General features: G+C 72.6%; 49 protein-coding genes and 1 pseudogene (1 of these 50 cut by a window edge). 22 read left to right on the plus strand and 28 right to left on the minus strand.

Features of this window, described 5'->3' with window-relative positions:
* Positions 1-151 precede the first annotated feature (151 nt).
* The 12 genes from ACWEQL_RS03310 to ACWEQL_RS03365 all read right to left on the minus strand — a co-directional run bounded on the left by ACWEQL_RS03310 (position 152) and on the right by ACWEQL_RS03365 (position 15279).
* The gene (locus tag ACWEQL_RS03310; protein ID WP_452148441.1) at positions 152-3520 is read right to left on the minus strand and encodes a CARDB domain-containing protein; all 3369 of its coding nucleotides are present in this window, start codon (positions 3518-3520) and stop codon (positions 152-154) included.
* 340 nt (positions 3521-3860) lie between these two features.
* A complete protein-coding gene (locus tag ACWEQL_RS03315; protein ID WP_452148442.1) occupies positions 3861-4892 on the minus strand; it encodes a LacI family DNA-binding transcriptional regulator in 1032 nt (343 codons plus the stop codon).
* A gap of 148 nt (positions 4893-5040) precedes the next feature.
* Positions 5041-6651, minus strand: coding sequence for a glycoside hydrolase family 13 protein (locus tag ACWEQL_RS03320; RefSeq protein WP_452148443.1), 1611 nt, complete (start codon positions 6649-6651; stop codon positions 5041-5043).
* Between the two features lie 150 nt (positions 6652-6801).
* Positions 6802-7677 (minus strand): carbohydrate ABC transporter permease, encoded by an 876-nt coding sequence (locus ACWEQL_RS03325; protein ID WP_452148444.1) that lies wholly within the window; start codon positions 7675-7677, stop codon positions 6802-6804.
* Positions 7678-7693: 16 nt separating this feature from the next.
* Positions 7694-8653 carry a carbohydrate ABC transporter permease gene (locus ACWEQL_RS03330; RefSeq protein WP_452148445.1) on the minus strand — a complete coding sequence of 320 codons (960 nt, stop codon included), beginning with the start codon at positions 8651-8653 and terminating at the stop codon, positions 7694-7696.
* 83 nt (positions 8654-8736) lie between these two features.
* Positions 8737-10149, minus strand: coding sequence for an extracellular solute-binding protein (locus ACWEQL_RS03335; protein WP_452148446.1), 1413 nt, complete (start codon positions 10147-10149; stop codon positions 8737-8739).
* 307 nt (positions 10150-10456) lie between these two features.
* Positions 10457-11860: an MFS transporter gene (locus ACWEQL_RS03340; RefSeq protein WP_452148447.1), complete on the minus strand. Its 1404-nt coding sequence runs from the start codon at positions 11858-11860 to the stop codon at positions 10457-10459.
* Positions 11857-12660, minus strand: coding sequence for a glycerophosphodiester phosphodiesterase (locus ACWEQL_RS03345; RefSeq protein ID WP_452148448.1), 804 nt, complete (start codon positions 12658-12660; stop codon positions 11857-11859). The genes ACWEQL_RS03340 and ACWEQL_RS03345 overlap by 4 nt, the downstream gene beginning before the upstream one ends.
* 152 nt (positions 12661-12812) lie before the next feature.
* Positions 12813-13892: a mechanosensitive ion channel family protein gene (locus tag ACWEQL_RS03350; protein WP_452148449.1), complete on the minus strand. Its 1080-nt coding sequence runs from the start codon at positions 13890-13892 to the stop codon at positions 12813-12815.
* 67 nt (positions 13893-13959) lie between these two features.
* On the minus strand, positions 13960-14184 hold the full coding sequence (locus ACWEQL_RS03355; protein ID WP_452148450.1) for a hypothetical protein: 225 nt from the start codon (positions 14182-14184) through the stop codon (positions 13960-13962).
* Positions 14185-14369: 185 nt separating this feature from the next.
* On the minus strand, positions 14370-14738 hold the full coding sequence (locus ACWEQL_RS03360) for a PRC-barrel domain-containing protein (RefSeq protein ID WP_452148451.1): 369 nt from the start codon (positions 14736-14738) through the stop codon (positions 14370-14372).
* Between the two features lie 100 nt (positions 14739-14838).
* Positions 14839-15279: an SRPBCC family protein gene (locus tag ACWEQL_RS03365; RefSeq protein ID WP_452148452.1), complete on the minus strand. Its 441-nt coding sequence runs from the start codon at positions 15277-15279 to the stop codon at positions 14839-14841.
* Positions 15280-15541: 262 nt separating this feature from the next.
* Between ACWEQL_RS03365 and ACWEQL_RS03370 the strand changes: the two genes are divergently transcribed.
* The 3 genes from ACWEQL_RS03370 (at position 15542) to ACWEQL_RS03380 (ending at position 17617) form a co-directional block, all read left to right on the plus strand.
* Positions 15542-16444, plus strand: coding sequence for a SigB/SigF/SigG family RNA polymerase sigma factor (locus tag ACWEQL_RS03370; RefSeq protein ID WP_452148453.1), 903 nt, complete (start codon positions 15542-15544; stop codon positions 16442-16444).
* Between the two features lie 158 nt (positions 16445-16602).
* Positions 16603-17040: an STAS domain-containing protein gene (locus ACWEQL_RS03375; RefSeq protein WP_452148454.1), complete on the plus strand. Its 438-nt coding sequence runs from the start codon at positions 16603-16605 to the stop codon at positions 17038-17040.
* Positions 17041-17146: 106 nt separating this feature from the next.
* Entirely contained in the window at positions 17147-17617 is a 471-nt protein-coding gene (locus ACWEQL_RS03380) for an ATP-binding protein (RefSeq protein WP_452148455.1), read from the plus strand.
* Positions 17618-17678: 61 nt separating this feature from the next.
* Here the strand turns inward: ACWEQL_RS03380 and ACWEQL_RS03385 are convergent, their stop codons facing one another.
* Positions 17679-18398, minus strand: a complete 720-nt coding sequence (locus tag ACWEQL_RS03385; protein WP_452148456.1) for a DUF4232 domain-containing protein — start codon at positions 18396-18398, stop codon at positions 17679-17681.
* A 467-nt stretch (positions 18399-18865) separates the two neighbouring features.
* Between ACWEQL_RS03385 and ACWEQL_RS03390 the strand changes: the two genes are divergently transcribed.
* The gene (locus ACWEQL_RS03390; RefSeq protein ID WP_452148457.1) at positions 18866-20167 is read left to right on the plus strand and encodes a ricin-type beta-trefoil lectin domain protein; all 1302 of its coding nucleotides are present in this window, start codon (positions 18866-18868) and stop codon (positions 20165-20167) included.
* A gap of 206 nt (positions 20168-20373) precedes the next feature.
* Entirely contained in the window at positions 20374-22068 is a 1695-nt protein-coding gene (locus tag ACWEQL_RS03395; RefSeq protein WP_452148458.1) for a beta-1,3-glucanase family protein, read from the plus strand.
* Positions 22069-22155: 87 nt separating this feature from the next.
* On the opposite strand, the gene ACWEQL_RS03400 is transcribed toward ACWEQL_RS03395, so the two are convergent.
* Entirely contained in the window at positions 22156-23658 is a 1503-nt protein-coding gene (locus ACWEQL_RS03400; RefSeq protein WP_452148459.1) for a long-chain-fatty-acid--CoA ligase, read from the minus strand.
* A gap of 277 nt (positions 23659-23935) precedes the next feature.
* Between ACWEQL_RS03400 and ACWEQL_RS03405 the strand changes: the two genes are divergently transcribed.
* The 6 genes from ACWEQL_RS03405 to ACWEQL_RS03430 all read left to right on the plus strand — a co-directional run bounded on the left by ACWEQL_RS03405 (position 23936) and on the right by ACWEQL_RS03430 (position 30565).
* Complete coding sequence (locus ACWEQL_RS03405; RefSeq protein WP_452148460.1) at positions 23936-24949, plus strand: AraC family transcriptional regulator ligand-binding domain-containing protein; 1014 nt, start codon at positions 23936-23938, stop codon at positions 24947-24949.
* A gap of 482 nt (positions 24950-25431) precedes the next feature.
* The gene (locus ACWEQL_RS03410) at positions 25432-26490 is read left to right on the plus strand and encodes a 3-keto-5-aminohexanoate cleavage protein (RefSeq protein WP_452148461.1); all 1059 of its coding nucleotides are present in this window, start codon (positions 25432-25434) and stop codon (positions 26488-26490) included.
* Positions 26491-26588: 98 nt separating this feature from the next.
* Complete coding sequence (locus ACWEQL_RS03415) at positions 26589-27563, plus strand: quinone oxidoreductase family protein (RefSeq protein WP_452148462.1); 975 nt, start codon at positions 26589-26591, stop codon at positions 27561-27563.
* Between the two features lie 110 nt (positions 27564-27673).
* Entirely contained in the window at positions 27674-28588 is a 915-nt protein-coding gene (locus tag ACWEQL_RS03420; protein ID WP_452148463.1) for a TauD/TfdA dioxygenase family protein, read from the plus strand.
* A gap of 31 nt (positions 28589-28619) precedes the next feature.
* A complete protein-coding gene (locus ACWEQL_RS03425; RefSeq protein WP_452148464.1) occupies positions 28620-29966 on the plus strand; it encodes an MFS transporter in 1347 nt (448 codons plus the stop codon).
* Positions 29963-30565 (plus strand): RBBP9/YdeN family alpha/beta hydrolase, encoded by a 603-nt coding sequence (locus ACWEQL_RS03430; RefSeq protein WP_452148465.1) that lies wholly within the window; start codon positions 29963-29965, stop codon positions 30563-30565. The genes ACWEQL_RS03425 and ACWEQL_RS03430 overlap by 4 nt, the downstream gene beginning before the upstream one ends.
* 133 nt (positions 30566-30698) lie before the next feature.
* On the opposite strand, the gene ACWEQL_RS03435 is transcribed toward ACWEQL_RS03430, so the two are convergent.
* Positions 30699-30821 (minus strand): hypothetical protein, encoded by a 123-nt coding sequence (locus tag ACWEQL_RS03435; protein WP_452148466.1) that lies wholly within the window; start codon positions 30819-30821, stop codon positions 30699-30701.
* Between the two features lie 121 nt (positions 30822-30942).
* Between ACWEQL_RS03435 and ACWEQL_RS03440 the strand changes: the two genes are divergently transcribed.
* Positions 30943-31704 carry an SDR family NAD(P)-dependent oxidoreductase gene (locus ACWEQL_RS03440; RefSeq protein ID WP_452148467.1) on the plus strand — a complete coding sequence of 254 codons (762 nt, stop codon included), beginning with the start codon at positions 30943-30945 and terminating at the stop codon, positions 31702-31704.
* A gap of 104 nt (positions 31705-31808) precedes the next feature.
* Here the strand turns inward: ACWEQL_RS03440 and ACWEQL_RS03445 are convergent, their stop codons facing one another.
* Both ACWEQL_RS03445 and ACWEQL_RS03450 read right to left on the minus strand, forming a co-directional pair.
* Complete coding sequence (locus tag ACWEQL_RS03445) at positions 31809-32435, minus strand: DUF3105 domain-containing protein (protein WP_452148468.1); 627 nt, start codon at positions 32433-32435, stop codon at positions 31809-31811.
* Between the two features lie 229 nt (positions 32436-32664).
* Entirely contained in the window at positions 32665-33699 is a 1035-nt protein-coding gene (locus tag ACWEQL_RS03450) for a saccharopine dehydrogenase family protein (protein ID WP_452148469.1), read from the minus strand.
* Between the two features lie 83 nt (positions 33700-33782).
* Between ACWEQL_RS03450 and ACWEQL_RS03455 the strand changes: the two genes are divergently transcribed.
* Entirely contained in the window at positions 33783-34406 is a 624-nt protein-coding gene (locus ACWEQL_RS03455; RefSeq protein ID WP_452148470.1) for a TetR/AcrR family transcriptional regulator, read from the plus strand.
* Between the two features lie 196 nt (positions 34407-34602).
* Here the strand turns inward: ACWEQL_RS03455 and ACWEQL_RS03460 are convergent, their stop codons facing one another.
* The 6 genes and pseudogenes from ACWEQL_RS03460 to kdpF form a co-directional block, all read right to left on the minus strand.
* On the minus strand, positions 34603-37416 hold the full coding sequence (locus tag ACWEQL_RS03460) for a heavy metal translocating P-type ATPase (protein WP_452148471.1): 2814 nt from the start codon (positions 37414-37416) through the stop codon (positions 34603-34605).
* A gap of 99 nt (positions 37417-37515) precedes the next feature.
* Positions 37516-37656: pseudogene (locus tag ACWEQL_RS03465) on the minus strand (hypothetical protein); the annotation flags it as partial.
* 122 nt (positions 37657-37778) lie between these two features.
* On the minus strand, positions 37779-38411 hold the full coding sequence (gene kdpC, locus ACWEQL_RS03470; RefSeq protein WP_452148472.1) for a potassium-transporting ATPase subunit KdpC: 633 nt from the start codon (positions 38409-38411) through the stop codon (positions 37779-37781).
* A gap of 17 nt (positions 38412-38428) precedes the next feature.
* A complete protein-coding gene (kdpB, locus tag ACWEQL_RS03475) occupies positions 38429-40591 on the minus strand; it encodes a potassium-transporting ATPase subunit KdpB (protein WP_452148473.1) in 2163 nt (720 codons plus the stop codon).
* Complete coding sequence (gene kdpA, locus ACWEQL_RS03480) at positions 40591-42255, minus strand: potassium-transporting ATPase subunit KdpA (RefSeq protein ID WP_452148474.1); 1665 nt, start codon at positions 42253-42255, stop codon at positions 40591-40593. The genes kdpB and kdpA overlap by 1 nt, the downstream gene beginning before the upstream one ends.
* A gap of 1 nt (position 42256) precedes the next feature.
* Positions 42257-42346, minus strand: a complete 90-nt coding sequence (gene kdpF, locus ACWEQL_RS03485; RefSeq protein WP_452148475.1) for a K(+)-transporting ATPase subunit F — start codon at positions 42344-42346, stop codon at positions 42257-42259.
* Positions 42347-42845: 499 nt separating this feature from the next.
* Between kdpF and ACWEQL_RS03490 the strand changes: the two genes are divergently transcribed.
* The gene (locus tag ACWEQL_RS03490) at positions 42846-43931 is read left to right on the plus strand and encodes an HIRAN domain-containing protein (RefSeq protein WP_452148476.1); all 1086 of its coding nucleotides are present in this window, start codon (positions 42846-42848) and stop codon (positions 43929-43931) included.
* Positions 43932-44088: 157 nt separating this feature from the next.
* Here the strand turns inward: ACWEQL_RS03490 and ACWEQL_RS03495 are convergent, their stop codons facing one another.
* On the minus strand, positions 44089-45222 hold the full coding sequence (locus ACWEQL_RS03495) for an FAD-dependent oxidoreductase (RefSeq protein WP_452148477.1): 1134 nt from the start codon (positions 45220-45222) through the stop codon (positions 44089-44091).
* Positions 45223-45427: 205 nt separating this feature from the next.
* On the opposite strand from ACWEQL_RS03495, the gene ACWEQL_RS03500 reads away from it, so the two are divergent.
* Positions 45428-46054 (plus strand): TetR/AcrR family transcriptional regulator, encoded by a 627-nt coding sequence (locus ACWEQL_RS03500; RefSeq protein WP_452148478.1) that lies wholly within the window; start codon positions 45428-45430, stop codon positions 46052-46054.
* Between the two features lie 438 nt (positions 46055-46492).
* The gene (locus tag ACWEQL_RS03505; protein ID WP_452148479.1) at positions 46493-47707 is read left to right on the plus strand and encodes a hypothetical protein; all 1215 of its coding nucleotides are present in this window, start codon (positions 46493-46495) and stop codon (positions 47705-47707) included.
* A gap of 155 nt (positions 47708-47862) precedes the next feature.
* Here ACWEQL_RS03505 and ACWEQL_RS03510 read toward each other — a convergent pair whose 3' ends face one another.
* The 4 genes from ACWEQL_RS03510 to ACWEQL_RS03525 form a co-directional block, all read right to left on the minus strand.
* Entirely contained in the window at positions 47863-48750 is an 888-nt protein-coding gene (locus ACWEQL_RS03510) for a class I SAM-dependent methyltransferase (protein WP_452148480.1), read from the minus strand.
* Entirely contained in the window at positions 48744-49508 is a 765-nt protein-coding gene (locus tag ACWEQL_RS03515) for an alpha/beta fold hydrolase (RefSeq protein ID WP_452148481.1), read from the minus strand. Before ACWEQL_RS03515 ends, ACWEQL_RS03510 begins: the two co-directional genes overlap by 7 nt.
* Positions 49505-50194 (minus strand): LysR substrate-binding domain-containing protein, encoded by a 690-nt coding sequence (locus tag ACWEQL_RS03520; protein ID WP_452148482.1) that lies wholly within the window; start codon positions 50192-50194, stop codon positions 49505-49507. The genes ACWEQL_RS03515 and ACWEQL_RS03520 overlap by 4 nt, the downstream gene beginning before the upstream one ends.
* A 97-nt stretch (positions 50195-50291) precedes the next feature.
* Entirely contained in the window at positions 50292-50843 is a 552-nt protein-coding gene (locus tag ACWEQL_RS03525) for an EF-hand domain-containing protein (RefSeq protein ID WP_452148483.1), read from the minus strand.
* Positions 50844-51251: 408 nt separating this feature from the next.
* On the opposite strand from ACWEQL_RS03525, the gene ACWEQL_RS03530 reads away from it, so the two are divergent.
* The 6 genes from ACWEQL_RS03530 to ACWEQL_RS03555 all read left to right on the plus strand — a co-directional run.
* Positions 51252-51887 carry a hypothetical protein gene (locus ACWEQL_RS03530; RefSeq protein ID WP_452148484.1) on the plus strand — a complete coding sequence of 212 codons (636 nt, stop codon included), beginning with the start codon at positions 51252-51254 and terminating at the stop codon, positions 51885-51887.
* Positions 51888-51975: 88 nt separating this feature from the next.
* The gene (locus tag ACWEQL_RS03535; RefSeq protein ID WP_452148485.1) at positions 51976-53664 is read left to right on the plus strand and encodes a GH3 auxin-responsive promoter family protein; all 1689 of its coding nucleotides are present in this window, start codon (positions 51976-51978) and stop codon (positions 53662-53664) included.
* A complete protein-coding gene (locus ACWEQL_RS03540; RefSeq protein WP_452148486.1) occupies positions 53661-54524 on the plus strand; it encodes a class I SAM-dependent methyltransferase in 864 nt (287 codons plus the stop codon). Before ACWEQL_RS03535 ends, ACWEQL_RS03540 begins: the two co-directional genes overlap by 4 nt.
* A 1-nt stretch (position 54525) precedes the next feature.
* Positions 54526-55938 carry an FAD-dependent oxidoreductase gene (locus ACWEQL_RS03545; protein WP_452148487.1) on the plus strand — a complete coding sequence of 471 codons (1413 nt, stop codon included), beginning with the start codon at positions 54526-54528 and terminating at the stop codon, positions 55936-55938.
* Entirely contained in the window at positions 55932-57101 is a 1170-nt protein-coding gene (locus ACWEQL_RS03550) for a hypothetical protein (protein ID WP_452148488.1), read from the plus strand. The genes ACWEQL_RS03545 and ACWEQL_RS03550 overlap by 7 nt, the downstream gene beginning before the upstream one ends.
* Positions 57098-57442 carry the beginning of a DUF6182 family protein gene (locus ACWEQL_RS03555; protein WP_452148489.1) on the plus strand. 456 nt of this gene lie beyond the right edge of the window, so the window shows 345 of its 801 coding nt (coding positions 1-345); the start codon lies at positions 57098-57100; its stop codon lies off the right edge, out of view. Before ACWEQL_RS03550 ends, ACWEQL_RS03555 begins: the two co-directional genes overlap by 4 nt.

The raw sequence follows: 57442 nt of genomic DNA on the forward strand, positions 1-57442 counted from the left end.
CCGCGGATCCCCCCCGGGCCGGGCGGGGGGGGGGGCCCCCCCCCCCGCCTATTTTGAAGCCCCGGGCCCCGGGGGCGCCCGCCCCCCGGGCGCCGGTAGCAGCGGCCGGTCAGGGGTGGCCGGTCAGAGTTGGAAGGTCAGGGTTGGCCGGTCAGGAACGGGTGATCGCGAACCGGGAGCCCGGCTCGACGCAGACCTCGCCCTCGGCCGCGCCGGTGACGGTGACGCCGGTCAGGGTCGCGCTGCCCCGGGCGCCGCCCATCGCGAGCACCCCGCAGCCGTTGACCGCTCCGTCCACGCGGACGTCGGTGACCTTGACGTTCGGCATCGCCCCGCCGCCGGTCTTGAACTGGATGCCGTCGTAGGTCGAGTCGTGGATGTCGGTGTCCCGGATGGTGACGCCCGGGATGTCCGGCCCCTGCGCGAAGAGCGTGATGGCGCCGAACTCCTGGGCCTCGCCCCAGAACGCGCCGCCGGTGCGGTACAACGCGTTGTTGGCGATCAGCGTCTGCCCGGAGAAGGGCAGCGGGTCGTGGTCGGTGGCCAGCATGATCCCCGGGTAGTTCATGGTGTCGGAGACCACGTTGTTCTCCACCGTGTTGCCGTAACCGCCGTAGATCGCGATGCCGTTGGCGCGCCAGGGCAGCTGGACGGTGTTGTTGCGGAAGTGGTTGTCGTGGCCGACGTCCACCGAGGTGTCCTTGACGTACTTGCTCGACCAGACGGCCAGCGCGTCGTCACCGGTGTTGCGGAAGGAGGAGTTGCTGACGGTCGAATTGCGGGTGCCGTTGGCGAAGTTGATGCCGTCGGCGTAGGTGTCGCGGATCCTCATGCCGGTGAACTCCAGGCCGTCGCCCGGCCCCCACAGCTCGGGGATGTTGGAGTAGTCGCGGCCCGCCCAGACGGCGACGTTGGCGTGCTCGATCCAGACGTTGCTGATCTTCGTGCCCGTGCCGAAGCGGCCGTTGAGCGCGACACCGCCCTCGGCGTTGCCGTCGCCGCCCCGGATGGTGCCGGAGCCGAAGATGGCGAGGTCGGAGATCCGGGTGTTGTGGTCGATGTCGAAGCCGAAGTTTCCCTCGTGCGGGTGGTTGATGCCGCCCGCCTGGTGCGGCGGGGTGAGGGTGTACAGCCGGGTGTGCCACATGCCGGCGCCGCGGATCGTGACGTCGCGGATGCCGACCTGGTTGTACTGCCCGCGGTTCAGCGGGTCGTCGGTGAGGATCTTCTGCTCCTGGCGCCACTGGCCGGCCGGGATCCAGACGCAGACGATCTCGCCGTTCTGGTCGGCGGTGACGGCCCGCTGGATGGCGGCGGTGTCGTCGTTGCCGTCGTCGGGCACGGCCCCGTACTCGGTGATCGAGGTGCACTCCGCCGGCTTGGCGGCGGGCGGCGCGACCTGCTCCAGGTCGATCAGGTCGAGGACGTAGAAGGCGGCGGTGTCCCCCGCGTCCCGCTGGAGGCGGAACGTGGTGCCCGCGGGGTAGCTGCGGCTCAGCAGCGCGTTGGCCTCGTCGAACAGCCGGCGCGCGTCACCGCCGGGCCGGTTGGTCAGCCCCTCCGGGTCGTCGGTGCTGCCGTACAGCCAGCTGTGCTTGGAGGAGAGCGACAGCTTGCGGACGAAGGTGCCGTCGGCGTAGAGGCTGATGGTCGCCTCCTGGCCGCCGCCGGCGGGCGCGTCCGGGATGGAGTTGCGGACGACGATCGAGTTGGCGGCGTTGGTGGAGGTGAACTCCACGTAGTCGCCGGTGGTGTCGAGGCGCACCGACTCGCGGCCGGAGGACTCGGTGGCGACGTTGGTGTGTCCGAAGGTCCGCTTGCGGTCGGCGGTGAGCAGGGTGCCGCGGTAGCGCCCGGACTCCGCCTCGTACTCGGTGTACGGCACGGCGGCGCCGCGCCCGACGACGATCGTACGGACCAGGACGTTGTTGTTCTCGTCGGTCTCGGCGACCACGCCGGTGGCGTCCGCGGTGGCCGTCAGCGCGGCGCCGCCGTCGGTCGCCGTCCAGGTGCCGCCGATGGCGACGTCGGCCGTGCCCCCGGCGGCGATCGCGCCGGTGGTGCCCTGCAGGGTGGTGGCGCCGACGGTCAGCCGGGTGACCGTGCCGGCGGGGACGGCGGCGGTGCCGCGGTTGTGGACCGCGACCGTGAAGGAGACCGGGGTGCCGACCGCGGGGGCGGAGGGGTTGGTGGTGATGCCGGTGACCTGGAGGTCGGGGCCCGGGCTCTGGGCGACGGTCAGCTTGGCCGCCGCCGTACGGCTGTTGTTGCCGTTGTCCGATTCGGCGACGGTGTCGGTCGGGTCGACCGCGGCCGAGACGGTGTACGCGCCGGTCGGGCGGCGGCCGACGGGGACGTCGACGGTGGTGGACGCCCCGGCGGCGAGGGCGGGGACGGGCGCGGAGCCCGCGACGGCGCCCTCGACCACGACGTTCACCGTGGTGGCGGGTGCGGCTACGGCGCCGGCGTTGCGGACGGTGGCGCGGACCGTCACCTCGTCCGCCTCGGACGGGGCCGCGGGCGACCAACTGAGGTCGGTGACCGTGAAGTCCGGCTGCGGGGTGGCCCGGCCCAGCACCTGGATCTCGGCGACCTGGGCGCCCGGTGCCCCGGTGTTGCCGGAGAAGGCGAGCCGAACGTCGGAGACCTTGCCGGTGACCGGGACGACCACGGTGTTGCCGGAGGACGGGCTGAAGCCGTAACTGCCGCGCGCCTTCAGGGAGGTGAAGCCGGAGGCCGACGAGGCGCGGCCCAGGACCTCGAAGGACTGGGTCCGCGGGCCCCAGACCGGGTCCGGGTTGAGCTTGACGACCACGGCCTCGACGTCCGCGTCGGCGCCGAGCTTCACCGTGAGGTCCGCCGGGAACCCGGCCGACTCCCAGTACGTCCCGGTGTTGCCGTCGTTGGCGTGGGCGGCCACGTAGTTCTGGGTGACCGAGGTCGCCTCGACCGGCTTGTTCCGTGCCAGGTCGGTGCCGGCCGGCGGCTCGACCGGGGGCTCGCCGGCCTCGCCGTAGACCTCCAGCTCGGACAACTGGGCGGCGTTCCAGCCGGTGTTGGACGCCATCTGCACCCGGACGAACCGGGCGGTGGCGGCCGGCAGGTCGATCTTCACGGTGTTCGCGGCGGACGGGTCGAAGGAGCGGGCCTGTCCGGCGGCGAGGGTGTCGAAGGAGTTGCCGTCCGTACTGGCGAGGACGGCGAGCGACTGCGAACGCGCCTCCCAGCCGGTGGGCAGCTTCAGTGCGACGCGGTCCAGCGCGGCCGGGGCACCGAGGTCCACCTGCACCCACTGGGGGAACGAGCCCGTGGGCCCCTCCCAGTAGGACTGCTGGTCGCCGTCGGTGACGTGGCCGGCCGGGTAGCCGCCGAGCGTCCCCCCGGCGGTGGCCGCCCTGCCCAGGGCGAGGTTGACGTCGGCGGTGGCGGCGTGCGCGGGAACGGGGAGCAGACCGAACGACATCAGGCCGGCTGCCAGCAGGCCGACCCCCAGTCGCCTGCCCGGATGTGTGCCTCTCATGGTGACCTCTCCGCGATCCGGGGCCCGGCGAGCGGCCTGCGTCGGTCTCCCGGATCCGGCCGCGGAGAGGGCGCACGCGGCGATCGGGGACGGAACGGACGAGGACACGCGCCGGAGCCCACGAGGCTCTGATGGGGAACGGCGACGCGAAGCCAAGTAATTGAGCGAATCTGCTCTGATTTTGCGTCACCAGACAGATAGATTTCTACCAGGTGACGAGTTTGTCAACGGTTCGGTCACATCCACGGCGCCCGACCGGCCCCGGAAACGCCGACGGCACCGGTATCGGAGCCGCCGGAGCGGCGGTGATACCGGTGCCGTGAGGAAGGGTGACGCGGGGTCAGCCCGCGAGGGAGCCCCGGCTGCGGGCCGGCGGCGGGGCCGTCGAGCTGCGCAGCACCAGCTCGGGCTCGAAGAGCAGCTCCCCGAAGTGCGACTGCGCGCCCTGGATCTGGGCGCACAGCAGGTCGACGGCGGCCCGGCCCATCGCCTCGATGGGCTGACGGACCGTCGACAGCGGCGGCTCCGTGCAGGTCATGAAGGCCGAGTCGTCGAAGCCGACCACGGACACGTCGGAGGGGACGGAGAGCCCCCGGCGACGGGCGGCCCGTACGGCGCCGAGGGCGAGCGGGTCGCTGCCGCAGACGATGCCGGTGACACCCCGCTCCAGCAGCCGCGCGGTCGCGGCCTGCCCGCCCTCCAGCGAGAAGATCGACCGCTCCACCAGCACGTCCTCCCACGCCGTGCCGGTGGCCTCCGCCGCCACCCGGGCGGCCGCCAGCTTGCGGCGCGACGGCACGTGGTCGGCGGGGCCGAGGACCAGGCCGATCCTGGTGTGGCCGAGCGAGACGAGGTGGCGCCACGCCTGCTCGACGGCGACGGCGTCGTCGCAGGAGACGCAGGGGAAGTCGAGCCCCTCGATCGAGGCGTTCACCAGGACGACCGGGATCTTCCGCTCGGCCAGCAGGTGGTAGTGGTCGTGCGGCGCGTCGGCCTGGGCGAACAGGCCCCCGGCGAAGATCACGCCGGAGACCTGCTGCTGGAGCAGCAGGTCCACGTAGTCCGCCTCGGAGACCCCGCCCCTGGTCTGGGTGCACAGCACGGGGGTGAGCCCCTGCTGCGCCAGGGCGCCCCCGATGACCTCGGCGAACGCGGGGAAGATGGGGTTCTGCAGCTCCGGGAGCACCAGGCCGACCAACCGGGCCCGCTCCCCGCGCAGCTGCGTGGGCCGCTCGTACCCCAGGACGTCGAGGGCCGTGAGCACGGACTGCCGGGTCGCCTCGGACACCCCCGGCTTGCCGTTGAGGACACGGCTGACCGTCGCCTCGCTGACCCCCACCTTCTTCGCCACCTGAGCAAGTCGTCGTGTCATGCGCGCAAGACTATCGCAAATCACGCAAGCCGATTGCGTTCGGTTTCCGTTCAACCGGCATTTCACGACCGTGGGTTGCGTACGACGGCCGACGGGGTGACCACTGGGGCGGCCGGCCGACGGGCCGACCCCCGGCCCGGCCGGCTGCTCAGCAGCGGAGCCAGACCGCCGTGTCCCGGGGCAGCCGACCCTCGGCGTCCAGGGGCCCGCTGGACAGCAGCAGCCGCTCGTACGGCGGCAGCACGGCGGGCGCCTCGGCGAGGTTGACCACGCAGAGGAGGCGGTGGCCGTCCCCGCGGGTGAAGGCGAGCACCCCCTCCCCGGCGGGGAGCCAGGTCAGCGGCCCGTCCCCGAAGCCCTCACCGGTGCGGCGCAGCCGCAGCGCCTCGCGGTAGAGGCTGAGCATCGAGCCGGGGTCGCCGTCTTGCCGGTCCACGGCGTAGGCGGCCCAGTCGGCAGGCTGCGGCAGCCACGGCTCGTCGCCGGGCCCGAAGCCGTACCACCGCGCCGCCGCCTCCCAGGGCAGGGGGACCCGGCAGCCGTCCCGGCCGGGGTCGGTGCCCCCGGAGCGGAAGTGCATGGGGTCCTGGATGCGGTCGAGGGGGATGTCGGCCTCGGGCAGTCCGAGTTCCTCGCCCTGGTAGAAGTAGACGGAGCCGGGCAGGGCGAGGGTCAGCAGGGCGGCGGCGCGGGCGCGGCGGGTGCCGAGGGCCAGGTCGGTGGGGGTGCCGAAGGTCTTCGTGGTGAAGTCGAAGGCGGTGTCGGCGCGGCCGTAGCGGGTCACGGTGCGGGTGACGTCGTGGTTGCAGAGCACCCAGGTGGCGGGGGCGCCGACCGGCGCGTGCTCGGCGAGGGTGTCCTCGATGGCGGCGCGCAGCCGGCCGGGCTCCCACGGGCAGGCGAGGAAGCTGAAGTTGAAGGCGGTGTGGAGCTCGTCGGGCCGCAGGTAACGGGCGAAGCGTTCGGAGTCCGGGAGCCAGACCTCCCCGACGAAGACGCCGCCGTACTCGTCGGCGATGGCCCGCCAGGAGCGGTAGACCTCGTGGATCCCGTCCTGGTCGATGTACGGGTGCGGGTCGACGCCCTCGGTGAAGTCGCGCAGTGCGGGGTCCTTGGTGAGCAGCGCGGCGGAGTCGATCCGGACGCCGGCGACACCGCGCTCGAACCAGAACCGCAGGACGTCCTCGTGCTCGCGGCGGACCTCGGGGTGGTCCCAGTTGAGGTCGGGCTGCTCGGGGGTGAAGAGGTGCAGGTACCACTCGCCGTCGGGGACCCGCGTCCAGGTGTCACCGGAGAACTGGGAGGGCCAGTCGTTGGGCGGGAGTTCGCCGTTCTCGCCGCGGCCGGGGCGGAAGTGGAAGCGCCGGCGCTCGGGGCTGCCGGGGCCCGCGGCGAGGGCGGCGCGGAACCAGGCGTGCTGGTCGGACACGTGGTTGGGGACGATGTCGACGATGACCCGCAGGCCCAGTTCGGCGGCCTCGGCGATGAGCTTCTCGGCCTCGTCGAGGGTGCCGAAGGCGGGGTCGACGGCCCGGTAGTCGGCGACGTCGTAGCCGCCGTCGACCATCGGGGAGGCGTACCAGGGGGTGAACCAGACGGCGTCGACGCCGAGTTCGGCGAGGTGGGGCAGTCTCGCCCGGACGCCCGCGAGGTCCCCGGTGCCGTCGCCGTCGCCGTCGGCGAAGCTGCGGGGGTAGACCTGGTAGATGACGGCGTCGCGCCACCAGTCGGCGGTGCGGGACGGGTCGGGGGCTGCCACGTGAACGGTCCTTTCGGGCAGGAGGGGGCCTTCGCCGCCGGACCGGCCACCCGGGACGGGGGCCGCGGGGCGCGACGGCGAAGGCGCGGTGGGCCGGAGCGTGTGGGAGGGGCGGGCGGTGGGCGGGGCGGGCGGTGGGCAGGGCGGCTGTCAGCCCTTGAGTCCTCCGGAGGTGAGGCCGCTCATGATGTTGCGCTGGAAGACCAGGAAGATGAGCAGGGTCGGTATCGAGGCGATGGTCAGCGCCGCGATCAGCACGTTCACCGGCACCCCGTTGGAGAGCGAGTAGATGCCGACGTTGAGGGTCTGCATCGAGGGGTCGGGGAGCGTGAGCATCGGCCAGAGGAAGTCCTTCCAGACCCCCACGATCGCGAAGATCGACACCACCCCGAGGACCGGCCGGGAGATCGGCAGGACGATCGACCACAGGATCCGCAGCGGGCTCGCGCCGTCCATGGCGGCGGCGTCGAGGAGTTCCTTCGGGATGGAGTCGAAGAACCGCTTGAGCAGGAAGATGTTGAAGGCGTTGGTGACGGACGGCAGCCAGATCGCCCAGGGGGTGTTGAGCAGGTTGCGTTCCACCACCGGCACGTCGAGCACGGTGAGGTACTGCGGCACGACGAGCACGGTGGCGGGGATCATCAGCGTCGCCAGCATCATGCCGAGGATGGCCTTGCCGAGCACCGGGCGGAGCTTGGACAGCGAGTAGGCGGCCGCCACGTCGAGGACCAGTTGGAAGGCGAGCGCGCCGAAGGCGTAGTAGAGGGTGTTGAAGAGCAGGGAGGCGAGGTCCATGACCTCCCAGGCGCGGCTGTAGTTCTCCGGTGTGAAGGTCTCCGGCACCAGGGTGGGCGGCGTCCGGATGACCTCCTGGGCGTCCTTGAAGCCGCTGGACACCAGCCAGTACATCGGGCCGAGGAACACCAGGGTGAACCCGCCGACGACCAGGGCGAAGACCGTCCGGTAGACGGCTCTGCCGCGCGGCCTGGCGAGCACGGCGGGCGAGATGAGAGTGCGTGTGGACATGCTGGTCTCCCCGGTCCTACTCGTCCTCGGCGCGGCTGAGCTTCACGTACGCCGCCGAGAATCCGGCGAGGAGTACGAGCAGGAGCAGGCCGAGGGCCGCGGCGGCGCCGTAGTCGTTGAAGTTGAAGGCGTACTGGTAGATGAGGTACACGACGGTGGTGGTCGAGCCCTCGGGGCCGGCGCCGCCGGTGAGCAGGAACGGTTCGACGAAGACCTGCATGGTCGCGACGACCTGCATGAGGAGCATCAGGGACAGGATCAGCCGGGTCTGCGGGATGGTGACGTGCCAGATCTTGCGGAACAGGCCGGCCCCGTCGAGTTCGGCCGCCTCGTACAGCTCGCCCGGGATGCTCTGCAGGGCGGCGAGGTAGATGAGAGTGGCGCCGCCCATGTTCATCCAGGTGGAGGCGATGACCACGGAGAGCATCGAGAGGTCCGGGTCCTGGAGCCATTGCTGTTCGGGGAGGTGGAGGAAGGTGAGCAGCTGGTTGAGCAGGCCGTAGCCGGGGTCGTACAGGTACTTGAAGAGGAGCACCGAGGCGACCGGCGGGAGCATCACCGGCAGGTAGACGAGGAGCCGGAGGTAGCCCTGGCCGTGCTGGAACTCGTTGATGACGATCGCCACGACGAACGGCACGGCGAAACCGAGGACCAGCGCGAGCACCGTGAACAGGAGGGTGTTGCGCCAGGCCTGCCAGAAGGCCGGGTCGTTGACGACCGTGCTGAGGTTGTCCAGGCCGACCCAGGTGGTGCGGCCCCTCTCGGTCTTCTGGAAGGCCAGGAAGAACTCCCGGACCATCGGGTACCAGGAGAACACGGCGAAGCAGAGCACCGCGCCGATGAGGAATCCGTGGGCGGTGAGGTTGCGCTTCAGGCTCCTGCCGAAGGACGCTCCGGGTAGCGCGGGGGCCGCCGCTCGCGGCTCGGTCCGGCGGGGTGGTCCCGCCTTGCTCGGGGTCAGGCCGGTGGCCGGCATCGTCGCTCCTTGGTGCTGATCTGCCGCTGCTGTTGCCGGGGCGGGACGGGGCGGGCACCGGGCCCGCCCCGCCCCCGGGGGGGTCACTGGTTGGCGAGGACCTGGTTGACCTGGGCCTCGGCGGTGGCGAGGAGCTTGTCGACGTCGGCGTCCTTGTTGGTGAGGATCCCCGACATGACGTTGTCGAGGACCTTGTAGACCTCCTGCGCCTTCGGCGGCTCGGCCTTGCCCTGGACCGGGTTGTCCATGAAGGTCTTGAAGTTGGCGACCGGCATGGTGGCGCTGGCGACCCGGGCGGCGTCGTCCTTGCCCTTCGACCCGTTCAGCCAGAAGTTGGGCTGCGGAACGCCGACGGGCAGCTGGTCGGTCTTGGCGCGGGCCCAGTCGAACTGGCCCTTGCCGACCGTGAGGTTCTTGAAGTTGAGCCAGGCGATCGCGGCCTTGACCTTGTCGCCCGAGATGCCCTTCTTGATCATGTAGTTGTTGCCGCCGGCCAGGGTGGCCTTCGCGCCGGGGATCGGGCCCATGCCGAAGTTCTCGTACTTGGCGCCGAGTTGCTGGACCATGTACGCGATGTCGTCGGGGGCGGCGAGGAACATGCCGAGCTTGTCGGTGGCGATCTGCTTCTGGAGGTCGCCCCACTTCAGCAGCTGGGTCTTGCCCATGCTGTCGTCCTCCCAGCGCATCGCGTGGAGGTTGCGGGCGACCTGCTTGCCGAGCTCGCCGTTGAAGGCGGCCTTCTTGCCGCTCGCGTCGACGACGTCCCCGCCGAGGCTGTACAGCTGCGCGGTGAAGTGCCAGCCGCCGGTGTTCCCGGCGCTGTACTCGCCGAAGCCGGCGACACCGTCACCGAGGGCGGCGATCTTCTTGGCGGCGGCGCGGACCTCGTCCCAGGTGCGCGGCGGGGCGTCGGGGTCGAGGCCCGCCTGCTGGAAGAGCTTGCGGTTGATCAGCAGGCCCATCGTGTAGTTGCTGGTGGGCAGGCCGTACAGCTTGCCCTCGCTCTTCAGCGAGCCGAGCACGTTGGGGTCGATGTCCTTGAGCAGCGGGACGGTCCGGTCGCTCACGTACGCGCTGATGTCCGTGGCGCCGTCCTCGGAGAGCACCTGCGGCAGGTCGGTGAAGTACGTGTAGAAGACGTCCGGCTGCGACTTGGCCTTGAGCATCGCGGTGAAGCGCGGCGGCTCCAGGCACTGGCCGGGGGTGGAGCGGCCCTCGATGGTGACGTTCGGGTACGTCCTGTTGAACTCGGCGACGTCCTCCTTCCACTCCTTGAGCTCGGCCGCCTTCGCCGCCGGGGGCATGCAGTCGATGGTGAGCGTCACCTTGGTCTTCGGGTCCAGCGGGGCGGCCGGGTCGGAGGAGCCGCTCCCGTCGGATCCACCGCCGTCGTTGCTGCTGCTCGTGCCGCAGGCGGCGAGCGCGGTCAGCGTGAGGGCGGAGACGAGGGCGGCTGCGCTGGCGCGGCGGGTACGGCGGACCCGGGCAGATCTCATGGGTGGTCCCCTTCGGGCAGGAACGTGGAGGTTGCCCCACCGCCGGTGCGTTGTGGGGCGCGCCACACTCAACCATCCTCAACAAGTGAACGCAAGATATCGCGTTCATTTCGTAATTCCTCGACAAGACTGCGCCTGGCGGGCGATCGCCTGCCCCAACCCTTGACCGGGTGGAGGTTTTAGGCAGGTGCATGACAAATTTGGGCTTGAGGAGACCCTCCGAATCGCTTCGAAAATTGCACGGTACGCGACGGTCCTTGCGCCGGGCCTGCTGCTCCGCAGACCCGGCGCCGTCCCTCCGACGTCGTCAGAGCCGCTCGGGGACCGGGTTCCCGACCGCCTCGATCGCCCGGCGCACGGGGACCTTCAGCAGCACCACGAAGCCGATCACGAAGAACACCAGCAGCGAGACGATCGCCGAGCGGTAGCTGCCGGTGACCTGGTACGCCAGACCGAAGACCAGCGGGCCCATCCAACTGGTGCCGCGGTCACTGACCTTGTAGACGCTGAAGTACTCCGCCTCCTTCCCCGCCGGGATCATGTGCGAGAACAGCGAGCGCGAGAGCGCCTGGCTGCCGCCGAGCACCAGGCCGATCATGCAGGCCAGCACGAAGAACCAGGCCGGCTGGTGGGCGGGCATGAAGTACCCGAGGGCCACGGTGACCACCCAGCCGACCAGCGAACCGAGCACGGTCGCCTTGGCGCCGAACCGGTGGGCGATCCGCCCGAGCAGCAGGGCGCCGCCGATCGCCACGATCTGGACCAGCAGCACGGCGGCGACCAGCGAGGTCTGGTCCATGCCGAGCTCCTCGCTGCCGTACAGCGCGGCCTGCGAGACCACGGTCTGGATGCCGTCGTTGTAGCAGAGGAAGGCGCCCAGGTAGAGCAGCGTCAGCGGGTACTTCCTCATGCCCCGCAGGGTGCGGGCGAGTTCGCGCAGGCTGCCGGCGGCGGGCCGGTCCCCCACGGCCGCGGCGCGGTCCGGGGCCACCCCGGCCCGGGAGGGCAGCCGCAGCATCGGGACGATCGTGAACAGCGCCCACCACAGACCGGCCGAGGCCAGGCAGATCCGCACCGCGGTGCCCGAGGACAGGCCGAGCGCGTCACGCCCCTCGAACAGCGCCAGGTTGGCGATCAGCAGCAGTCCGCCGCCCGCGTAGCCGTACGCCCAGCCCTTGGAGGAGACCGCGTCACGCTCGTCGGGGGCGGCCAGAGCGGGCAGGTAGGCGTACGACAGCGCGACCGACACCGCGTACGCGATGTTGGCGACCACCAGCAGGGCGCCGCCGAGCAGGTAGCGGTCACCGCCGAGGAAGAACATGCCCATCGTGGCGACCGCGCCGACGTAGGCGGAGCCGCACATCAGCTCCTTGTGCCGCCCGGTGCGGTCCGCGACCGTGCCGGCCAGCAGCATCGCCGCCACCGACAGCAGCACCGAGAAGGAGACCGTGTACGGGAAGAACGACCCCGCGCGGATCGACAGCCCGAGCGGGTGCACGTCGCCCGACGCGTCGGCGGCGCTCTTGGCGATCGACGTCAGGTACGGCCCCAGGAACACCGTCAGGACGGTGGCCGAGAAGGCCGCGCTGGCCCAGTCGTTGACGTACCAGCCGAACTGCATCCTGCGCAGGTCGCGGCCGTCGGCGGCGGGCGCCGGATGCTCCGTCGCCTGCTCCGTCACGGGGTCCGGCAGTTGGGCCGCGGTGTTCATGGGGCTCCTGTCGCTGTGCCGGAGCCGCTGCCGCCGTCGTTCCAGCAGCCGCGCTCGCCGAGGACGTCCTTCAGGACGCCGATGTGATCGGCCATGATGCCATCCACCCCGAGGTCGAGGAGAGCCCCGATCCGTACGGGATCGTCCACGGTCCAGACGTGCACCTGGAGGCCGAGGCGGTGGGCCGCGCGGACGAAGGCCCGGTCCACGACCCGTACGCCGCGGTGCCGTTCGGGCACCTGCGCGCACACCCCGGCGAAGGCGGCCCCGCGCCCGCGCAGCAACGGCCCGGCCAGCGAGAGCATCCGCAGCCGGGCCACCTCGCGCGGTCCGAGCGAGGTGGCCAGCCGGGGGCCGGCGGCGGCGCGGACGGCGGCGAGGCGGCTGTCGGAGAAGCCGCCGACGCAGACCCGGTCCCAGGCGCCGGTCCGCCGGACCGCCTCGACCAGCGGCCCGACGGCCGGCGCCGCCTTGACGTCGACGTTGAAGCGGGCCTCGGGGAACGCGCCGAGCAGGTCCTCCAGCAGCGGCACGGGCTCGCGGCCGCCGATCCGGGCCTGCCCGACGGTGGCCCAGGGCAGTTCGGCCACCGCACCGGTGCGGTCGGTGACCCGGTCGAGGCGGGAGTCGTGGAAGGCCACCAGCACACCGTCGGCGGTCGCGTGCACGTCCGTCTCCAGATAGCGGTACCCGAGGGCGACGGCCGCCTCGAAGGCGGCGAGCGAGTTCTCGGGATGGCCGAGCTCACCGCCCCGGTGCGCGAAGGCGAGCGGCCCGGGATGGTCGAGGAAGGGGTGCATGTGGTGCTCCGAGCTGCTGGGAGGGGGCCCGCAGGGCCTGCGGCGGCGCCCGCTCCCACGGCGGCCCCGGTCGCGCGCGTTACAGTATTACGCATCCTGTCAAGTGGTAACGCGGCGGCCGGATCCCTTGCCCCGCTCGCCGGCCCGGCCCCTCACCGCGGCCCTGCGTCCGGCCCCCACCGCTCCCCGGTGTCCGGCCGGCCCCCGGGCGCCCGCGCCACGGCGACGCGGGGCAGCGCGTACGGGTGGTGGTCACGCAGGTGGCCGATCAGGTGCTCGCGCAGCCGGCAGCGGAGCTCGAACGCGTCGTCGGCGTTGGCCGCGGTGGCCAGCACCCGGACCACGATGGTGGTCGGCGTGGTGTCGACCACCTGGAGCGCGCTGCCCTCCCCGTCCCACAGCTCGCTCTTGGCCAGGTACTCGTCAAACTCCTCCCGCAGCAGCCCGACCGGGGTGTGGTGGTCGAGGTGGAGCAGCGCCGTGCCGGTGATGCGGCTGGAGCGGCGGGACCAGTTCTCGAACGGGCGGCCGACCAGGTAGGAGATCGGCATCACCAGCCGCCGCTGGTCCCAGGTCTCGATCACCACGGCGGTCAGGGTGATCTCCTCCACCGTCCCCCACTCCCCGGACACCACGACCACGTCCCCGATCCGGGCCAGGTCGCCGAAGGCCATCTGCACCCCGGCGAAGACGTTCGCCAGCGTGCTCTGGGCCGCCACGCCCGCCACCACGCCGACCAGCCCGGCGGAGGCCAGCAGGCTCGTCCCGACACCGCGGACCGCCGGGAAGGTCATCAGCACCGCGCCCAGCGTCGCGACGGCCACGATCGCCTGGCAGATCCGGCCCAGCAGACCGGCCCGGGTCCGGGCCCGGCCCGCCCACGCCGGGTCCCGGCGGTGCACGGCCAGCCGGACGGCGCCGTCCACCAGCAGCGCCACCAACCGGGCGCACAGCCACCCGCAGGAGGCGATGGCGAGCACCACGGCCAGGTGCCGCAGCCCCTCGCGGGCGGCGGGCGGCGCGTCGATCCACGGCAGCGCTCCGGCCAGCAGGAGGGACGCCGTCAGCGCCAGGACCGGGCGGCGGCATCCGCGCACCACGTCCGGGACGCCGGCGCCGCCGCCGGGGGCCGTCAGCCGCCGGGCCACCAGTTGCGCCGTCCGGTCCAGGCCGTAGGTGATGAGGGCGGCCGCGACGCCGACGAGGGCGAGGCGGAGCAGACTCCACCACACGTCCCGCGCTCCTTTCGCTTCGGGGTTCCGCTTCGGGGTTCCGCTTCGCCGGGGGTCGGGTGGTGGTTCAGTCGGGCGGCTCGGGCGGGCCGGGGTGGCCCGGTTGCGGCGCGGGCGGTTCGGGCTCGGGCCGGACGGGGGACGGCGCCGGCAGCGGTTCCGGCGGCACCGGGGAGCCGGGCGGCGCCGGCGGGTCGGGCACCAGGGGCGGGTCGGCCGGCCGGGTCGGCAGCGGCGGCTCCGGGGGCGGAGGCGGCGTGGGCGGGCCGGGCCGGGCGGGGGCGGTGGTCATGAGGGGCTCCTCTCGATCGATTCGGCTCGGTTCGGTTCGGCTTCGTTTCGGTTTCATTCGGTGTGGTGCGGTGCCGCACGGTTCGTACGGCGGCCCCGGGGTCCGGCGCCGGTACGCCCGCACCGGACCCCGGGCGGCCTCGGGGTGAACGGACCCCGGGCGGGCGGCCCTCAGGCCGCCGGATGTCAGATGATCCGACCGCCGTAGAACCCGTCGTAGTAGGGCCCGAAGCGTGCACGGGGGTCGATCTCCTGGTCGGCCGTGGCCTCACCGAGGTCGGGGCTGTTCTTGACGTCGTCCTTGGTCCGGTCGATGTAGACCCTCCGCTCCCCGATCTCGATGCGGGTCACCGTCCCGGCCGGGAGCAGCACCCGCCTGCCGAAGATCCACGGGCCGGTGTCGACCACCAGGTACTGCTCGCCGACCACCTCGGACAGCTTGTCGACCTTGCCGATCGATCCGTCGGTGGCCTCGACGTGGAACCCGATGAGGTCGGTGCCGGCGGTGTGCCCGGCGGCGGTGCGGAACTCCCAGATGTCATGGCGCTCGTTCATGACTGCCTCCGTTCGTCTGCTGGCGGGCCGGGCCGCACACCTCCGTACCGTTCGTACGGCCCGGCGGGTCGTGACCGTCGGCTGCCCCCGATGCCGGGGTTCATGCCCGGTCGGCCGCCGGCGGTCCGTTGCGCTCGACGTGGTGCTTGAAGTCGTTCAGGTCGTCGATGATCCGGCGGTCGACGAAGCCGAGCGCCTCGGCGAGGTGCTCCCAGACGCCGTGCGGTTCGATCTCCAGCTGGAACATCACCCGGGTGCTCCGGTCGCCGACGTGGTGGAAGGTGACCACGCCGCTGTAGCGCGTCGGGCCGGATCCGCCCTCCCAGGCCACCCGCTCGCCCTCCACCACCTCCGTGGTCACGGCCTCGAACTCCCGCCGGCCGCCCGCGGTCCCGACCACCCAGCTGCTGCGCCCGGGGCCGGACACGTCGACGCTCACCACCCCGCGCATGAACCGCGGGAAGTCCTCGCAGCGGACCCAGTGCCCGTAGACCTCGTCGAGCGGCGCCGCCACCTCGACCGATTCCTCGATCCGTCCCATCGTCTCCTCCTCGTCCTGCGGTACCCGCTCCCCCGTCGCCGCCGCCCGTACGGCGGCCCGCGGATGTCCGCGTGCCCCGGTCCGCGCGCGGCATGCACGGCGTGCGCCGCCCCGCCCGCGCCCGTCGCAGCGCCCTCCCCCGGCCCCCCGTCGCAGCACCCACCCCCGGAGCGTTCACACAACCTCCACAGCCGGAACGGACATGGACACGGCCGGGGCGGGTAACCGGGGACGGACCGTACGCCGAGGGGAAAGGACCGACATGGCCACGACCAGTGACGAACTCCTCCACCGCGCGACCGCCGCCCCCGCTCAGGACGAGGCCGCGGTGGTCGCCGCGCCCGGCACCCCGCGCGCCGTCGCCCCGGAGCTCGCCGGCATCGAGGACCCGCGTCAGGTCGCGCCGAGCGACGCGCGCGAACTGACCCGCGTCCTGCTGGCCCGGCTCGCCACCCTGGAGGAGGGCACCCGGGAGTACTCGTACGTCCGTGCCACGCTCGTCGAGCTCAACCTGTCGCTGGTGCGGTTCGCGATCCGCCGCGTGGGCCACCGCCGGGAGGCCGAGGAGGACCTGATGCAGGTCGGCTCGCTCGGCCTGCTCAAGGCGATCGACCGCTTCGACCCCGACCGCGGCGTGGAGTTCACCACCTTCGCCGTACCGACCGTCCTCGGCGAGATCCGCCGCCACTTCCGCGACACCACCTGGGCCGTCCATGTTCCGCGGCGGCTCCAGGAGCTGCGGATCACCCTCGCCAAGGCCCGCGACGTGCTGTTCCAGCGCCTGGGCCGCGCGCCGACCGTGGCCGAGCTCGCCGAGCACCTCGGGCTGCCCGAGGAGGAGGTGATCGAGGGACTCGCGGCCGCCAACGGCCACACCGCCGGTTCCCTGGACACGCCCGCCGGCGAAGGACAGGAGGACGGGAGCCCGCTCACCCAGCGCCTCGGCCAGGAGGATCCGAGGTTCGCCACGGTCGAGAACCTGATCGTGCTCAAGCCCCTGATCGCCGCCCTGCCCGAACGCGACCGGCTGATCCTGTCGATGCGCTTCGCCGAGGACCTCACCCAGTCCCAGATCGGCGCCCGCCTCGGGCTGTCCCAGATGCACGTCTCCCGCCTCCTCGGCCGCACCCTGCGGAGGCTGCACGCGGGTCTCACCGCGAGCTGAGCCGGCGCCGCGGCCCGCACGGGCGCACGCGACGCCCGCCCACCACCGGCACGACGCACGCCGCCCGGGGCCTGGCCAGGCCCCGGGTGGCGTGCGTAGGCTCGTGGGGCACACCCGAGAACCCGTGGAGCACACCCCAGGAGGGGAGCAGGACGACGATGCCAGCCGAGAAGACGATGCCCGCGGACAACGGGCCCGCGACCGCGCCGCCGGCCACCGGGCCCGCCGATCCGTCCCGGCCCGGCACGGGGCCCGCCCTGGTCGTCCGCGCCTGGCACACCGACGCCCGGGCGGCCGTCTGCGCGCTCGCCGGCGACCTCGACATCGAGACCCTGGCGCCCGCCAGGACCACCCTGGACGAGCTGGTGGAACAGCGCCCGCCGCTCCTCGTCGTCGACCTCGGACGCGTCGACTTCTGCGACTCCTCCGGCCTGAACCTGCTGCTGCGGACCCGGATGGCGGCGGCCTCCGCCGACCTGGGGTTCCGCCTCGCGGCGCCCTCCGCCACGGTGCTGCGGCTGTTGGAACTGACCTGCGCCGACACCGTGTTCTCGCTCCACCCGTCCCTGGACGAGGCACTGGCCGCACCGCTCTGACGACCACCGCCGGCCACCCACCGCCGGTCATGCATGATCCGGCGACGGCCGGGAATCCGAGCAGGCGGAACACCGCACAGGGCCGAGAGCGAAGGGGCACCCGTACATGACGACCAGCCGGGCAACCCTGGACGGCGACCGGCCGGGCACCGGCCCCACGCTGCCGCCCGGCGGACAGCGCCGCCGCCTGCACCTGGCCGGGCTGCCCAAGCCCGTCGCCCGCGCCCGGGCGTACACCGCCCAGGCCCTCGCCGACTGGTCCTGGCCGACCGGCCCCGGCCGCGCCGACGACATCGTGCTCCTCGTCGCCGAACTGGTCGCCAACGCGATGCTGCACGCCGGCGGCCCCGTGGACCTCGTCCTCGACGCCTCCGAGGCCCGGCTGCGGATCGAGGTCGCCGACCGGTCGACCGCGCTCCCCGAGCCCCGCCGCCCCCACCGCCCGGGCCTGCCCGGCGGGCACGGCCTCTTCATCGTCCAGCGGGCCGCCACCCGCTGGGGCTCCCTCCCCCACCCCGACGGCAAGATCGTCTGGGCCGAACTCGACGCCCCCGCCCCGGCGGCACCCGCGGGGTGAGTCCCGGGCGGGGCGCCCCGGGGGTCACCGGGTCGACAGCCCCGGGAACACCGGGTCTTCGTCAGGCCGGCATGGTGGGCAGCAGCGCGGTGGTGGTCACCTTGTTGTCGCACTCGGCGAACAGGCCGTCGGCCAGCGCCACCTGGTGCGATCCGGCACCGGGCAGGCCCAGGACGAGGGTGGGGTAGGCGACCGGCGTGGCCCCGGAGACGCAGTAGCCGTCGGCCTCGCCCTGGACCTGGACGAAGGTGAGCTTCACCCAGGCCTTGCCGCCCGGGATCAGCCGGACCGGGGCGGCCGGGCCGGAGTGGGTCACCGCGAGCGGGGTGTTCTTGTCCGGGGCGCCGTTGCCCGCTCCGGCCACCGTCGGGAACCCCTGGAGGTTGCACGGCCGCGCGGAGGTGTTGGTGAAGGAGACGACCGCCGCGCCGATCCCGGTGCCCGGGGGGCGCTCCTTCGCCTGACGGGCCTCCACCTTCAGGTCGCGGTCCGAGCAGAGCGGGGCCGTCGCCCCGCCCGCCGTGGCACTGCCGGACGCTGCGGCGCCACCGGACGACGCGGCGCCCGCGGAGGGCGTGCCACCCTTGGCGGGGGCCGGGGAGGTGGCACCCGGCGCGGCCGAGGTGGTGACCACCACCGACGGCGCCGCGCCCGCCCCCGTCGCCGCGGGCCCGTCGTCGCCCGGCCCGCACGCCGTGACCACCAGGGCGACCGTGGCGGCCGTGACCGCGGCGACCCCTGCTCTTCGGGCGGCCTTCTTCCCGTACCGCGTGTCCTGCATGACGTCCCCCGGAGGATCCCGTGGTGCCGGCCCGGCGCGGGCACCTGCCCCGTACACACCGCGGTGGCGGCGCCGGTTCCCCGAACGGTCGGGTGTGACAGGACGGTGACGGGATCGGGAGACCGCCGTCGAACGGTGACGGGCCGGGCCGCCGGTTCGGTGGTCGGATCCACACGACGCACTGTGTCATGCACCACTGTCGGTCACCCTCCGCGTCCGACGATCGACCGAGAGCGCTCTCCGCGGTCCTCGAAGCTTTCTCCGGCGTGATCCAGACTTTAAAAGAGACTTAAGTCTTGAGGCTTCATCAAAAACCCCTGGTCACAGGCGTTTCATGTTCAACCGTCTGACATTGCCATGGCGATAACTCGCCCGTAACATCGTGGCCTACCGGCGACGCCACGTCAGTCAAGAGAGCGCTCTCACTGGCTTCCGACCCCCCTCCTCCCTAGACAAGGGTGCAATCCATGGCAGCTGCCCATCGCAAACGCCGTTGGTCCTTCGGCGGCCTCGCCTTCCTCATCGCCACCGCACTGGTGGCCGCCGCCCTGATCAACGGCCTCTCCCCCAACGGCTCCCAGGCCGCCACCCGGACCGACGGCGCGGCGGCCGCGGACGCCGCCCCGGCCGCCGCGCAGACCTGGAACGACGACTTCGACGGACCGGCCGGCGCGGCCGTCGACCCGGCCAAGTGGACGCTGGAGACCGGTGGTTCCGGCAACGGCAACCACGAGCTGCAGTACTACACCGGGGGCACCGGCAACGCGGCCCTCGACGGCCAGGGCCACCTGGTCATCACCGCCAAGCGCAACACCGACCCCGGTCTGGGCTGTTGGTACGGCACCTGCCAGTACACCTCGGCCCGGCTGAACACCGCCCGCACCTTCACCCAGGCGTACGGGCACTTCGAGTCCCGCATCAAGATCCCGCGCGGCCAGGGCATCTGGCCGGCGTTCTGGATGCTCGGCAACGACCTCGGCTCCGCCGGCTGGCCCAACAGCGGCGAGATCGACATCATGGAGAACATCGGCCGCGAGCCGGGCACCGTGCACGGCACCATCCACGGCCCGGGCTACTCCGGCGCCGGCGGCATCGGCGCCGCGTACAGCCTGCCCGCCGGTCAGGCCTTCGCGGACGCGTTCCACGTCTTCGCGGTCGACTGGAGCCCCACCGCGATCACCTGGTCGGTCGACGGCCACACCTACCAGACCCGCACCCCCGCGGACCTGGGCGGCAACCGCTGGGTGTACGACCACCCGTTCTTCGTGATCCTCAACCTCGCGGTCGGCGGCGACTGGCCGGGCAGCCCGGACGGCTCCTCGACCTACCCGCAGACCATGGTGATCGACTACGTGCACATCACCGGCGGGAACGGCGGCGGCACCCCGCGCACCGGTCCGATCGTCGGCATCGGCGGCATGTGCGTCGACGTGGCCGGCGCCTCCAACGCCGACCGCACCCCGATCCAGCTCCACACCTGCACGGGCAACGCCGCCCAGCAGTGGACCGTCGGCACCGACGGCACCGTCCGGGCGCTCGGCAAGTGCCTGGACGTGGCCGGCTCCTCGCACGCCGACGGCGCGGTCGTACAGCTGTACACCTGCAACGGCACCGGCGCCCAGAAGTGGACGTACACCTCCGGGCGCGACCTGGTGAACCCCGGCTCCAACAAGTGCCTCGACGCCAAGGGCGGTTCCTCCGCCGACGGCACCCGTCTGCAGCTCTGGACCTGCAACGGCACCGGCGCCCAGAAGTGGACCCTGGGCTGACCCCGCACAGCCCCTGACCACCCTCCCAGGACCTCGGGCCGCCCCTCACGGCCCCTGATCACCCTCCTCCCTCCCGCACGGTCGGCCGCCGCAGCGTCCGGCCGACCGCGCGGCCCTCCCCACCCTCACTCCCTCGCCCGCAGCGCACGTCGACGTGCCGCACCACGACATGCCGCGACGCACCGCGGAGAACGGACCCCCACACCATGACCCCTCGCCACCGCGCGCCGATCTCGCGCCGGACGCTGCTCGTCGCCGCAGGAGCCGCCATCGCGGTGCCCGCCACCGCGACCTGGCTCACCGCCACCGCCGGCGCGCAGACCGCCGCCACCCTGCCGATGGACCTGGTCAACACGACCGGCAACAACACCGTCTACGCCTACGTGGTCGGCCGCGACCCGGCGGCCGGCGGCAACTGGGCCTTCGTCCAGGCCGACGGCGTCAGCCTCCACCACCCGCCGAACCCGGCCAACGACCAGACGCCCCTGGGCGTGGACTGCGCCATCGCGCTCAACGCCTCCGGCGCGGGCGCCCGCCGGGTCACGCTGCCGCACCTGGACAGCGGCCGGATCTACTTCTCGGTCGGCGCGAAGCTCACCTTCCTGATGAACCGCGGCGGCGGCCTCGCCCTGCCCTCGGTGGCCAACCCGAGCGACCCGAACATCGCCGTCCGCCACGACTTCTGCGAATTCACCTTCAACAAGGACCAGTTGTTCGCGAACATCACCTTCGTGGACATGGTCTGCCTGCCGATCGCCTTCCAGTTGGAGACCCCGCAGGGAACCCAGACGGTCCGCGGACTCCCCTCCGACGGCCTGGCCCGGGTGGCCGGCGCGCTGCGGGCGCAGTCCGGCGCCGACGGCGGCGACTGGGGCCGGCTGGTCGTCAACCGCGGCGGCTCGGACCTGCGCGTCCTCAGCCCCAACCTGGCGATCCGCGGTGACAACGCGCTGTTCGGCGGGTACTTCGACTCCTACGTCGACCAGGTGTGGGCCAAGTACCGCACCACCGACCTGCGGATCGACACCCAGTACACCTGGGGCACCGTGACCGGACGGGTCAACGGCGACACCCTGACCTTCCCCGGCGTCGGCAGCTTCGCCCGGCCCTCCACGCGCGCCGTCTTCTCGTGCAGCGACGCGCCGTTCACCACCGGCAACGACCTGATGGGCAACCTCAGCGCCCGGCTGGCCGCCGCGTTCAACCGCACCACGCTGCTGGACAACGCCCTCCAGCCGACCGGCGAGAACCCGAGCACGTTCTACACCAGGCCGCGCACCAACCACTACGCGCGCATCCTGCACGCGACCACGCCGGACGGCCTCGGCTACGCCTTCCCGTACGACGACGTGCACCCCTCCGGGATCGACTTCGAGGGCAAGGTGCAGTCCGGCAGCCCGACCCGCTTCGTGGTCACCGTCGGCGGCCTGGCCGGCTCGGGCGGCGGCGGGACCCCCTCCCCCTCACCGACCACCAGCACCAGCGCGCCGGCCGGGGCGGTGAGCGCGTTCTCCACCATCCAGGCGGAGTCCTACCGCGCGCAGTCCGGCACCCGGACCGAGCAGTGCTCGGACACCGGCGGCGGCTCCGACGTCGGCAACCTGGCCAACGGCGACTGGCTCCGCTACACCGTCGACTTCGGCAAGGGCGCCACCCGCATCGACGCCCGGGTGGCCTCCGGCGCGGCCACCGGCATCAGTGGCCTCGTCCAGGTCCGCCTCGGCAGCCCCACGGCGGCCCCGGTCGGCAGCTTCGCCGTCGGCAACACCGGCGGCTGGCAGACCTGGCGGACCGTCCCCGCCGACCTCACCCGGATCACCGGCGTCCACGACGTCTACCTCACGTTCACCAGCGGCCAGCCCGCCGACTTCGTCAACCTCAACTGGTTCGTCTTCTCCTGAACCACCCCGATCACGCGGCCGCCCTCCCCCACCCCGGCGGGGAGAGCGGCCGCGTCACCGCGCCACGGGCTGCGCGGTGACGCCGGGTCAGGTCGTGGCGGGTTGCTCGACCACGATCTCGCGCTTGAGGATCTTGCCGGTGGCGCCCTTGGGGAGCCGGTCGGTGAAGGTGACGATCCGGGGGTACTTGTAGGCGGCGACCCGCTGTCTGACGTGCTCGCGGATCAGGTCGGCGGTGGCCCGCGCGCCGTCCTTGAGGACGATCACGGCGGCGATCTCCTCCCCGTGGTGCTCGTGGGGGACGCCGACGACCGCCGCCTCGGCCACCGCCGGGTGCTCGTACAGGACTTCCTCGATCTCCCTCGGGTAGACGTTGTACCCGCCGCGGATGATCAGGTCCTTCTTGCGGTCGACGATGTGGAGGTAGCCGTCCTCGTCGACCCGGGCCAGGTCGCCGCTGTGGAACCAGCCGTCCTGGAAGGCCTCCGCGGTCGCCTCGGGACGGTTCCAGTACCCCTTCATCACGTTCTCGCCGCGGATCGCGATCTCGCCGACCTCGCCGGGCCCGGCCGGGGTGCGGTCGGCCGCCACCAGCCTGATCTCCACGCCGCGGACCGGAAGGCCGATCGAGCCGGGCCGGCGCGGCCGGTCGGGGTGGTTGAACGAGGCCACCGGGGCCGTCTCGGAGAGCCCGTAACCCTCCAGCACGACGGTGCCGAAGGAGCGCTCGAAGGCGTGGAGCACCTCGACGGGCAGCGCGGCGCCGCCCGACACGGCCAGCCGCACCTGCGGGAGGTCGTCGCCGTCCGGAGCACCGCCGTTGAGCAGCGCGGTGTACATGGTGGGCACACCGAGGAAGACGGTGGCCCGGTCCCGCCGGAGGATCTCCAGGGCCTGCCGGGGGTCGAAGCGCGGCAGGAGGGTCAGGGCGGCGCCGGCCGCGACGGCGGCGTTCATCGCGCAGGTCTGCCCGAAGGCGTGGAACAGCGGGAGGCCGCCGAACAGGACGTCGTCCGGGCCGAGCCGGAAGAGCGTCTCGACGCAGGTCACGGCGTTGCTCAGCAGGTTGTGGTGGGTGAGCTCGGCGCCCTTCGGCGTCCCCGTGGTGCCCGAGGTGTAGAGGATCACCGCGGTGTCGTCGGCGGCCCGCCCGGCGACCCCGTGCAGCGGCGGGATGCCGGCGAGGAGCGTGTCGAAGGCCGAGTCCTCGACGACCAGGCTGCCGGTCCCGGCCTCCGCGGCGGCCTCGGCGACCTCGTACGCGAACGACGGCGCCGTCAGGACCGTACGGGCCCCGGAGTCCCGCAGCACGAAGGCCATCTCACGGGCCTTCAGCAGCGGGTTCATCGGCACCACGACGGCCCCGGTGCGCAGCACGGCGTAGTACGCGACGGGGAAGAGCGCGACATTGGGCAGCACCAGGGCCACCCGGTCGCCCGGCCGGACCCCGTCGGCGTGCAGCAGCCCGGCGAGCCGGGCGCTGGCGTCCTCCAGTCGGGCGTAGGTCAGGACGGTCCCGTCCTGCCGGACGGCGGTCCGTTCCCCGTGCGCCCGGGCCGAGGACACCAGGAGGGAGGCGAGGTTGGTCAAGGTGAGGTCTCCTTCAGGGCCGGGCCGGTGGCGGCTCCGGGTACGGGAGGCGGACGGGGTACGGGAGGCGGACGGGGTGCGGCCCGCCGGTAGGCCGTGGCGGGGAGCCGTGGCGGAGTACGGTGGCGGACGGTGTGGCGGCGGTCCGCCGGATGCGGCGGGGTGATCACGTCCGCTCGGCGGTGGTGCAACGCTAGGTGTCCGTCTGCCCGATCGCTTGACTTCAGGTGACAGGTGACTTACCACTTGGGGACATTCTCCGACTGGAGTTGATCCCATGAGGCCACTGGTCCGGACCGCGGCGCTGAGCGGCTACGTCGAGCTGAGCCGCTCGCTCGGCCTCGACCCGCGGACGCTGCTGAAGCACGTCGGCCTGGACGCCGCCGGCCTCGCCGTCCAGGACCGGTGGATCTCCGGCGCGGCCGTGGTCCACCTGCTGGAGCACTCGGCCGCCGCCGCCCGGCACGAGGACTTCGGCCTGCGGATGTCCGAGCTGCGCCGGTTCTCCAGCCTCGGCCCGATCAGCCTCGTCCTGCGGGAGGAGCCCGACGTCCGCAGCGCGCTCGGGCTCATGCTCCGGCACGAGCACATGTACAACGAGGTGCTGCACACCCGGCTCTCGGAGCGCGACGGCCTGGCGACGATCAAGGTGGGGCTGGACCTCGGCGAGCCCATGGAGCACCGGCAGGCGACCGAACTGGCCGTGGGGGCCTTCCACCGCGTCCTGCTCGGCTTCCTCGGCTCCCACTGGCGCCCGCTGTCCGTCTGCTTCACCCACCCCGCACCGGCGGACACCGGCACCCACCGGCGGGTCTTCGGGTCCGCGGTGGAGTTCGGCCGCGAGTTCGACGGCATCGTCTTCTACGCCGCCGACCTCGACTCGCCCAACGCGATGTCCGACCCCCAGCTGCGCACGTACGCCCGGCAGTACTTCGAGGCGATCGCCGTCCCCCGGGACACCACCGTGCCGGACCGGGTGCGCGAGCTGATCGAGGTGCTGCTGCCGACCGGGCGCTGCTCGATCGAGCAGGTGGCCCGCAGCCTGGGCGTCGACCGGCGCACGGTGCACCGCCACCTCGCGCAGTCCGGCGAGACGTTCTCCTCGCTGCTCAACGCGACGCGGGTGCAGCTCGCCGAGCAGTTCGTGGCCAACGGGCGGCGCTCGCTGACCGAGATCGCCGACCTGCTGGGATTCTCGGCGCCCAGCGCCTTCTCCCGCTGGTTCCGCGAGCAGTTCGGCTGCACCGCGCGGGAGTGGCGGGAGCGCCGGGGGCAGGCCGCCGAGCGCTGACCCGCGCCGGGCTCCGGGGACGCGCGTTCCCAGGACGTCCGGGACACGCGTTCCCAGGAGAACCGGGACGGGTGTCCCCGGAAGTCCCGGCGGGTGTCCCCAAAGGGAAAGTCCGCTGTCTCCGAGGGTCAAGCGCCGCCGCCCGGCTGGCCCTACCTTTGCTGCACCGCGAGAGACCGCCGGCCCCGCGACGACGGGCCGGGCGGGGGCCCACCCTCAGCCTCCGCCCCGCCGGCCGGGAGCACCACGCCGTCCGCGCCGCCTCCACCGGGCCCGGACCCGCACCGCCCCGCACCGCCAGCACCGCAGCACTGCACTGCACTGCACTGCACTGCACAGCACAGCACAGCACAGCACGCTGCACCGCCCCGCGCGGCTCGCACCGCGGCGCCCCCGTACCTCAGCGATTCGCACCTCGGCGACCCGTACCGCGGCACCGCGCGCCACACCGGCGCGCACCCATCCGACGAAGGAGACGGACCGTGCACTTCCTCGACGACTCACTGCTGCCCGAGAACCAGGAGAAGCTGGTCATCCAGGCCGCACCCTACGGGCCCGAGTGGCTGCCCGGCGACGCACCCGACCTCCCCCTCACCATGGACGAGCACGTGCAGGCGGCCGTCGACTGCTACAACGCGGGCGCCACCGTCCTCCACATCCACGTCCGCGAGCTCGACGGCCACGGCTCCAAGCGCATGTCGATGTTCAACGAACTGCTGGCCCGGCTGCGCGAGGCCGTGCCGGACATGGTCCTCCAGATCGGCGGGTCGATCTCCTTCGCCCCCGAGCAGGAGGGCGACGAGGCCAAGTGGCTCAGCTACGACACCCGCCACCTGCTGGCCGAGCTGGACCCGCGCCCGGACCAGGTGACGATCGCGATCAACACCAGCCAGATGAACATCGTCGAGATCATGACGGCGGACGACCTGGAGGGCACCTCGATCGCGGGCCCCGCCCTCTACAAGGCGTACCGCGACATGGTCGTCGAGGCCGGACCGGACTTCTACCTGGAGCACCTGAAGCGCCTGCACGCCAACGGCATCCAGCCGCACTTCCAACTCGCCACCATCGCCCAGCTGGAGACCGTCGAGCGGCTGATCCGCTCCGGCGTGTACACCGGGCCGCTGGTGCTCAACTACGTGGCCATCGGCGGCGGTTTCGCCGGTCGCCACCCCGCCGACCTGATCGAGTTCGTCCGCCGCACGCCGGACGGCGCGGTCCTCACCATCGAGAGCTCGATGCGCGCCGTGGCGCCGATGAACGCCATCGGCATCGCCCTCGGCTGCCACGTGCGCGTCGGCAACGAGGACAACCTGTGGGGCCGCAAGGGCGAGCGGATGACCTCGGTGCAGCAGGTCGAGCAGATGGTCAGGATCGCCGACGCCCTCGGCCGTGACATCGCGAGCGGCGCCGAGGCGAAGGAGATCTACCACCTCGGCGAGTACTACGCGGGCTCCGAGGAGACCCTGGCCCGGCTCGGCATGGTGCCCAACCGCCGCCCCGGACAGCGCGGTTTCATGCTCCGCGACGTCAAGTACTGACCTCGCAAGTACTGACCCCGCAAGTACTGCCCCCCCAAGTATCGACCCGCCCGCCCCCCTCAGGCACAGCACCCGAGACACAGCAACGGAGCACCCCCATGGCCCACGCCATCCGCTTCCACGAGACCGGCGGCCCCGACGTCCTGCGCTGGGAGGAGGTCGAGGTCGGGGCCCCGGGCCCGGGCGAGGTCCGGATCCGCCACGCGGCCGTCGGACTCAACTTCGCCGACACCTACTTCCGGACCGGGCTCTACCCCGCCCCGCTGCCCGCCGGACTCGGCGTGGAGGCGGCCGGTACGGTGGAGGCCGTCGGCCCCGGCGTCACCGGCTTCGCCGAGGGCGACCGCGTCACCTACACCGGCAGCCCGCTCGGCGCCTACAGCACCGAACGGGTCATGCCCACCGGCTCGTTGATCAAGCTGCCCGACGCGATCGACTTCGAGACGGCCGCCGCCATGACCATGCGCGGCCTCACCTCCGCCTACCTGCTGCGCCGGATCCACCCGTTCCGGCCCGGCGACACGGTGCTGCTGCACGCGGCGGCGGGCGGCGTCGGCCTGATCGTCTGCCAGTGGGCGAAACTCCTCGGCCTGACCGTGATCGGCACGGTCTCCAGCGCCGCGAAGGCCGAACTCGCCCGCGCCCACGGCTGCGACCACATCGTGTACTACCGCGAGGAGAACGTCGCCGAGCGGGTGCGGGAGCTGACCGGCGGGGCCGGCGTGCCGGTCGTCCTCGACAGCGTCGGGGCGAGCACCTTCGCCGGTTCGCTCGGCTCGCTGCGCCGGCGCGGCCTGCTGGTCTGCTTCGGCACCGCCTCCGGCCCCGTCCCGCCCATCGACGCCATGCAACTCGCGCTCCACGGTTCGGTGTTCGTGACCAGGCCGGCGCTGGCCGACTACATCGCCGACCCGGCGGAACGCGCCGATCTCGCGGGCGAGCTCTTCGGCCACGTCGCCGCCGGCCGTATCCGCATCGAGATCAACCAGCGCTACTCGCTCAAGGACGCCGCACAGGCGCACCGCGACCTGGAGGGCGGCAGGACCACCGGCTCCTCCGTCTTCGTCCTCTGACGATCCGCAGACGACCCCCGATCCGCAATTCACGACCCGCAGTCCCCGATCCACAGGAGCATCCCGCGCCCGGCGCGGACCCCCACACACAGCCTCCCCGGAGGAACCACATGACCCAGACCGCCCTCCCCGGTGCGGCCGCGCCCGCCCTGGTGCGACCGTCCGTCCGCCGCTCGATCAAGGTCGAGCCGCTGACCTGTACCATCGGCGCCGAGCTGTCCGGCGTGCACCTCGGCGACGCCTCCCGCGACGCCGACCTGTTCGCCGAGATCAGGGAACTCCTGCTCCGGTACAAGGTCCTCTTCCTGCGGGACCAGGACATCACCCGGGCCGAACACGTCGCCTTCGCAAGCCGGTTCGGCCCGCTGGAGGACCACCCGGTGGCCGGCAGCGACCCCGACCACCCCGGGCTGGTGCGCATCTACAAGGAGCTCGACAGCCCGCCCGAGCACTACGAGAACGCCCTGCACACCGACGGCACCTGGCGGGAGAACCCGGCCATGGGCGCGGTCCTGCGCTGCGTCGCGACGCCCCCGGTCGGCGGCGACACCCTCTGGGTCAACATGGCCGAGGCGTACCGCCGGCTGCCGGAGCACATCAAGACGCAGATCGAGGGCCTGCGGGCCCGGCACAGCATCGAGGCGACCTTCGGCGCGGTGATGCCGACCGAGGCCCGCCACCGGCTGAAGGCCCAGTACCCGGACGCCGAGCACCCGGTGGTGCGCACCCACCCCGAGACCGAGGAGAAGATCCTCTTCGTCAACGGCTTCACCACGCACTTCGTCAACTACCACACCCCGGAGAACGTCCGCTTCGGCCTGGACTTCGCCCCGGGCGCCGCCGACCTGCTGACCTACCTGATCAGCCAGGCGGCGATCCCCGAGTACCAGGTGCGCTGGCGCTGGCAGCCGAACAGCGTCGCCATCTGGGACAACCGCTCCACCCAGCACTACGCCGTGCAGGACTACTGGCCCGCCGTCCGCCGGATGGAGCGCGCCGGGATCGTCGGAGACAGACCCTTCTGAGCCCGTCCCAGCAACAGGTGAGGTGGTAACAATGGCGTTTCACACCGATGCGGAGCCCGCGGCGGCTCCGACCTCCCCGGCCCCGGCGCCGGCCGTGTCCCGGGGCTATGCCTGGGCGGTCTTCGCGCTGAGTTTCGGACTGCTCCTCTCGGACTACATGTCGCGGCAGGTACTGAACGCGGTCTTCCCGCTGCTGAAGGCCGAATGGCTCCTGACGGACGCCCAGTTGGGATCGCTCAGCGGCGTCGTCGCGCTGGCGGTCGGCGTCCTGGCCTTCCCGATGTCCCTCCTGGCGGACCGCTGGGGCCGGGTGCGGAGCCTGGTGGTCGCCGCGGCCACCTGGAGCGTGGCGACCCTCGGCTGCGCGGTGGCGGCCGGGTACGGCCAGATGTTCGCCGGCCGCCTCCTCGTCGGCATCGGCGAGGCCGCGTACGGCAGCGTCGGCATCGCCGTGGTCCTCAGCGTCTTCCCGATCGGCATGCGGGCCACCCTCTCGGGCGCCTTCATCGCCGGCGGCGCGTTCGGCTCGGTCCTCGGGGTCGCGATCGGCGGCTTCGTCGGCCAACACCTGGGCTGGCGCTGGGCGTTCGGCGTCATGGGGATCTTCGGGCTGGTCCTGGCCGTGGTCTTCGCGCTCGTGGTCACCGAGAAGCGGCTCCACCCCGGGCAGCAGCGCCCGGGGCGGAGGGAACGGGCGGCGGCGGCACCGCTCGGCGCCCTGCTGCCCCGGCTGTTCTCCTCGGTCTCGGTGGTCAGCGCGTACGCCGGCAGCGGGCTCCAGCTGTTCATCCCCGGAGCGCTGATCGCCTGGCTGCCCAGCTACTTCGACCGCTACTACGCGATGCCCGCCGCCGAGGCCGGCGGCACGGCGGGGGTCTTCGCCCTGCTCATCGGCATCGGCATGATCGGCGGCGGCATGGCGTCCGACCGGATCAGCCGGTCGGACCCGGCCCGCAAGTGGCTCGTCGCGGTCGCCTGCAGCCTGGGCTCGCTGGTCCTCCTGCTGGCCGCGTTCCGGCTGCCGACGGGGGCGCCCCAGCTCCTCCTGCTCGGCGCCGGCGCCCTGCTCTCCGGTGCGACGGCCGGCCCGGCGGCCGCCATGGTCGCCAACCTGACCCCGGACGCCATCCCGGCGACCGCCTTCGGCACGCTCACCCTGGCCAACAGCCTGCTCGGCCTGGCCCCCGGGGCCGCGATCACCGGCATGATCGCCGACAGCACCGGTCTGCTCGGCGCCCTGCGGCTCGTCCCGCTGATCGCGCTGGCGGCATCGGCCTGCTTCCTGATCGGCCGCAGCCGCTACCCCGCGGATCTGCGCCGACTGAGCGGCCTCCCCGGTGCCGTCGTGGCGCCCCGCGAAGCGGAGACGGCCGCATGAGAGCCACCCGCCTCCCCCCGGTCGTGATCGTCCCCGGACTGCGCCGCCACGTCCCCGACCACTGGCAGACGATCCTCGCCGAGCGGCTCACCGCCGCCGGCCGGGACGTCCGCACCGTACCGCCGCCGGCCGACGACAACGGTCGGTCCGACCAGGCCGACCAGCTCGACCGTGCCGCCCGGGTCGCCGCCCTGGAGGAGACGGTGTCCCGGACGGCGGGCCCGCCGATCCTGGTCGCCCACAGCGCCGGGGTGATGACCACCGTCCACTGGGCCCTGCGGACCCGCCACCCGGTCCACGGCGCCCTGCTGGCCACACCGCCGGACTTCGACACCCCGCTGCCGGAGGGCTACCCCACCCCGGAGGAGCTCCGGCGGAAGGGCTGGGCCCCGACACCACGGACCGCCCTGCCGTTCCCCAGCATCGTCGCGATGAGCGAGGACGACCCGCTCGCCCACCCGACCAGGGTGTCCGAGATGGCCGCCACCTGGGGCAGCCGGCTGATCGGGATCGGCCCGGTCGGCCACCTCAACCCCGGCTCCGGCTACGGCCCCTGGCCACAGGCGGAGGAACTGATCCGCGAACTCGAATTCGACTGACGACACCGACCGCCCCGGGGCGTGTCCGCCGATTCCCGCCCGACGCGAGGGAATCGGCGGACACGCCCCCTGTGGTTGTTCCGCTCGTGCCGCCTGCCTGTCCCCTTTCTCCGGCCTTGCCCTTGGTCGCCCGTCAGCCGGCGGCCGCGTCGCCCGGTTCCTCCAGGAGGGCCAGCAGGCTGCGGCGGGCGGTGTCGACGTGTTCGGCGGCGAGCCGGCCGCGCCGGAGCACCTTCCCCAGGGAGTCGTCGTCCATGTCCGAATGTTGACATTGATCATGACAAGGATCAAGGTGGGACCATGACCCGTCCCGCCTTTCATCTCGCCGTCCCCGCCTACGACTTGACCCTGCCCGACCGGCCCTGGCCGTTCGCCCGATGAGGGGCGTCCTGGTCACCGGGGCCTCCCGGGGCATCGGCCGCGCCGTGGCGCACGCCTTCGCCGCCCGGGGCGACCGCGTCGCCGTGCACTACGCGTCGAGCCGGCCGCAGGCCGAGGAGACCCTGAACGCGCTGCCCGGCGAGGGGCACGTCCTGGTCGACGGCGACCTGGGCGACCCGGCCGCGGCGCAGCGGATCGCCGAGACCGCGGACGCCCTGCTCAGCGGGGTGGACGTCCTGGTCAACAACGCCGCCGTGGCCACCTCGGAGGCGAACGCCCACCCGGTGGCCGAGGTGTCGTACGACGACTGGCAACAGGTCTGGCGCCGGATGGTCGACGTCAACCTGCTCGGCGCCGCGAACCTCAGCTACTGCGTCGCCCGCCTCCTCATCGCCCGCGGCGCACCCGGCCGGATCGTGCACATCGGCTCGCGCGGAGCCTTCCGCGGCGAGCCGGACCACCCCGCGTACGGCGCGAGCAAGGCCGCCCTGCACGCCCTCGGCCAGTCCCTGGCCGTCGCCCTGGCCCCGCACGGCATCTCGGTGACCTCGGTCGCCCCGGGCTTCACCGCCACCGACCGGGTCGCCGACCGCCTCACCGGCCCGTCCGGGCAGGCCCTGCGCGCCCAGAGCCCCTTCGGCCGGGTCGGCACCCCCGAGGAGGTCGCCGCAGCCGTGCTCTACCTGGCCTCCCCCGAGGCCACCTGGGCCTCCGGCACGATCCTCGACCTCAACGGAGCCTCCCACCTCCGCCTGTGACCCGTCCCCGGCCGGCCGAGCAGGCGGGGAGCCGTTCATGGCCCGGCGTTCGGTCCTGGGAGCCTTGCCTCGGTCCTGGGAGCCTTGCCTCGGTCCGGGGAGCCCTACGGAGCCAGCCCACCCGTGCACGCGGCGCCGGGCTCCGGGGTCTGCGGTCCTTGAACGTAGCGGGCGAGGAAGTCGTCGACGCGGGGGTCGTCGGCCTTCTCCACGACCAGCTGGGTGCTCCAGGCGGTGAGGGTGATCGGCCCCTGCTCGCCCGGGTAGGGGCTCATGAAGGTGTAGGGCTTGCCCTGGACCTTGCCGGCGAGAGCCTCGACGTCGGCCGGTGACGCCTTCTCGTTGTAGGTGATCCAGACGGCGCCGTGCTCCAGGGAGTGCACGGCGTTCTCGTCGGGAACGGGCTCGGTGTAGACATCGCCGTTGCAGTTGAGCCAGACCGGGTCGTGGTCACCGCCCACCGGCGGTGTCTGCGGGTAGGACACGGGGGTCTCTACGTGGGTCCGGCTCTGCGTACCGAAGGTCTGGACCCCGGCGATCGGGGCCTGGGTGTCGCCGGCGCCGTCGGAGGCGGAGGTGATCGCCCAGATGCCGCCGGCCAGCACACCGGCGAGGATGAGGCCTGCGGCCACGGAGTAGACGATCTTCCGTCGACGCTTGCGGTGCTCCTCGTGACGCAGCGCTTCGATCCTCGCGCGCTGGGCATCGGACCGTTTCCCGGGACCAGCCATCGCCGGCACCTCTCCTCGCCGCGCGGACGTACGGCGTACATCTCCAGTGTCCCCGCCGCGTCCGGGAACCGCCCGGCGGATGCGGGCCGGCCGGCTTTCGGCACGGTCGTCGCGGCCGACGACCGGCCGGCCCGCAGGCGTATCGGAGGCACCCGTGAAAGGCGGCGACGACGGCACCGCCCGCCCTTGAGGTGCCGCAGCGCCCGCACGCCGTACGGGATCGGGCCGGTCAGCCCGCGTCGGCCGCCCGGACGGCGACGCCATGGGCGCCCAACCGCTCGGGGAGGTCGGCGAACACCGCCAGCTGCTCGATGTGGTGGACCCCGGGGGGCAGGCCCGCGGAGAGCAGCTCGCGCGCGACGCACGCGGCCACCAGGCCGGTGACGAGGCTCTGCGCCCGACCGGTGAGGGCGAAGGCGGCGCGCCCGTCCACGCCGTGGGCGTCGACCCGCAGCGCGAAGCCGTCACCCCCGAGGTGCACCCGGCCGAAGGCTCCGGTCAGCGCACGCCGCAGCGCCGGGCGGCGGCCCGCGCGCAGCAGCCCGGTCCGGCGCAGCGCGAAGAGCGCGGCGGTCAGCGGCCGGGAGTCCAGGCAGAGCCGGGTGGTCGCGTTCGGGACGCCGAGCGTGCGGCGCAGCGTGTGCTGGTCGGAGAACGGGAACGCGTGGGCCGTCCGCGGGCCGTACCCCGGCAGGTCGGTCCGCAGGGAGCGGGCCGGCACCGGCTCGCCCAGCCCGTCCACGGTCCAGCGGACCGCGTCCGTGCCGTGGCGTTCCCCGGAGCCGAGGAGGACGGTGATGTCGAGCCGTTCGGCGCCGCCCACGGCCTCGTGGGCGCGGCGGGCGAGCAGGTTGGTCAGCCCGGGGGCAAGGCCGACGCTCAGCGCGGCCGTGGCGCCCGCATCGCGTGCGAGGTCGTCCAGGTCCTCGACGGCCTCCAGCAGTCGGCGGGTGGCGCCGACGTCCACGAGGTGGATCCCCCGGGCGAGGCAGAGGCGCGCGATCGTGGCGTCGGCGGGTTCGACGCAGAGCACCACCACGGCCACATCGCCGAGTTCGTCCAGCACCGCCCGGAAGCCTTCGGGGTCGCCCACGTCCACCCGCACCCCGCGGTGCCGGCGCGCCCGGGCCTCGTCGCGCCCGCCGGGCACCGCGCACCCCGGCGACCAGTGCGACAGCTCACGGGTCACCGTCGCGCCCACCGCTCCGTACCCGCCGACGACCAGGATCCGCGCGTCCCGGCCGGGTGATTTCACTGTAGTCATACTCCAGTGAGTACACTGTAGTGTCACTACAGTCAAAGTCCCCTCACGAAACGCCGCCGGGACCGGACCAGGAAGGCACGCCGATGGCCGCCACCACCCGCGCCGAGAAGACCCGTCGCACCCGGACCCGCATGCTGGAGGCCGCCACGCGCCTGTTCTCGGAACGGGGGTGGACGGGGACGACCGTCGACGACATCGCCCGCCTCGCCGAAGTCGGCGTCCAGACCGTGTACTTCACGTTCGGCAACAAACGCGCCGTGCTGAAGGAGGTCCTGGACACCGCGATCGCCGGCGACACCGACGCCGTCGCCACACTCGACCGCGACTGGGCCCGCGAAGTCCTCGACGAGCCCGACCCGGCCGCCCAGCTGGCCCTCCAGGCGTCCGGCGCCCGCCGCATCCTGGAACGCGCGGCCCCCGTCCTGGAGGTCCTGCGCGCCGCGGCCACCTCCGATCCCGAGCTCGCCGAGCTCTGGCGGACCAACCTGCACCAGCGGCACACCGTCCAACTGCGCTTCGCCCAGGCACTGGTGGCCAAGACCGGCGGCCGCCTCCGCGACGGCCACGACGCCGGGTCCGCCGCCGACGTGACCCTGACCGTGCTCGGCCCGGAGACGTACACCCTGCTGGTCGGCGGCCGCGGCTGGGCACCCGAGCGCTGGGAGCGCTGGGCCGCCGACGCGCTCGTACGGCAGCTCCTGCCCTGAACGACTCCACGCCCGGCCGGCGCGGTCCGTTGCCGACACCGCGAATCGGTGCCCCCCGCCTTCCAACGGCCCACGGTGCTCACGGTCCGCCCACGCACCCCGTCCGGCTCGGTCCGGTCAACGATCCCGGCGCAGCTCGCCCGGTAGGTGTTCCAACCCCGTCCGACGGATCCACTTCGGACCCACGAATGCACGCTCAGTGTCCCTCGGTAGGGCGGTGGGCGGAGTGTCGTCCGCCGTACCGCCCGGGGTCTGCGTCGTACGCCGCCGCGCAGCCGGCCGAGCAGAAGTACCGGCGGGTGCCGTCCGGGGCCTCGCGGGTCTCGGCGGCGCTCGCGGGGCTGACGGCCATCCCGCAGACCGGGTCCGTCACGGTTTCACCGGCGGGCCGTTCCGCGGACACGGGGTGGGCCTGCTCGTCGGGGACCTCCACCAGTGGCTCGACCGCCGCCGGGGGACCTGCGGCGAGGGGCTGGAGGTGCCAGCGGCGCAGCCGGTTGGAGTTGGTGACCACGGAGAGGGAGGAGAGGGCCATGGCACCGGCGGCGATGATCGGGGAGAGGCGGATGCCCCACAGCGGGTAGAGGACCCCGGCGGCGACGGGGATGCCGATGGCGTTGTAGACGAGGGCGAAGAACAGGTTCTGCCGGATGTTGCGCATGGTGGCGCGGGAGAGCCTGACGGCGGTGACCACGCCGGCCAGGGAGCCGGAGATCAGGGTGACGTCGGCGGCCTCGATCGCCACGTCGGTGCCCGTGCCGATGGCAAGGCCGACGTCGGCGGCGGCGAGCGCGGGGGCGTCGTTGATGCCGTCGCCGACCATGCCGACCGACCGGCCCTCCGCCTGGAGGCGGCGGACCTCGTCGGCCTTGTGCTCGGGCAGGACCTCGGCCACCACGCGGCCGATTCCGACCTCCCGGGCGATGGCGGCGGCGGTGCGGCGGTTGTCGCCGGTCAGCATCACCACGTCGACCCCCAGGTTCCGGAGTGCCGTGACGGCCTGCGCGGAGTCGGGTTTGACGGTGTCCGCGACGGCGATGACCCCGGCCGCCCGTCCGTCGATCGCCGCGAGGACGGGCGTCCGGCCGAGGGCCGACAGCTCGGCGGCGATCTCCTCCAGGTCGGCGGTGTCGATGCCGACGTCGGCGAGCAGGCGCCTGCTGCCGACCAGGACGGCACGTCCCTCGACGGTGGCCTGGACGCCTTTGCCGGTGACCGAGTCGAACCCCGCGGCCTCCGGTACGACCAGCCCGCGGTCCCGCGCGCCCGCCACGATCGCCGCGGCCAACGGGTGCTCGCTCGGGGCCTCCGCACCGGCGGCCAGGCGCAGCAACTCGGCCTCCGGGGAGTCCCCGACGGGGTGGAGGTCGGTGAGGACGGGAGTGCCGGCCGTGATCGTGCCCGTCTTGTCCAGGACCACGGTGGTCAGCCTGTGCGCGGTCTCCAGCGCCTCGGCGGAGCGGATCAGGATGCCCGCCTGCGCGCCCTTCCCGGTACTGACCATGATCGACAGTGGCGTGGCCAGGCCCAGCGCGCACGGGCAGGCGATGATCAGCACCGCCACCGCCGACACCAGCGCCAGGGTGAACGCCGGGGGTGGACCCACGGTGAACCAGATCGCGAACGTGGCGATCGCGATGGCGATCACCGCCGGCACGAAGTAGGCGGAGACCGCGTCCGCGAGGCGCTGGATCGGGGCCTTGGACGCCTGGGCCTGCCGGACCAGACGGATGATCTGCGCGAGCATCGTGTCCGCGCCGACCTTGCTCGCCCGTACCCGCAGGGCCCCCGTCCCGTTGACGGTCGCGCCGATCACCGTGTCGCCGGCCTGTTTGGTGACCGGCATCGGCTCGCCGGTGACCATGGACTCGTCCACCGCGGACGAGCCGGAGAGCACCTCGGCGTCCACCGGGACCTTCTCCCCGGGCCGGACGGCCACCTCGTCGCCGACCGTCACCTCGTCGACGGGGATCTCCACCTCGGTGCCGTCCCGGATCACCCGGGCGGTGCGCGGCCGGAGCCCGAGCAGGGCCCGGATCGCCTCCCCGGTGCCGGCCTTCGCCCGGGCCTCCAGCAGCCGGCCGAGCACGATCAGGGTGAGGATCACGCCGACCGCCTCGAAGTACACCTCCCGCACCTCCGAGGGCAGTGCCCCGGGGGCGAGGGTCACCAGCAGGCTGTACCCGTACGCGGCGCTGGTGCCCAGTGTGATCAGGGAGTTCATGTCGGCGCCGCGGTGCGCGAGGGTCAGCCAGCCGATCCGGTGAATCGGCCAGCCGGTGTAGAACATCACCGGGGTGATCAGCGCGAGCTGGACCCAGTGGTCGAGCATCCACCCGGGCACCCAGTCGGCACCGAACAGCTCGTGCGCCATCACCGCGAACAGCACCGGCGCGGTCAGCACCGCGCCGGTGACCACGCGCCGGGTCAGGTCCGCGATCTCGGCCTGTCGCTCGGCCGCTTCGGCGTCCTCCCCCGCCGTCGAGTCCTCGATCCGGTCCTCGATCCGACCGGGGACCTCCACGGGCCCGACCGGCGCCGTCCCGTCTCCGTCCCCCGGGGCTTCGGCCGTCCCGCCGGGGCCCTCCCCGCCGGGCGCCTCCCCGCCGGGGCCCTCAGCATCGGGCGCCTCGCCGTCGGGTTCGACGAGGAGGGTCCCGTGGATCATGTTCATACCGCAGGCGAACCCGAACGAGCCCACCTCGGCCGGGACGAACGCGACGGTGGTGCGCCGGTAGGCGGGCAGGGCCGCGCTCACCCGTAGGTCCGGGAACACCACACGGGACGTGCATTCGCCGCTCTCCTGCCGGTCGAAGACCAACTCGGTCGGCACGCCCCGGCGCAGCCGGATCACATCCGGTGTGTAGCCGCCCCGCACCGTGACGTCCACCCGCTGCACGTGGCCCTCCAGCCGGGCGCTCAGGGCACGGCGCGGACCGAAGAAGTACCGGCCCAGGAGGGCGATCAGAACGACGGCGACCACGCCCACGACCGCGTCGGCGACACTCATGGCGGCCCACCTCCATGTTTCCTCCGGTCCTTCCATCCTCCGCCCGCGCGCCCGCGGGGTGCCTCATGGACGGTGAACGGTGACCGATGGACCCATACCCACCGCGTCCGCGCCGCGTTCCTGTCTGCGGTGGGCCTCGTCCAGCATCCGGTAGGTCTTGCCGACACCGGGGGCGGAGCCGAGGTACACCCTCAGCCGGCCGCGGCGGTGCACGGTGCCGGGGGTGAGGTCGCGGGCCATGGGCGCTGCTCTTTCGTCCGAGGGGCCGGTCGGGGGTACACGCATACGGGCGGACCGGCCCGGGCGCGGGGGTGTTCTCCCGTGCCCGGGCCGGTCCGGTTACCCGGTCGTACGGCGCGAGGTCACTTCTGCTCGCCGAGTGCCGTGTTGAGCAGGACCACGTTGACGCCCTCCTGCCCGAGGAAGCCGAGCGAGGGGCCCTCGGTGTACTCCTCGATGAGCTTGTTCACCGCGTCGACCGGCAGGTTGCGCTCCCTGGCGACCCGGTTGGCCTGCTCCTTGGCGTACGCGACGGAGATGTGCGGGTCGAGGGAGGAGCCGGAGGCGGTGACCGCGTCCACGGGGACGCTCGCCGGGTCGACGCCGTCGAAGGCGGCGACCGCGGCCCGGCGTTCCTCGATCGTCCTGGCCAGGTCCTCGCTGTTGGGGCCGAGGTTGGAGGCACCGGAGGCCTTGGGGTCGTAGCCGTTGGCGGAGGGGCGCGGCTGGAACCACTGCGGGTCCGGCTGCGCCGTCTCGTCCGGGTCCTCCGGGTTCTGCTTCGGCAGGTCGTAGTTCTGGCCCAGCAGGGCGGAGCCGATCTCCTTGCCGTCGGCCGTCCTCACGATCGAGCCGTTGGCCTTGTCCGTGAAGACCGTCTGGCCGATGCCGGTGATCAGCAACGGGTAGGCGAGGCCGAGGAGCACCGTCATCACCAGCAGCATCCGCAACGCGGTGAGGTGGGTACGCACGGTGGTGGGCAGGGGCTTGGACATGATGCGTTTCTCCTCTCTCAGCTCAGGCCGGGGATGAACTGGACGACGAGGTCGATCAGCTTGATCCCGATGAAGGGGACGACCAGGCCGCCGAACCCGTAGATCCCGATGTTGCGGCGCAGCAGGGAGCTGGCGTCGGAGGGGCGGTACTTGACGCCGCGCAGGGCGAGCGGGATGAGGCCGACGATGACCAGGGCGTTGAAGACGATCGCCGAGGTGATCGCGGACCGGGGGCTGTGCAGGCCCATGATGTTGAGCTTGTCGAGGCCCGGGTAGACGGCGGCGAACATCGCGGGGATGATCGCGAAGTACTTGGCGACGTCGTTGGCGATGGAGAAGGTGGTCAGCGCGCCGCGGGTGATCAGGAGCTGCTTGCCGATCTCGACGATCTCGATCAGCTTGGTCGGGTTGGAGTCGAGGTCGACCATGTTGCCGGCCTCCTTGGCCGCCATGGTCCCGGTGTTCATGGCGACACCGACGTCGGCCTGGGCGAGGGCGGGGGCGTCGTTGGTGCCGTCACCCGTCATCGCGACCAGCTTGCCGCCTGCCTGCTCCTTCTTGATCAGGGCCATCTTGTCCTCGGGGGTGGCCTCGGCGAGGAAGTCGTCCACGCCGGCCTCCTCCGCGATCGCCTTGGCGGTCAGCGGGTTATCGCCGGTGATCATGACGGTGCGGATACCCATCCGGCGCAGCTCGTCGAACCGCTCGCGCATGCCCTCCTTGACCACGTCCTTGAGGTGGATGACCCCCAGAACGCGAGCCGGCCTGTCCCCGGTCTTCGTCGCGACGACCAGCGGTGTGCCGCCCACGGCGGAGATCCCGTCGACCAGTGAGGACACCTCGTCGGTGACCTTGCCGCCGTTCTCGGTGACCCAGTCGGACACGGCGACGGCCGCGCCCTTGCGGACCTGGTGGACGCCGCCCACCCGTCGCCCGCCGCCACCCTTGTCCGAGTCGCTGCGCTCCGCACCCTCTGATTCGTCCAGATCCACGCCCGACATCCGGGTCTGGGCAGTGAACGGCACCCAGGTCGCGTGGGTCAACTCGCCCTGGGCGCGGGCCCGCAGGCCGTACTCCGTCTTCGCCAGGACGACGATCGAACGGCCCTCGGGGGTCTCGTCCGCGAGTGAGGAGAGCTGTGCGGCGTCGGCGAGCTCCTCGACGGTGACGCCCCTGGCCGGCTGGAACTCGGCCGCCTGACGGTTGCCGAGGGTGACGGTGCCGGTCTTGTCGAGCAGCAGGGTGTTGACGTCGCCCGCGGCCTCGACGGCGCGGCCGGACATCGCCAGGACGTTGCGCTGCACCAGGCGGTCCATGCCGGCGATGCCGATCGCGGAGAGCAGCGCGCCGATGGTGGTCGGGATGAGCGCCACGATCAGGGCGACCAGCACGATCATCGGCTGCGGGGCGCCCGCGTAGGTGGCCATCGGCTGCAGGGTGACCACGGCGATCAGGAAGGCGATGGTCAGCGAGGCCAGCAGGATGTTGAGGGCGATCTCGTTCGGGGTCCTCTGCCGGGCGGCGCCCTCGACCAGGGCGATCATCCGGTCGATGAAGGTCTTGCCCGGCTCGGAGGAGATCCTCACCACGATCCGGTCGGAGAGCACCTTGGTGCCGCCGGTCACCGCGCTGCGGTCGCCGCCGGACTCGCGGATCACCGGCGCGGACTCACCGGTGATCGCGGACTCGTCCACGGAGGCGACGCCCTCGACGACGTCACCGTCGCCGGGGATGATCTGCCCGGCCTCCACGACGACGTGGTCACCGAGCCCGAGGGCGGTGCCGGGCACCTCCTCCTCGGCCCGTGAGGCGGGCCAGCCGGTGAGCCGGCGGGCCATGGTGTCGGTCCTGGCCTTGCGCAGGGTGTCGGCCTGCGCCTTGCCGCGGCCCTCGGCGACGGCCTCGGCCAGGTTGGCGAAGACCGTGGTCAGCCAGAGCCAGAGGGTGATCGACCAGGCGAACACCGACGGGTTCGCGAGCGCGGAGACGGTGGTGACCGCCGAGCCGACCTCGACCACGAACATCACCGGGTTCTTGACCATCACCCGGGGGTCGAGCTTCTTCACCGCGTCCGGCAGGGACGTCACGATCAGCTTCGGGTCGAGGAGCCCACTGGGGACGACTCTGTGGGGAGCCGGAGCCTCGGTCGTGTCGACCGGTACAGGGGTAAGGGTGGACATCAGGAGGAGAGACCTTCCGCGATCGGCCCGAGTGCCAGGGCCGGGAAGTAGGTGAGGCCGACGACGATCAGGACGACGCCCGAGAGCAGGCCCACGAACAGCGGCTTGTGGGTGGGCAGGGTGCCCGGGGTGACCGGCACCGGCTGCTGCCGGGCGAGCGAGCCCGCCAGCGCCAGCACGAACACCATCGGCAGGAACCGGCCGAACGCCATCGCCAGACCCAGCGCCGTGTCGTACCAGTCGGTGTTCACCGTGATGCCCGCGAACGCCGAGCCGTTGTTGTTGGCCGCCGAGGTGAACGCGTACAGCACCTCGGAGAAGCCGTGCGCACCGGAGTTGAGCATCCCGGCCCGCTCACCGGGCAGCGCCGTCGCCACACCCGTGCCGACCAGCACGATCGTCGGCGTGGTCAGGATGTACAGGGAGGCGAACTTCATCTCCCGCCCGCCCAGCTTCTTGCCCAGGTACTCCGGGGTGCGCCCGACCATCAGACCGGCCACGAAGACCGCCACGATCGCCAGCACCAGCATCCCGTACAGGCCCGAGCCCACCCCGCCGGGCGCGATCTCGCCCAGCATCATGTTGAACATCGTCAACCCGCCGCCGAAGGCGGAGTACGAATCGTGGAAGGAGTTCACCGCACCGGTCGAGGTCAGCGTCGTCGACGCCGCGAACAGGCCGGACGCCGCGATGCCGAACCGCTGCTCCTTGCCCTCCATCGCCCCGCCGGCCGCGCTCATCGCCGTGCCGGAGTGCCGCGCCTCGAAGAAGGTGATCAGCACCACCGAGGCCACCCAGAACAGGCCCATCACCGCGACGATCGCGAAGCCCTGCCGGTCGTCCCCGACCATCCGGCCGAAGGTCCGCGGCAGCGCGAACGGGATCAGCAGGATCAGGAAGATCTCCAGAACGTTGCTCAGCCCGCTCGGGTTCTCGAACGGGTGCGCCGAGTTGGCGTTGTAGAAGCCGCCGCCGTTGGTGCCCAGCAGTTTGATGACCTCCTGCGAGGCCACCGGCCCACCCGGTACGGCCTGCGGGTCGCCGGCCAGGGTCGCCACCTCGTGGAAGCCGTGGAAGTTCTGCACCACGCCGGTGGCGACCAGGGCGAGGGCGAAGACGACCGAGATCGGCAGCAGCAGTCGCAGGGATATCCGGGTGAGGTCCACCCAGAAGTTGCCGAGGCGGTCCGTACGGTTGCGGGTGAAGCCGCGGATCAGCGCCGCCACGACCGCGATGCCGACCGCCGCCGAGACGAAGTTCTGCACCGCCAGCCCGGCCATCTGCACCAGATGGCCCATCGCCGACTCACCGCTGTAGGACTGCCAGTTGGTGTTGGTGACGAACGAGATCGCGGTGTTCCACGCCTGGTGGCCGGGCATCCGCTCGACGCCCAGGCCCAGCAGCAGGTGCTGCTGGAGGCGGATCAGACCGTAGAGGAAGAGAACCGAGACCGCCGAGAACGCCAGCACCGAGCGCAGGTAGGCAGGCCAGCGCTGATCGGCGTCGCCGTCCACACCGATCACCCGGTACAGGCCGCGCTCGGCTCTCAGGTGCTTCGAGGTGGTGAGGATGCGGGCGATGTGGTCGCCCAGGGGGCGGTAGCACAGCACCAGCGCTCCGACGAGCGCGAGGAACTGCGACCAGCCCGCAGCAGTGGAGCTCATGTCAGAACTTCTCCGGGTGGATCAGCGCCAGAACGAGGTAGCCGACGAGCGCGACGGCGACGATGAGACCTGCGGCGTTCTCCGCGCTCACAGCTTCTCCACCCCCCGCGCTATCAGGGCGATGACGCCGAACACGGCGACCGTGACGGCGACGTGGATGAGATCGGACATGGGCTCCACCAGAGCGGTCATGGGGATGCCGCGGCCTGCCCCGAAGAGGCGGTCACGGCGCCGGAGGAAGGCCGGCGGAAGCAGCCAACCAGCCGGTCGGGGGCGCGCAGCGGTTCTCTGATGCCGTCCATACGGGTGCGCCCGGAACCTTGACGCGGCCTTGATGTCGGCGCCATCCGGCCGGGACCCCGGATTGTCCGAAACGTGTCGGGCCCCGGACAGCAGAGGCAGTCCGGGGCCCGACACGCTCGCTCCGCCACCCGCTCGGAGCGGATGAACACCGCGTCCCGGGTCCAGCGGCCCGGCCACACCACTCCCCCTTCCTGGTGGCGATCACGGTGCCGGCGGTGTGGAGTGGACATATGGACGGGCACGGGATCAGAGTGGAGTTCGACGGATCCTGGCTGCATGTCCGGCCGATGAATGCCATCGAGCGTGGCAGGCTCGGCACCGACCACCTGGTCGTACCGGCGACCCAGATCACGTTGCCGACTCTCAAGCCTCCCGGGCTGATGTCCCACGGCCATCTCGACGTGCCCACCCGGGACGGGCAGCGCTACCGGCTCTACTTCACCCGCAGGCACCGATCCGAGTTCGAAACACTCCACAAGGTGCTGCTCGGCATCGTCACACCGACACTCCCGACACCCCCGTCCGACGCGGTCGCGGCGGACAGCCCGGCATCCCCGGTGATCCCGACCGACCGACCGCCGAGGAAGCCGGCGGGGGCAGCCTGGCACCTCCACGGGGCCGGGTACTTCCGCCAGCAGGTGGTGGGTGAGTCCTACCACGACGTCGAGCTCAGCCGACTCGCCGGCCCGGAACCCGCAGGTGAGAAGCTGCTGGTCGCCGAGCTGCACCGTGAGCCTCGAAACCCGCATGACCGGGATGCCATCCAGGTGATCATCGACGAGGGCCTCGTCGGCTACCTCCCCCGGGAGCACGCTCCGGCCTACCAGCCCGAGCTGAAGGCCGTCGAGAGCTGGGGCTACATCGCGCAATGCCCCGCACGACTCTGGTGGCGCAGGGAGCAGCAGGACTTCACGGCGCGCGTCTCCCTCGACATGGCCGAGCCCGGCAGGCTCGTGCCCATCGTCCAGGCTCCGGCGGACCAGCTGGTCCTGCCGCCCGGCCGGTGGTTCCAGGTGGGCAAGGAAGCCGAGCACATGGACGTCCTCGTCCCGCTGCTGGACAGGGCGTACTTCCCGGGAAGGGCGTTCGCCCATGCGCAGCTGAACCTGGTCGACCGCCCCGGCCCCCGGTCGGTGATATCCATCGTGGTCGTGCTCATCGACGGCGGCGTGGTCGGGGAGCTGAGTCGGCAGACCTCGGCGAGGCTGAAGCCGCTGCTGGAACGGCTGCGCGACAAGCGGGTGCCGTGCTACGCCGAGGCGGAGCTGACCGGCAATACGCTCGCGGCGGAGGTCCGGGTGTCACTGACGATGCCCGAGGAACTGCTGCCGGAGTTCGTGAGGCGGGTCGACGCCGTCGTCGAGGATCGGTGAGTCGGGGCTCCCGAACGGCGGTGGAACCACCGAGCGGCACACGGCGGCGCCCTTCGAGCCTCACTGACCCCCGCGCCCTGACGCGCGTTCGTCCTCGTGGGCACGCTGCACACCCTGGGCAAGTGCCGACCGCTTCGGCCGGCGACGCCGAGGACGGTCAGCGGTGGTCCGCGGTGGCGAAGTCGGGCAGCTCGGTGGACAGCAGGTCGTCGGCGGCGCCGTCGAGGAGCCGGGCCGTCTCCGTGGAGCGTGGAAGCATGCCGTTCTCGTAGGCGCGGACGGCCTCGTCGACGGTGTCGTGGTGGGCGAGGGCGAGGGCGAGTTCGCAGGCGTCCAGCATGGCGAGGTTGACGCCGACGCCGAGCGGGGGCATGAGGTGGGCGGCGTCGCCGAGCAGGGTCACCGTGGGGTTGTGCTCCCAGGTGTGCGGGACGGGAAGGGCGAAGATCGGGCGGTCGACGTACGGGCCGTCGTTGTCGGTGATCAGCCGGCGCAGGCGGGGTGACCAGTCCCGGTACCGCTCCAGCAGGAGGGCGCGGATGCCGTCGGTGTCCTGGGGGGTGAGGCCCTCGGCGTTGATCCAGTCGGCCGGGACGCGCTGGATGAGGTAGACGCGGATGTGGTCCCCGCTGTTGCGCTGGGCGAACAGGCCGCGCTCGCCGTCGGCCGCGGCGGCACTGCCCTGGCCGACGAGCTCGGCGATGTCGGGGTGCCGGGTCGCGGCGTCGTGGAACCAGGCCTCCAGGAAGCTCACGCCGCTGTACCGGGGGGTGGCCGGGGAGACGGCACGGCGGACCTTGGACCAGGCGCCGTCGGCGCCGACGACGAGGTCGGCCTCGACGGTGCCGCCGTCGGCGAAGTGCAGGTGCCGGGGGCCTTCGGCGGGGCCGCTGATGCCCTGCAGGGTGTGGCCCCAGCGCACGGTGCCGGGCCGGAGCGAGTCGAGCAACAGGTCGCGCAGCCGGCCGCGGTCGATCTCCGGCTTGAACCGCTCGCCCTGCTCGGGGACGTGGTGGAAGAGGAGCGCGCCGGCCGGGTCCAGCTGGCGCATCTCCTGCCCTTCGGGGCGGGCCAGTCGGAAGAACTCCTCCAGGAGGCCGGCTTCGCGCAGGGCGATCTGGCCGTTGTCGGCGTGCAGGTCGAGGGTGCCGCCCTGGTCACGCGCGTCAGGACCGGCATCGCGCTCGTAGACGGCGACTGCGATGCCGTGCCGCTGGAGGATGCGGGCGCACGTCAGGCCGCCGGGGCCGGCACCGATGATGGCGATGCGGGGTGCGGGAGGGGTGGTCATGGAGTGCTCCGTTCGTTCCGTGCGGAAGTGCCGTGACGTGACTGTCGTGCCCGGCGGATGGGTGGGTCGGCGGGATGGCCGGGCCTCGCCGGGAAGAGCGGCCCGGGCAGTGCCTCGCAGCCGCCGCCCCAGAAAAACACACCGACTCAATAAGTGCAACAACTCAACTTTTGAAGTCGGTCAACCGGAGAGATAGGGTGTCGGTATGCCCAGCACGACGACCGACACCGCGACAGGCTCCGCCCCCGCTCCGATGGGGCGCCGCGAGCGCAAGAAGGCCGCCACCCGCCAGGCCATCGCCGACGCCGCACTGCGCCTGTTCCTGGAGCGCGGATACGACGAGGTCGGCATCCGCGAGATCGCGGACGCCGCCGACGTGTCCACCACCACGCTGTTCAAGCACTTCCCGGTCAAGGAAGCCCTCGTCTTCGACGAGGAGGACGACCGGGAGGCCCGCCTGATCGCCGCTGTCCGCGAACGGCCCGAGGGCCGGTCCATCCCCTCCGCACTGCGCGAACACGCCCTGACCACCCGCCTGGCCTCCGCCGGCAGTGACCCCCGCTTCACCGCCTTCACCGACCTGGTGGCCGGCACCCCCGCGCTACGCGCCTACGCCCAGAACATGTGGCTGCGCCACACCGCCGCACTCGCCCGGGCCATCGCCGAGGAGAGCGGCCTCGCCGAAGACGACCCCGTCTGCACCGCCCTGGCCCACTTCGCCCTCGAAGCCCCTCGCGTGGCCCACGCCCACGACACTCCCCGGCAGGCCATCACCCGGGCCTTCGATCTCCTGGAACACGGCTGGAGCGCACTCACCCGGAGCAATGGGTGAGCAGGCGCATCGCAGCGCACGGCTCGTGATCCGGACGGCCCCCAGCCGGCCCGAGGCGTGGCATGGCACGGCACGGCACGGCACGGCGTGGCGTGGCGTGGGGAGCGGTGGCCGGAAGCCGCTGTGGCACCCTCCCGTGCGGGGACGGAGGAGGACGCCCACCGCTCGTCGGCCGCGCCCTTCGCCATGGGACCGGAGGTGCTGCTGGAACGCCGCCACCCGAAGGCCGGGCCGCCCACGGAGCGGGACGGAGGTACCGGACGGCGGGTCACGTCGACCGGGTTCAACGGGTACGAATCCAGTCGTTTCCACGTTCGGGCTTCCAACTGGCGGACAGATTCCGATAATTGATCCGAAGCGCGGATTCCCTGCCGGCCTGGAACAGACGACGTGCCCCTGTATGTACGTCCATGTCACCGACCAGACAGAGGTGTCCGGATGACCCGCTCCCGTATGTCCCGACGTGCCACCCTCGCCGCCGCGGCGGCGACTGCCCTGCTCCTCATGGGTTCGGCGCCCGTGGCGGTGGCCGCACCCGCCGAACGGCAACCGGCCGCACGGCTGCTCCCGATCCCGTCGGGAGGGATCCACAGCTTCGTCAAGGGCCTGAACAGCAGCGGCACGATCATCGGCGAGTACTACCTGGACGGTTCCACCGGGCCGCTCGCGATCCGGTGGAACGCCGGCCGTCCCGGCTACACCCGCCTGGCGCCGCTGCCCGGTGAGCAGTTCAGCCGCACGACCTCGCTCAGCGACAGCGGATGGGTGGTCGGCCTGTCCTACGGCACCCTGCCCCCCACCCACCCCGTCCGCTGGACCCCGGGCGGCACCCCGAAGCGGCTGGCACTGCCCGGCGGTTCGATCAGCGGCAACGCGTCGGCGGTCAACGACGCCGGGGCCGCCGTCGGCGACGCGCAGAAGCAGGACGGCGGCTCCCTTCCCGTGCGCTGGCAGGCCGATGGCGACAGGACCGACCTGCCCGTCCCGCCCGGCGACGACAGCGGCACCGCGACGTCGATCAACCATGCGGGTACGGCGGTCGGATGGACCGAGAAGCGCGACGGCACCGGTGGCCCCGCGCACCCCGTGCGCTGGAACGCGGCGGGTGCCGTGAGCGTACTGCCCCTCCCCGCGGGGTTCGTCGGCGCCCGGACGAGCCGGATCACCGACAGCGGCGTGGTCCTCGGTCACGGCCGGCTCGCCGGGAGTACGGAGTACGACCGCGTCCTGGTGTGGGCGGCCGACGGCACCGTCCGCGATCTCGGGCGCGGGCGCGGGTACGACGTCAACCTGGCGGGCACCGCCGTCGGGGCCTCGTTGACGGACGACCCGAACGGCGACCCGGCCCGCTGGAGCGCGAACGGCACGCGGACGGTGCTCGCCAATCCGGCGGAGCCGGCCGGCGAGGTCCTGGCGATCAACAACCGGGGGACGGCTGTCGGGTACGCATGGCCGCCGGTCGGTAACCCCGCCCTGGACAAGGCCCTGCTGTGGAAGCCCGACGGTACGGTCGTCCAGCTGCCGCCGTCGTCCTTCGGCCCCTACGCCGCGGCGTTCGCGATCAACGACGCCGGAGTGATCGCCGGCTTCTCGGTCGGCACCGACGCCGCCGGCACCGCGACGACCTGGCGTGCGACCGTCTGGAAGAGCTGACACCCGCCGCCCCTCCGAAGGCGGTTCCGGCCAGGGCACTCCCGCGAGGGGAGACGGGTGAGGAACGCCCCACGGGGCCCCGGCGCCGCGCGTCGTGCGCGAGGCGCGGCGCCGGGATTCCCCGGGCCGGAAGCCGTCCGGCGGTGAGGACGGGATCAGGCCGTACCGACGGCCAGCACGTTGCCCTCGCTGACGTACCCGTCCGGATGGTTGAACGGGCTCAGGGGATGGGCCGGGTCGCGCAGGGCGGCCCAGTCCGCGGCGGGCAGGCCGAGCCTCACCGCCTGGTCCGCGAGTTCGGCGAAGGCGGGGGCGTAGTACGCGCGGACCTCGGCGGTGAAGGGCGCGAAGTGCTCGATGGGTACGGTCCGCTGCCGTACCGCGCCGATCCCGGCCTCCCGCATCCACACGTACAGGTCGCGGTTGCGCAGCACCTGCCGCAGGTATCCGGGCGCGACGGCGGCTGCCCGGAACAGGTCCGGGAAGAGGAACGGGTCCCCCGGCCGGGCGGCGAAGGCGTGGGCGTCGACGTCCTTGACGGCGATGATCCCGCCGGGGCGGGTGACCCGCCGGAACTCGGAGAGCGCGGCGCGCAGTTCGTCGTCGGTGAGGACCTGGACGGCATTCGAGCACCAGACCACGTCGAAGGTGTCGTCCGCGTACGGCAGACCGGTGACGTCCCCCTGGCGGACGTCGACCCGGCAGCCGAGGTCCGCCGACCGCACCCGGGCCGCGGCGCGGGCCGCGTGCTCCGGGGCCAGGTCGACGGCCGAGACGCGCCCGTGCGGGCCGGTGAGTTCGGCGAGCCACGGCAGGAAGTCGCCGCCGCAACACCCTGCGTCCAGGACGTGCGTGCCCGGTTGGATGCCGGCCTGGTCCAGCAGAGCGCGGTAGGGCTCCCGGCAGGCGACGAAGTGCGCGTCGACGATCGACCGATGGGTGAAGGGCTGCCCGGTGGAGGCGGTGAACGCCCAGGCGGCGGGGGCTGGGGCGGGGGCTGAGGCTGGGGTGCGGGTGGAGGGCTGGGGGTCTTGGGTCAGCATGCGGTTCCTCGGAGAAGGCCGTGCAGGGACTCGGTGACGGGCTCGGGGGTTTCCAGCGACGGCAGGTGCCCGGCGTCGGGGATGACGACGAGGTGCCCGTGCGGGAGGGCGTCCGCGACGGCGTGCATCTCGTCCGGGTGGACGAGGTCGTCCTCCGCTCCGGCGATCACCACGGCGGGGACGCGGGCTTCGCGTAGCACGGCCAGCGAGCAGGGCCGGTCCGCGATCGCGCGTAGTGCCCAGGCGAGCGAGGCGGGGTCGGAGGCCGTCGCCGTCCTCCTGACCCGGGCGGCGACCGCGGGCCTGGTGGTTCGGGTGGTCCTCCCCGTCAGCGCGGGAACGAGGCGTGCCAGGAGTTCCGCGCGGCCACGGCCGTCGACGCAGTACGCGGCCGTCCGCTCGCGGTGGGCGCGGTGCACGGGAGAGTCGGCGGTGGCACGGCTCGCGAGGAGGCCGAGGGCCCGGACACGGTCCGGATGGCGCCGCAGGACGGCCATGGCCACGTAGCCGCCCATGGACGAGCCGATGACGGCGGCGCGATCGAGGCCCTCCCCGTCCAGCAGCCGGACCACGTCGTCGGCGAGCAGGTCGATGCCGGGCTCGCCGTCACCGAGCGGCGTGCGGCCGAAGCCGCGCTGGTCGGGGGCGAGCACTCGGTGGCCCAGCCGGGTCAGCGCCCGGCGCTGGGGCTCCCACATCGACGAGTCCTGGGTGAGCGCGTGCAGCAGGACCACCGGCGGCCGGCCCGCACCCGTCACCGTGTGGCCGCGTCAGCGGGAGCCGCGGGGGTGCCGGGGTCGTTGGCCGCCTCCGCCGCCCGCACCAGCCGCACGACATTGTCGGGAAGGGGGCGTGAGGTGCACCAGGCGAGGGCCACGGGGGCGGGCGGCAGATCGTGGACGGGCACGGCGGTGACACCCGGCGGCAGCACGTCGGCCAGCGACATCAGCGAGAGGTGGACCGCTTCACCCGTCGCGACCACGGCGACCATGTGGGCCACGTCGACGAGCGGGTGGGTGCGCCGCAGGACGCGACCGGCGGGCGTGGTGCGCGGCACGGCCTCGTCCCAGACGGCGGGCGGCATCACACCGGGACAGTCGAAGACACCGTGGTCGGCGACGTCCTCGACGGAGACGGACTCCCTGCCGGCCAGCGGGTGATTCACGGCCACGAGGACGGCACGGGGGTCACGGCCGACGGGGCGACTGCGCTGCACGTCGGGTTCGGCCCGGCCGAGCCCGAACTTGACCACCATCACGTCGAGCCGGCCGGCCCTGAGGTCCTGGAAAGGGTCGGCCACCTCGTGCTCCACCAGGCGGACCAGGTGTGCGGGGAACCCCGCCCGTCGCAGTACGGTGCGCGGCAGGACCGGGGAGCCGTGGTACCCGAGCCGGATGGTGCCGGCGGGGCGGGGGGCCGTGGCGACGGCGGTGTGCTGCAGCACTGCGTGTCCTTGCTCGGTACGGATGGGAACGGACGGGAACGGATGGGAGAACCGCAAGGAGGGAGCGCGACGGACGGCCGCGCCCCCTCCGCGGGGATCAGTTCGCGAGGTGACCGAAGAAGAGGCTTCCGGCCGCCTCGAGGTCCGGGGAGTAGAAGAACTCCCGCACCGCACGGATGAACTCCTGGCGGCTGATGCTGCCGTCGCCGTCCGTGTCCAGCTGGGCGAAGGTGTCCATGGCTCCGGGGTCGGTGATGCCCCAGACGTCCAGGAACTGCTTGAACTCGGCCTTGCTGATGGTGTTGTCGCCGTCGGTGTCCATGACGTCGAAGATGGCGTGCGGAACGCCCTCGACCATGTTGAAGCGGCTGGTGTCCACGCTCGCCGCACGGCTGGCGAAGTGGTACTGCTCCTTGGAGAGACGGTTGACGCCGTCCGCGTGACGCAGCAGCTCGGCCCACTGCATCTGGTACGAGATCAGCAGCGCCTGCGCCCTGCGGTCACCCTTGTCGATCTTGTAGCCGACGAGGTAGCGGTCGACGAGCCGCTGGTAGTCGCTCCAGTCGACGTAACCGTCGCCGTCGGTGTCGGTGGCGCTGAACAGCCGGTCCAGCTTGACGCTGATCGGGTCAATCGTGGCAGTAGCCATGTCACTCCTGTCCAGAGTTGTTTACCTCGGATGCCCGCCAGGGGATCGGTTCGGGCACGGTGAACCGTATATCCGGGCATTCACGGCAGGGTCGACCCGACTCGGACGAGCATCCTTTTCACCCCAACGAGTGAATAGGCGCAGTTTGCAGAATCGTTACTCCATCCTCACCCCAGGAAAGCGCGCCCCGCAGACACGGGACGGATCCCTCGCCACACTGTCGAACGGAACGACTCGATGAGCGTCACCCTCGGCCGTCAACTTGCGCTGCCGTGCCGATGTGGTCGAAGGTGTCCAGCGGAGCGCCGACCTACGCTCGGATGTGTGCGTACGGCTGCCGATTTCCGTCGAGCCCATCCGAAGGCATCCCCACCCACTCGCTACGACAGAACGAAGATGTGAAAATCCATGACCGCGACGCCGGACTTCTGTGTCGTGTCGGGGCCGGACCACGCCGGAAAGTCGTCCGCGCTACGCGAACTGGCCTCAGGCGGGCTTCAGTTACCGATCGTCTCGGTGGACCGGGCCCATCTGGGGCCCGGGCACCTGCTGCTGGAACGGCTGCACGGCGCCATCGTCGCCGACGTCGGGACCGCACTCGGCCAGGCATATTCTGCGGATTTCCTCACGGCACTCTCACAGACGCTGGTCATCCATATGCGTGACCGCATCCAGCGGATGGGCGGACAGCCAATCCTGGTGGATTCCTATTACTATAAGACGCTAGCCAAATGCCGCATGGCCGGGGCGGAAAACCCCATGCTCGATTGGTGGCGCTCCTTTCCCCAGCCACGCCGTGTCATTTATCTGAATGTCGACCCTGCGATCGCCTGGGACCGGGCCCGGCGGGAGAGTTCCGCCCATCCGCTGGAGTGCTACGGGAACAGCGTCGGCCGGGAAGGTTTCGAAACCTACCAGCGGGATCTCGGGAAACTCATCCGGGAGGAAACCGCCCACCTTCCCGTCACCGTCATCGGGGAGCAGAAGAGCGCGGTCCACACCGCCCGGGCCATCCGAGAGGTACTCGACGATGAATACGCATGACACGATGCCGACGGCCGGGGCCGGAGCCGGAACCGGAACCGGAGCCGCCTGGGATTCTCCGGAACGCCTCCGGCGTTACCGCGACAGGGTGCTCGCCGAACGGGACGGCCTTCGCACGGCCTGCGCGGACCTCACCGGGCACCGCGACCGCGTCCTCGAGGACCTCCTCGCGTTCAACGCCGGGACGGACTTCGGCAGGAGGCACCGGTTCGACGCCCTCCGGGGCCTCGACGACTTCCGCAAGGCCGTACCGATCCACACCTACGCCGACCTGGCCCCGCTCATCGAACGCATGGCCGCGGGCGAGAGCCGGGTCCTCAGCGCCGACGACCCGACCATCTACTTCACCAGCAGCGGCAGTACCGGTGACCACAAGAAGATCCCGGTGACGCCCCGCTTCATGCGCACGGTCTTCATGCCGTTCTACTACGCCATGTGGGCCCCGATGGCCGAGCACTTCTGGCCGGCGGTGGCCGACCCGCGAGCCGTGCTCAACCTCAAACAGGACCCCCTGACGGCCCCCCGCACCACCGCCTCGGGCCGCCCACACCTGGGCGCCAGCCAGGTCGACTTCGGCGAGTGGTTCGACGAGCCGCTCGCCGCCGAACCGGGCACGGCGGCCCCCTGGTCGACGCTCCCCCCGCACATCGGCGAGGACGAACACCTGGAGCGGGTCTACGCGCGGCTGCGCCTGGCCGTCGAGCACCGCGGGCTGCGCGGCATCATCACCTTCAACCCCGCGATGGTGGCGGCGCTCCCCTACCAGCTGCACCTGTGGTGGGAACGGATCGTCCGGGACGTCCGCGACGGCACCGTCGCAGGTCACCCGCACGGCTCGCCCAACCCGGACCGCGCCGCGGAACTGGAGCGCGTCGCCCGGTACGTCGGCGACCGGGTGCGCCCGGCCCACGTGTGGCCGGACATGCGGGTCGTCCTCACCTGGACGACCGGGGTGGCCTCGCTCTACCTGCCGCGGCTGCGGGAGGAGTTCGGCACGGGCGTGACCGTCCTGCCCGGCCCGGTGGCCCAGTCCGAGGGCCCGGTGGGGGTGGCGCTGGACCGGCACCCCACAGCCGGCAGCCTGGTCCTCACCGCGGCCGTGCACGAGTTCGTGGACGCGGCGGACGGCCTGCACCCGGACTCCGGGACGCTGTCGGCGCACGAGCTGGAGGCCGGGCGCGAGTACCACGTGGTCTTCAGCCACGTGGGCGGCCTCTACCGGTACGCGGGCGGCGACGTCGTCCGGGTCGTCGACCACGCCCACGGCGTTCCGCGGGTGGAGTACGCCGGCCGCAACACGCTGAGCGACGTCGCCGGTGAGCGGCTGCGCGAGGGCCAGGTCGTCCGGGCGCTGTCCGCCGGGCTGGCGGCTCTCGGACTCGACGTGCGCAACGCGGCCTGCCGGGTGAATCCGCCGCACGACGGCCCGGCCGGCTACACCTTCGCGGTGGAACCGCGCACACCGTGGAGCCAGGACGAGACCGAACGTCTCACCCACCTGCTCGACGCGGCCCTGTGCCGCGAGTCCCCCGGCTACGCCGACGCGCGCCGCCGGGGCCGGCTGGGAGTGCCGGCGATGCTCAGGCTGCCCGCCGACTCGTTCCAGCGCGAGTGGATCAGCACGGTGGGCGGCGGAATCCGGCCCACCCAGGTGAAGGACCGCCTCTTCCGTCAGGACCCCGTGCTGTGGCAGCGGCTCACCGGCCGGGCTCCGCAGGACGGCACCGCCGAAGACCGACAGGCACCCGACGACCCGAACCGAGGAGCACCGGCATGACCGCGACCAGCTTCGACGCCGTGGAACGCACCGCCCTGCTCACCGCGGCACTGCGGGCCGCCGAGACCCGTCGGCCCAACCGGCTCTACGCGGACCCCTACGCCGAGCGGCTGGCCGGCGAGCTCGGCCCGCAACTGCTGGAGGAGGTCCTCCGGGTGACGTTCCCGCAGGGCCGGCCCAGGACCGTACCCAGCACCCCCGACTACAACGCGATCCGCACCCGGTTCTTCGACGAGCTCCTCCGGGAGGCCGCGCAGGACCCGGCCATGACGCAGATCGTCCTCGCGCCCTCCGGCATGGACTCCCGCGCCTACCGGCTGCCCTGGCCCGACCACGTCCGGTACTTCGAGGTGGACCGGCCGGCCGTCCTGGAGCACAAGGCCACCCGCCTCGCCGGCGAGCGGCCCCGGGTCGACCACCGCACGGTGCCCGTCGACCTGGTCACCCACACCTGGGAGGACTCGCTCCAGGAGGCCGGGTACGACCCCGCGGCCCCGTCGACCTGGCTGCTGGAGGGGCTGCTGTACTACATCCCGGAGACGGACGGCCGGCGCATGCTGGACCGGGTCGCGGCCATGATGGCGCCGGGCAGCCGGATCGCCGCCGACGTCGTCAGCGCCACCGCCCTGGCCGTGCCCGACATGCGGCCGCTGCTGGACGTCTTCGCCGGATGGGGCTGTCCCTGGGTGTTCGGCTGCGACGACCCGGTGGCCCTCTTCGCCGAGCACGGCTTCAGCACCCGGGCGGTACAGCCGGGCACCGGGCAGACCGTCGCCTACAGCCGCTGGGCCGATCCGGTGCCCGATCCCGGGCAGCAGGGCGTGCGGCGGTTCTTCTACGTCTACGGGGAACGCGTCTGAGATGCCCACCGCTATCGTCGTCGGCGGCAGCATCGCGGGGCTGGGGACGGCACTCGCACTCGGCACCGCCGGGTACCGCGTCGTCGTCCTGGAGTCCGATCCGGAGCCGCCCGAGGGAGATCTCGCGCGGGCTGCCGAAGGGTGGCACCGGCCCACCGCGCCCCACGCGTCCCACTCGCACAACCTGACCGGCCTCGGCGTGCGGGTCCTGTCGGAGCACGCCCCGCACGTCCTGACCGCAGTGCTCGACGCCGGGGCGGAGCTGCTCGACCTCACGGCCGCCATGCCCCCCGGCGCCAGCCACCGCGGCCGGATGGCGGGCGACGAGGACCTGGTGGCCCTCGGCTGCCGCCGGACCACGCTGGAGCTCGCACTCCACCGGGCCGTACGGGACCTGCCGGGTGTCGACATCCGGCACCGGACGGCGGTACGGGGCCTGGTGCTCGACGACCACGGCCGCGCCGCGGGCGTGGTGACGGACGACGGGCGCAGCCTGACCGCCGACGCCGTCGTCGACGCCACCGGCCGCCGTTGCGCCTCGCGGACCTGGCTGAGGGCGGCGGGCGTCCCCCTCTCCGAGGACCGCCTCCACCCGTCCGGGCTCGCCGTCTACACCCGCTTCTACCGGCGCCGCCGGGGCGGCCGGCGGCCGGGTCCGCTGAACCGGGGCAACGCGGCCGGCGGCATCTGGGACCACTACGCCGGCTTCGTCCACCTCGGCGACGACGCCACCCACTCCGTGGTCCTCACCGTCCTCCCGGGCGACCCGGTCGTCCGGGCCCTGCGCCACACCGCGGTGTTCGACGCCGCCGTACGGGCCACCCCGTGGCTCGCCGCATGGGCCGACGGAGGAGAGCCGCTGACACCGGTGCGCGCCATGCGCTGCCCGCCCACCGTCCTGCGCGGCGCGGCCACGGGTGGACCGGGTGCGATCGCCGGGCTGTACCTCGTCGGCGACGCCGCGTGCGTGACCAACCCGCTCTTCGGCCGCGGCATGTCCCTGGCCCTCGCGCACTCCTTCGCGCTCGGCGGTTTGCTGGCCGAGCGCCACCCCGACGATCCGGGGCTGGGTCCCGCCGCGGCCCGCCGCACGCTCCGCCTCATGAAACCCTGGTACGAGCACTCGGTCCGGGCCGACGACGAACGCTCCGCCCACTGGCGCGAGTCGGTCGCCTCCGGCCGGGCCTCCCGCGGCCCGGCGCGACAGCTCGTGCCCGCGCAGGCGAGCGTCACCCAACGGGACGGCCTGGCCTGGCGCGGCCTCATGCGCATGCTGATGACGCTGGCCCCGCAGGAGGAGGACCGCGCCGGGCCGTGCTGGGACACGCGCTCCCACACCCCGGGGACGCAGGAGCCGCCCGCCCCCTCCCGGCAGGGCTTCGCACGGCTGCTCTCCACGGCGGGATCATGCTGACGCCGACGCCCGCACCGCCGGCACACGCCCAGGCCGCGTCCGTACCGGCCCGGCCCGGCCGTGTCCTGCTCGCACCGGTGACGATCACGCCGACCAAGCCGTTGACGCCCAGCCACCTGAAGTTCCTGCTGTGGAGCGATGTGATGTACCGCGCCACGGCCCTGCTCACCGACTGCGCGTACCGCTACAGCCACACCACCTACCACCTCACCGAGCAGACGCTGGGCTTCTGGGCGTTCCTGGACCGCACCCGGGGGGACGGCCACTACGAGGACCTCACCGAGGAGGAGATCGGCGAGCTCTACGTCGCCTACCGCCAGGACCCGCACCGCCCCACCGCCGAGGAGCTGCGTCCCTACGCGGACGCCGTCGAGCACCAGGCATGGGTACACCCCGTCAGCGTCCGGGTGCTGCGGTGGTGGACCGCGCACTTCTCCGAGCTCGGGCTCCACGATCCCGGACTGTTGGCCCACCAGCCGCCCGGCCTGGGCCTGGAGGAGGTCCTCGAACGTCTCGCCACGCTCGACGTCCTGCTCGACCTGCGCGGCCACGGCGGTCCCGTCCACCTGGACCTCACCCGCTGGGGGCTTCCCCTGCGCCCGATCGTCGGCGCGGACGGCCGGCCCAACTACCTGGCCTGCGCGCTCCGGGAACTGCTCCCCCTGGCCGCGGAGTTCGACGAAGTCGTCCTGGTCCACGACCCGGAGCTCGGGCCCGACTACCGGCTCCTGGAACGGACGCTGACCGTCGCCGGCGCCGGCGCCCGCCGCTTCACCATCGGCCGGGTGCCGATCGACGGCGTGGTCCGGTCCGCCCGGCAGGGCGGCTGGCAGGGGTACACGGTCAGCGCCCTGCTCGGTGCGGCCGACGGCCACGCACCGGAGGCCGTCCGGCTGGGCATGCGTCTGTACTTCATCGCCGTGCTCGGCGCCGGCGCCGAACAGTCCTTCCGCCACGACCTGTTGGAGCAGTGCCTGCGCCGGGCCGCGCACCTGCTGGCGACCGCGTCCGACGGGCCGACCCGGGAGGAGACGGCGGCGGAAGTCGCCCGGCACCGCCGGAACCACCTGTTCGTCCAGCCCTACCGGCTGACCTCGGCACTGCTGGCCCGGCACCGGCCCGCGCCGCCCGCCACGGCCCTGCTGCGGGAGGTGTACCTGTGACCGCCGTCCAGGAGCACCTGCTGGCCGACGCCGCCGTCCGGATCCACCGGGCCCGGCCCGACCTGGCCGCCCGGTTCCCCCTCGGCTCCGCCGAGGACCTGGGCCGCGTCAAGGAGGCGGTGCTGGCGGAGCCGGACGCCACGGCGGCGGTGTGCGTCCTCGGCCGGATCGACCTCGCCGCCTGGACCGCCGGAACGTGTGCGTTCGCCCTCGCCCTGCCCGCCGGGGCGGCCCTGGCCTGGCGCCGGTCCTTCACCCGCACGCTGTACCTGGCGGGCTCCCCGGCCCGGCTCACCGACCGCTTCGCCTTCGCCCACACCACCGACGACTGCGCCTGGACG

The organism is Kitasatospora sp. NPDC004240, from assembly GCF_053603215.1.

Coding starts and splice junctions, on each gene's coding strand:
- ACWEQL_RS03415 (WP_452148462.1), top strand. CDS start 26,589: ATGGCCCACGCCATCCGCTTCCACGAGACCGGCGGCCCCGACGTCCTG.
- ACWEQL_RS03370 (WP_452148453.1), top strand. CDS start 15,542: ATGGCCACGACCAGTGACGAACTCCTCCACCGCGCGACCGCCGCCCCC.
- ACWEQL_RS03420 (WP_452148463.1), top strand. CDS start 27,674: ATGACCCAGACCGCCCTCCCCGGTGCGGCCGCGCCCGCCCTGGTGCGA.
- ACWEQL_RS03430 (WP_452148465.1), top strand. CDS start 29,963: ATGAGAGCCACCCGCCTCCCCCCGGTCGTGATCGTCCCCGGACTGCGC.
- ACWEQL_RS03540 (WP_452148486.1), top strand. CDS start 53,661: ATGACCGCGACCAGCTTCGACGCCGTGGAACGCACCGCCCTGCTCACC.
- kdpA (WP_452148474.1), bottom strand. CDS start 42,255: ATGAGCTCCACTGCTGCGGGCTGGTCGCAGTTCCTCGCGCTCGTCGGA.
- ACWEQL_RS03390 (WP_452148457.1), top strand. CDS start 18,866: ATGGCAGCTGCCCATCGCAAACGCCGTTGGTCCTTCGGCGGCCTCGCC.
- ACWEQL_RS03505 (WP_452148479.1), top strand. CDS start 46,493: ATGACCCGCTCCCGTATGTCCCGACGTGCCACCCTCGCCGCCGCGGCG.
- ACWEQL_RS03425 (WP_452148464.1), top strand. CDS start 28,620: ATGGCGTTTCACACCGATGCGGAGCCCGCGGCGGCTCCGACCTCCCCG.
- ACWEQL_RS03355 (WP_452148450.1), bottom strand. CDS start 14,184: ATGACCACCGCCCCCGCCCGGCCCGGCCCGCCCACGCCGCCTCCGCCC.
- ACWEQL_RS03405 (WP_452148460.1), top strand. CDS start 23,936: ATGAGGCCACTGGTCCGGACCGCGGCGCTGAGCGGCTACGTCGAGCTG.
- ACWEQL_RS03435 (WP_452148466.1), bottom strand. CDS start 30,821: ATGGACGACGACTCCCTGGGGAAGGTGCTCCGGCGCGGCCGGCTCGCC.
- ACWEQL_RS03445 (WP_452148468.1), bottom strand. CDS start 32,435: ATGGCTGGTCCCGGGAAACGGTCCGATGCCCAGCGCGCGAGGATCGAA.
- ACWEQL_RS03380 (WP_452148455.1), top strand. CDS start 17,147: ATGACGACCAGCCGGGCAACCCTGGACGGCGACCGGCCGGGCACCGGC.
- ACWEQL_RS03330 (WP_452148445.1), bottom strand. CDS start 8,653: ATGCCGGCCACCGGCCTGACCCCGAGCAAGGCGGGACCACCCCGCCGG.
- ACWEQL_RS03460 (WP_452148471.1), bottom strand. CDS start 37,416: ATGAGTGTCGCCGACGCGGTCGTGGGCGTGGTCGCCGTCGTTCTGATC.
- ACWEQL_RS03360 (WP_452148451.1), bottom strand. CDS start 14,738: ATGAACGAGCGCCATGACATCTGGGAGTTCCGCACCGCCGCCGGGCAC.
- kdpB (WP_452148473.1), bottom strand. CDS start 40,591: ATGTCCACCCTTACCCCTGTACCGGTCGACACGACCGAGGCTCCGGCT.
- ACWEQL_RS03530 (WP_452148484.1), top strand. CDS start 51,252: ATGACCGCGACGCCGGACTTCTGTGTCGTGTCGGGGCCGGACCACGCC.
- ACWEQL_RS03315 (WP_452148442.1), bottom strand. CDS start 4,892: ATGACACGACGACTTGCTCAGGTGGCGAAGAAGGTGGGGGTCAGCGAG.
- ACWEQL_RS03375 (WP_452148454.1), top strand. CDS start 16,603: ATGCCAGCCGAGAAGACGATGCCCGCGGACAACGGGCCCGCGACCGCG.
- ACWEQL_RS03335 (WP_452148446.1), bottom strand. CDS start 10,149: ATGAGATCTGCCCGGGTCCGCCGTACCCGCCGCGCCAGCGCAGCCGCC.
- ACWEQL_RS03345 (WP_452148448.1), bottom strand. CDS start 12,660: ATGCACCCCTTCCTCGACCATCCCGGGCCGCTCGCCTTCGCGCACCGG.
- ACWEQL_RS03385 (WP_452148456.1), bottom strand. CDS start 18,398: ATGCAGGACACGCGGTACGGGAAGAAGGCCGCCCGAAGAGCAGGGGTC.
- kdpC (WP_452148472.1), bottom strand. CDS start 38,411: ATGTCCAAGCCCCTGCCCACCACCGTGCGTACCCACCTCACCGCGTTG.
- ACWEQL_RS03325 (WP_452148444.1), bottom strand. CDS start 7,677: ATGTCCACACGCACTCTCATCTCGCCCGCCGTGCTCGCCAGGCCGCGC.
- ACWEQL_RS03365 (WP_452148452.1), bottom strand. CDS start 15,279: ATGGGACGGATCGAGGAATCGGTCGAGGTGGCGGCGCCGCTCGACGAG.
- ACWEQL_RS03545 (WP_452148487.1), top strand. CDS start 54,526: ATGCCCACCGCTATCGTCGTCGGCGGCAGCATCGCGGGGCTGGGGACG.
- ACWEQL_RS03440 (WP_452148467.1), top strand. CDS start 30,943: ATGAGGGGCGTCCTGGTCACCGGGGCCTCCCGGGGCATCGGCCGCGCC.
- ACWEQL_RS03525 (WP_452148483.1), bottom strand. CDS start 50,843: ATGGCTACTGCCACGATTGACCCGATCAGCGTCAAGCTGGACCGGCTG.
- ACWEQL_RS03495 (WP_452148477.1), bottom strand. CDS start 45,222: ATGACCACCCCTCCCGCACCCCGCATCGCCATCATCGGTGCCGGCCCC.
- ACWEQL_RS03340 (WP_452148447.1), bottom strand. CDS start 11,860: ATGAACACCGCGGCCCAACTGCCGGACCCCGTGACGGAGCAGGCGACG.
- ACWEQL_RS03450 (WP_452148469.1), bottom strand. CDS start 33,699: ATGACTACAGTGAAATCACCCGGCCGGGACGCGCGGATCCTGGTCGTC.
- ACWEQL_RS03395 (WP_452148458.1), top strand. CDS start 20,374: ATGACCCCTCGCCACCGCGCGCCGATCTCGCGCCGGACGCTGCTCGTC.
- ACWEQL_RS03455 (WP_452148470.1), top strand. CDS start 33,783: ATGGCCGCCACCACCCGCGCCGAGAAGACCCGTCGCACCCGGACCCGC.
- ACWEQL_RS03550 (WP_452148488.1), top strand. CDS start 55,932: ATGCTGACGCCGACGCCCGCACCGCCGGCACACGCCCAGGCCGCGTCC.
- ACWEQL_RS03510 (WP_452148480.1), bottom strand. CDS start 48,750: ATGCTGACCCAAGACCCCCAGCCCTCCACCCGCACCCCAGCCTCAGCC.
- ACWEQL_RS03310 (WP_452148441.1), bottom strand. CDS start 3,520: ATGAGAGGCACACATCCGGGCAGGCGACTGGGGGTCGGCCTGCTGGCA.
- ACWEQL_RS03500 (WP_452148478.1), top strand. CDS start 45,428: ATGCCCAGCACGACGACCGACACCGCGACAGGCTCCGCCCCCGCTCCG.
- ACWEQL_RS03490 (WP_452148476.1), top strand. CDS start 42,846: ATGAATGCCATCGAGCGTGGCAGGCTCGGCACCGACCACCTGGTCGTA.